Annotated in this window: 6 protein-coding genes (2 of these 6 cut by a window edge); 5 read left to right on the forward strand and 1 reads right to left on the reverse strand. The window is 72.6% G+C overall.

Translation table 11 applies throughout. The annotated features are described in order from the left end of the window. Positions 1–50,329, forward strand: the 3' portion of a protein-coding gene (locus ABZ215_RS01115) for a hypothetical protein (RefSeq protein ID WP_354946891.1). Its footprint begins 2,534 nt before the window's first position; only the last 50,329 of its 52,863 coding nucleotides appear in the window; its start codon lies beyond the left edge, outside the window; the stop codon is at positions 50,327–50,329. A 53-nt stretch (positions 50,330–50,382) separates the two neighbouring features. Next, the gene (locus ABZ215_RS01120; RefSeq protein ID WP_237336810.1) at positions 50,383–51,309 is read left to right on the forward strand and encodes an SseB family protein; all 927 of its coding nucleotides are present in this window, start codon (positions 50,383–50,385) and stop codon (positions 51,307–51,309) included. Between the two features lie 6 nt (positions 51,310–51,315). Here the strand turns inward: ABZ215_RS01120 and ABZ215_RS01125 are convergent, their stop codons facing one another. After that, positions 51,316–52,998: a right-handed parallel beta-helix repeat-containing protein gene (locus ABZ215_RS01125; RefSeq protein ID WP_020416787.1), complete on the reverse strand. Its 1,683-nt coding sequence runs from the start codon at positions 52,996–52,998 to the stop codon at positions 51,316–51,318. A 64-nt stretch (positions 52,999–53,062) separates the two neighbouring features. On the opposite strand from ABZ215_RS01125, the gene ABZ215_RS01130 reads away from it, so the two are divergent. From ABZ215_RS01130 to ABZ215_RS01140, 3 genes are all read left to right on the forward strand, one after another. Continuing rightward, a complete protein-coding gene (locus tag ABZ215_RS01130) occupies positions 53,063–53,956 on the forward strand; it encodes an SseB family protein (protein ID WP_237336809.1) in 894 nt (297 codons plus the stop codon). 69 nt (positions 53,957–54,025) lie between these two features. Then, positions 54,026–56,800 (forward strand): BTAD domain-containing putative transcriptional regulator, encoded by a 2,775-nt coding sequence (locus tag ABZ215_RS01135; RefSeq protein ID WP_354946893.1) that lies wholly within the window; start codon positions 54,026–54,028, stop codon positions 56,798–56,800. 504 nt (positions 56,801–57,304) lie between these two features. Further along, on the forward strand, positions 57,305–57,671 hold the beginning of the coding sequence (locus ABZ215_RS01140; protein ID WP_354946895.1) for a BTAD domain-containing putative transcriptional regulator. Its footprint extends 2,894 nt past the window's final position; the window shows 367 of its 3,261 coding nt (coding positions 1–367); its start codon is at positions 57,305–57,307; its stop codon lies beyond the right edge, outside the window.

The following is a 57,671-nucleotide window of genomic DNA, read 5'->3' on the forward strand; positions in this document are numbered from 1 at the left end:
TCTGGACGAGCAGCGCCACCGCACGCCGGACGACCAGATCCCGGACAGCGAGCGCGAGCCCACCGGCCCCAAGACCAGCGACACCCGTGCGGCCCCGGACGAGGTTCCTGGCCTCGACGAGCACCGGACCCGGACACCGGACGACCAGATCCCCGACAGCGAACGGGAACCGGCGGCCGGCCCCAGGACCACCGACCACCGGTCCGAAGCGGCGGGCGTCCAGCGCTTCGCGAGCCCGCAGACGCCGGAATCCACCACGGAGTGGCCCGACGCCGCGAAGTCCGTCGTCGCCCGGTTCCTGGAGGGGTTCCGGCCCGACGGTCACATCGAGCTGGACAAGAACACCGGCGTGTTCACCCTCACGTCGTCCGACGGCCAGGTCGTCCAGGTGCGGGTGGTGCTCGACAGCACCCTGCCCGCCGAGACGGTCGAGGTCCACGCGGGCCGGTTCGAGGGCGCCGTCCAGGTCGCTCCCGCGGTGCTCCACGTCTCTTCGCACGTCTCGCTCGACCGCGGGCAAGTGGTCAAGCGGCGGCTCATCCCGAAGTTCCGCCAGCCGCGCGAGTACGTCGAGGAGGTGTCGACCCTCGGCCGGAACGCCCACTTCGCGCTGAACCAGGCGATGGACCACCTGTTCGCGCAGTCGCCGGTGGTGCGGCCGGACTCGGTGTCCGCCGCGCACGGGCGGTCGGTTCCGCGCGGCGGTATGACCCGGCACCCCGAGGGGACGCACTGGCGCGCGCTGCCCCGCTCGCTGAGCGCCGGTGAGCCCCGGAGCGACGAGGTGACGACCGAGGACACCCTCGCCGGCGCGCTCCGCCACCGCCAGGAAAGCGCGTCCGTCCCCGGCTCCACCGCCTTGCCCGACCGCGGCCGCCTGCACGCCCTCACCGGGGACCCCGGCGAGGGCACCATGCTCGCCCACTTCGACGGCGGCACCCGCGTCGCGTTCGACGTCGGGCTGGACGGGCGTGTCCCGGCCGGCACGGTGCGTGTCGACCCCGGCTCCTGGCTGGTCGGCGCGGACGGCACGGCCCGGCAGGTGACCGAGGGGACCATCCTGATCGGCGAGGGCACCACGGCCGATCAGCTGGATTCCCTGCTGGACAACGGTTTGCGCACGCTCGCGCAGGGCGTGCCCGGGCTGGAGCAGCCGCACCAGGCGGTCGGCCTGCGGCAGATCCAGCAGGTGCCGACCGAACCGGTGCAGCGGACCGTGGGCACCCTGCGCTCGGAGACGGCCGACCACAGCGCCGAGGTCGGCAACCGCATCGAGGACTACCTCCGCGGCCTCGGGCAAGCCGCCGCACCGACCACGGTGCTGACCCCGACCGCGCCGTCCCTCGGTGACGCGATGCCGGTGCGGCTCGACGGCGACCAGCCAGTCCTGCCCAGCAGGGCGGAGATCGGCGCCCGCACCGCGCGGGTGTTCTACGACGACGTCAACCTCGACGTCGCTCCGGTGGTGGACTCCCAGTTGCCGCCAGGCACCTACGTCGTCGTCCCGCCGCGCGTGTCCGCCGAAGGCGTGCAGGTGAGCCCCGCGCAGATCCGCATCTCCGGCCAGGCCCCCGGCGACACCGCGCAGCAGCGGTTCGTGGTGAACATGCTGATGCGCCAGGCGCTCGGCACGTTGCACGGCATGGTGCGCGGCCTCGGCGACCTCTCCGACGGCTCCGTCGCCGCGCACATGGATCCCGCGCTACGGCCGGTGGCGCACGCGGTGGCGACCTCGGTGCGGGGTGCTCGGCTCGTGCCGGATCCGCTGGCGCCGGAACCCGGTCCCGGTGAGGCGGTGCGGTATTCGGTGCGGATGCCCGAGCCCGCGACGTTCGCGCACGACACCACGGCGGTGCTGCAAGCGCTTTCCGACGCCGGGCTCCGCCTCGACACCACCCGGCTCGTGTGGGACGGCGACGATCCCGGGGTGACGACCGAGTGGACCCGCACCGAGTCGGGCGAGCGGATCGTCCTCCGGTTCGAGACGCCCGATTCCGTGGCCGCGCGCGCCCACCTCGCCCGGCTGGACGACGCCTCGCCGCAGCAGCGGCAGGAGATCCTGGGCGCCGCGATCGCGCCGCACGGCGTCGACGAGATCGTGCTCCCGCAGGGAGCGGGAACCCGGCCCAGCGCCTGGGACGCCCCGGACGTGGCCGATCACCCGAAGCGCCCGGACCTGGTCGCGATCAGCCTGTCCGCCGACGTCCGCGACCAGCTCGCGGACGACCACGGCCCGGCGGCGACGGATCCGCGCCGCCTGCGGGTCGCGGCCCGCTGGTTCGCCGAGGGCGCGGATCCGCGGACGGAGCTCGGCGCCCTCGCACGCGACGTGGCGCGACGGCCGGACTGGGTGCGCTGGAACGCCGACGAGAAACGCTGGTTCGTGCGGGGCGAGCGGGACGGCGTTGTTCTCAACCTCATTCTGGACGAGCACGGCAACATCCTGCGTGGCCAGCCCTCGCCGGGCCCGCACACCGAGGCGGGACGCCCGGCTCCCGGTGACGCGGGCCGCTGGCTCTCGCCGCTGGTGGCGGCGGTCGGCGCGGCCGAGGGCGCACTGCTCCTGCCCGAGGCCGCCGCGTCGCTGGCCGACCTGACAACCGGACGCCCCATCCGGTACGTGGTGCACGTCAACGAGGCCGGCGACAGCCGGACGGTGCTCGACGCCTTGCAGGACAACGGTTTCCGCCGAACGGGGATGACGCCGGACGGCCGGGTCGCGGTCACGCACCAGGACTCCGGTCAGGTCCTGCACCTGCGCTTCGAGGAGCCGGCGACCGCTTCCCCCGACGCGCGTGACACGGACGTGCCCGCGGTCGGCGAAGCGGTGCGGGCGGTGCCGGGCGCGGCGGTGACGACGGACGAGCCGCTGAGCTACACGATCACCCTCGCCGAGGACTCCTTCGCCGACGGCGCGCAAACGGTGATCGACGACCTCGCGCGGCGCGGGCTCACCCTGCGGGACGCCGACATCGCGTGGGGCCGCCGCGGTGACCACGGCTGGCGCACCACCTGGCGTACCCTGGGTGGCCGCTCGCTCACGATCCGCTTCACGACGCCCGAGGCGGTGGCGCACGCCGGGCGGGTGGCCGAGATCGACCGCCGGATCGCCGAACTCGGCCGCGCCGACGCCCTCCAGCGCCGGTGGCTCGCCGCGCGCAGGCTGGAGATCCTGCGGACCGCGCCGGTGCCCTCCGGCGCCGACCAGCTGCGTCTGCCGGAGAACCGGAGCGCCGGGGTCGTCGTGCACCAGAACCCCGGTCAGCCGGCGGTCGTCGTCCTCGACGGCGAGGGCAGGTCGGCACCGGACGAGCTGGCGCGGCGGGCCGCGGAACAGTTGCGTGCCGAGGACAGCCCGTGGTCCGGCGAGGACGTGCTCGTCACGGTCGCGGCCGACGTCCCGCGCGACGCGCTGACCGGCGACCCCCGGGTCTTCGCCCGCACGCTCGCCGACGAACTCGGCGCCGTGCTCGACGGGCCGGACGTGGCCGGCTCGCCGCGGATCCACGGGGTGACCCCCGAGGGCTGGTCCGACGTCGCCTATCCCGGAACGGTCTCCGTCGCGGACGACGTGGTCGCCGCCGTGGCGGCGGAAGTGGGTGATGACGCCGCGGACCGGGTGCGGGAGGCGCTGCTGTCGGTCGCCAGCGAGCCCGAAGAGATCCTCGCCACCGCCCGGGGTCTGTTCGGCGCCTTCGAGGTCCGGGGCGCCCACGACGGATTGCCGCTCACCGTCGTCGTCCGCGCCGACGGCTCGATCGAGTCCGCGCGGATGGTCACCGCGGCGCCGGCGCCGTCGTCCGAACTGGCCGGTGTGCTGCGGTGGTCCGCCGGCCTGGACGGTCACGTCGTCCGCGCTGACGCCCTGCGCGATCTCGTCGGCTCGCTGGAGCCGGAGCAGCAGGTCGAAGTGCTGCGCGCCGGGATCACCGGGCAGCAGCTGTTCGAGACCGGCCGTTACCAGCGTCACTGGGAGGGCAAGGGCTGGCCGTACACCGACTCGGCGCTGCTGCGGGTTGCCGAGAACGACGCGAAGGTCCTCAACGCTGCGGTCGCCGGACAGTCGTTGCCCGGGCTCGACGACCTGAACCACGTGGGGGGCAGGCAGGGGTCGTTGCGCGGCGGCGTGTTCGAAGGCCCCGACGGCCGCTGGTACGTGAAGGCGCCGGTCACCGTCGAACAGGCGGAGGTGGAGGTGCTCGCCGCATCCTTCTACCGCATGGTGGCGGACGAGGTGCGCACCGCGACCGGGATCGACGCCCCGGTGCCGGAGACCAGGCTCGTGCGACTGGACGGCCGCTTCGGGGAGAGCCGGCCCGTCGGTGTCGCGAGCCGCTGGGTGGAGAACACCGGAGCGCTGACCGACTTCGCCGCCTTGGACGAGCAGCAGCAGCGGGTGTTCTGGGCGCTGTTCGGCGCGGATGCCTGGCTCGGCCACTCCGATCTGCGTGGCTTCGAGGGCAGCAACATCGTGATGACCGCGAAGGGGCCCATGCGGGTCGAGTTCGGCGGCACGATGACGCACGCCAACACCGGTGACCCGAAGAGCTCGATCGCCGGTCACCTCCCGTTCGGCGCAGTGGTGACCGAGGCGGAGCACCTCCGCTCGCCGGTGCGCAGCCCACAGACGGCCGAACTGTTCCGCGACATGCCCGCCGACCTGGAACGCGCCTCGGTGCGTGCGGTCACGTCGATCAGCGACGACGCGATCCGCCGGACCGTCCGTGGCATCATTTCGGACCCCGTCCTGGCCGGGCAGCTGGCCGAGATGGCGATCGCCCGCCGCGACGACCTCGCCGCCAGGTACCCGGACGGCACGACCGAGCCCGCGCGCGCCCCCGACACCGTGCGCGACGACCGGGAACCCGTCGACGTCGGTTTCCTGGAGCGCCTGGTCGTGGCCGAACGGGACGGTGGCGACTCAGCAGGGCCGATGCGCCAGTTCGCCGCCGGGAAGGTCGCCGCGTTCGCGGCCGCTAGCCTGGGTGTGCAGGGGCAGGTGACCCTCGTCCGGGTCGACGGTGAGCAGACCGGTGCGGTGCCCGCGCACTTCACGCTGCGGCGGGCCGACGGCACCGATGTCGCGGTGGTGCGGCTGCACGGCGACCTCGCGGCACTGCGTGCCGAGCTCGAAGTCGTGGGCCCCACCCTGCCGGTCGCACTCGTCGGGAAGGCGGCGCTGGGCGACGCCGTCGTCGGCATGGCCGTCGCGCCGCTCGTGGACGGCCGCACCGTGGCGGAGACGGTGGCCGCCTTCGCCGACGGCACCCGCCCGAACGGCTGGGACTCGCCCGAGGTGGCCAGGCATCCGCAGCGCCCTGACCTGTCCACGCTGCGCGTCGAGGAGGACCGGCGCCGACACATCTTCGAAGGCGACGAGACCGGCGGCGGGCACCGCTCTGGTCAGGGCGTGCCCAACAAGTCCGAGTTCCCGGCGCGGTGGGGCGAGGACCCGGCTGTCCTGGACATCATCCGGGCGATCGCCCGCCACCCCGACCGCGTCGAGTGGGACCCTGACCGGGGGCCGGCGTGGCGGCTCGAGGCCGAGCGGGACGGGGTGCTCGTCCGGGTCGTGGTGCTGCCGGGCGGGCAGATCAAGACCGCCTACCCGATCGACGGCCGCGGTGTCGTCAAGAACCCGGCGGGGCCGCCGCGGCACGCCACACCGGCCAGCATCCTGCCCAAGACGCTCGACAAGCTCCTGAAGCGGCGCGGGCCGGCGAGCCGGGCGCCGGGAGTGACCCTGTTCCCCGAGGCCTGGACCCGGGAACCGGGCGGTATCGAGGGCGTCCTGACGCGGATCACCGACGAGGCGCTCCTGGCGGGGAACTTCGAACCGGCGCCGGGATCGGATGACCGGGACGTCGTGCACGCGCACTACGCTGGCGTCGACGTCGAGATCTTCATCGACCAGCAGAACAGGATCCGCGACGCCGTGCCGGACGCCGACGCGCCGGGCGTCCGGACGAATCCGCCGAGGGGAGAGGGTGGAAGCGGTGGCGCTGTCCGAGGACGAGGTGGCCGCGCTGATGGCGAAGCTGCCGGAACGGCTGGCCGACCGGATTCCGCCGGACAGGCTGCGGACGGTGCGGCAGGACCGCGACGCGGGGGAGTGGCTGGAGACCGCACAGGTGCTGATCGGGACGCTGGCGCGGACGGACAGGCCGGTGTCGACCCGGGAACGGGCACAGCTGCGGGAACTGCTGCGGACGTTCGCGAAGCCGGGACAGCCGGAGTGGCTGGCGACGACGCTGGACGGGTTGCGCAGGGCGCTGACCGGGCTGCCCGAGGTGACCAGCCTGAGCGAGCCGCAGATCGCGGAGAAGGCGAAGACCCTACGGGCGACGTTCGGCGAGCGGATTCCGGAGACGGACCGCTGGGAACTGGAGGACGCCGAGGACGAACAGGACTGGGAGGACCTGACGCAGGCGACGGTACGGTTGCTGTCGCGGCACCGGATCCCGGTGACGGCGGCGGAACGCCGGACCCTGTGGCTGCTGCTGGACGCGATGGATCTGTCCCGGGAGGGACTGCTGGCGATCCCGGAGCGCTGATCGCGGACGCCCGTGCCGTCACCGACCTCGCCGACGGCACGCGGCAGGCGCTGGCCGACTTCGGCAAGTCCGGCGCCCAGGCGATCGCCGACGCGCTTGGCGTGCCGCTGTCCACAGTGGAGGCCCGGTTCGACGAGCTGGCGGCGACGGCGTTCGCACTGGGGGAGCAGGGCATCGCCCGCGCGTTCCCCGGAGATGACGCCGCTCGGGAGCGGCTAGCACCGTACGTGACCGCGGCGAGCGTGTACGACGCGGAGGCCGGCCGCGTCGGTGTCCGGCTCGGCGTACCGGCAGCTGACGTGGTCACCGAACTCGCCCGGGGTGTCATCGCCTCGCTGAGACCGACGACCCTGGCCGAGGACGTCCGCGGTCTCGACTCCCGCGACCCGGCCGAGGTCCGGCGATTGACGGCCCGGCGCCGGGCGGCGGACCACCGTGTCGTGATGGCCTGGCTCGACAGTTTCGACGGTCCGCGGCGCGAGGTGCTCGCGGACGTGCGGGCCCGGGAAGGTCGAGTGCTCGGCGCCGCGCCCCAGCTCGGATTCCATGACCGGATCGACCACGTCGGCGAGGTGCTGTCGGCGGCGGACGGCAGACGCGCGATGCCCGAGCCGAACCTGGGTGCCGAGCAGCGCGCCGGGCGCGTGCTGCAGGTGGCGCTGCCGCGCTCCTCGTCGATCTTCGTGACGGCACCCGACCAGAACGGGATGGCCGATGCGGTCGAACGAGCGCTCGCCGGCGCCGGCGTGCACGCCGACCGCGAGGCCCATGGCGCGACCACGACCTGGACGCTGACGGACCGAGGCGTCTCGTGGCGGTTGGCGGTTCGCGTGGACCCGGACGCCACCGAGCCCGCGGTGACGGTGCCGCCGCCACGGTTCGATGGTGCGCGCTGGGTCCAGGACCCGGTGACGGTTCTGGTCCCTCAGGTGCCGGTGCATCCGATGTGGCAGGCCGAGGTGGCCGAAGCGCTGGTCCAGGCGCTCCTGACGCGGGTGCCTCCCGCCATCCGCGGGCTCGCTAAAAACGTGGCGTCCACCGGGTGGCCGGCGCTGGCCACCCGGGAGATCACCGCGCCCGAATCCGGCACGGCCGCGGCCGACCCGTCCGTGGTGCTGGCGGTCGACCCGGCACTGGTGTTCCACACCCTGGACGGCACCGTGGCACTCGACGTCGCCCCGGTGTTGCCTTGGCTGACCACGTCGGCCGACCCGGCGCTCGTGGCCGCCATTATCAACGGCACGCTGGACGACACCGGCGCCCGCGACGTCACCTTCGACGGCACCACGGTGTCCGGGGTCTTCGGTCCAGAGGGGTTCGGGTTCACCGTCCGGGTCGACCCCCGGGCAACCCACCCGTCCGTGACGCTGCCGGTCGTCCGGTTGCGCGTCGATCCAGCCGCGGACCCGGCGACCCGGCTGCGGGACGGCCGCTGGGAGCAGTCACACGCCGTCGAGATCGTGCTGCCCCCGGTTGCGGTGGATCCGGTTTCCCGGCACCCGATGGTGGTGTCCGCGCTGCGGGACGCGCAGTCCAAGGCCGGTCAGCCCGTGAAGCGGGTCATCGAGAACCTGCGGCAGGATGACCTGCCGTCCCTGACGGACCTTTCCTCGAACGCCCATTCCCGCGCCGCCGTGGCGGTCGAGCCGCCCCGGGGTGAGCAGACCGTCGTGACGCTGCCGGGACGCGAGCGGGATGTGCCGGTGCGGCTGGATGGCGGGTCGTGGCGCACCAGCACCACGGACGTGCACCGGATCGAGAGCACGCTCCTGGACATGCTCACCGGCGCGTACTGGGCCGGCGATGTCCGCCCCGACCCGGACGGTGACGGGACGACGTGGCTGCTCGTGGCTCGCGACGCCGGACCGGTGATCCGGTTCCGCGTGCGGGTCGATCCGGCCGCCACCGCTGCCCGGGTCGTGCAGCCGGGCCTGGAGCTTCGCGCCGACGTCACAGCCGCGGCGGAGGGCGGTTCGTGGGCGCGGCTGGCCGGCGGACGCTGGGTGCAGGACGGCGTCGCCGAGGTCGTGGTGCCCCCCATGCCCGTCGAACCGTCCTGGCAGCGCCGCGCGCTGGTCCCCGTCGCCGTCGCCCTGGGCGTCACCCTGCCGGAAGCCCTGCGCTCCTCCGTAGAGGACCTCCGGGGGCGGTGGGCGGTGACTCTGCCCGACCTCGCCCACCTCGCCACCGAACCTCTCGCCGGCACGGCGACGGTCGCGCCGCCGGCACCGGCCTCGACCGCTGTGCTGGCGACCGGGCCGTCGGAGATGGGGCTGCCGTCCTCCGCCGTGGATCCCACCGCCGATCCGGACGGGGTCGTCCGTGCCGTGCACGAGGCGTTCGCCGCCGCCGGCGTCGGCACATCTGTCGACGGTGTGGCGATCGGCATAGTGCGTGCCGACGGGTTGCGCTGGCAGTACCAGGTGCGTGTCGATCCGGACGCGTCCGCGCCGCGGGTGCACGTCCCGGCCATCGAACTGCACCTCGGCCACAGCTCGATGGCCGGCCACGGCCGTTCCGGCAGCCGCGTCGCGGACGGCCGCTGGATCCAAGCGGCCCCCGTGGAGCTCGCCTTGCCGCCGACGACGGACGCGGCGGCGCTCACCGAACTGGCCACTGCGACGGTCGAACTGGTGAACGGCCACATCCGCGGCGACGTGCGGTTCCTGGACAGCGCGCTGACCGGGGAACCGCCACTCCCGCACCCCGGTGACCTCGTCCCGTCCCCGTACCCGGTCGTGACGTCCCCGACCGCGTTGCGCGCGGAAATCGGGGCCTTCGCCAAGCAGGGCAGTGAGGCGGTCGCCGAAGCCCTCGGGGTGACAGTGGTCGAGGTCGAGCGCCGCATCGACGAGAAGCTCGCGTCGGTCTTCGACCTCACGCCGCGCGGAATCGTCCGCGCGTTCGGCGGTGACCGGGCGGCCTGGGACCGCCTCACGCCGTACCTCGACTCGGCGGCGGTCTACGACTGGGCGTCGGGCCGGGTCGGCCTCGCGGCCGGCGCGGCGCTTGACGTCGTCGCGGCCGGCCTGGTGAAGGAAGTCGTCACCTCGTTCCGCGAATCCCCCGCCGAAGCCGCCCACAATTCCGCCGGCTCCCCGGCCGACCTGCTGCTCGACCGTGAGATCGCCGACCACCAGGCGGTGCTGGCCTGGATCCGGTCCCTCGACGCACCGCTCAGCGCCGAGCTGGCGGAGGTGCGGACCTGGACGCCGGAGCTGCTGACGGAGGTCCTGCGATGGCGGTATCCGTCCACAGTGGACCACGTCGACCGGTTCACCACGGCGATCCGCGAGGGCAAGCCCGTGGTCGAGCCGAGCCTGGGCGGGGAACGCACGACGAGGCAGGCGCTCGCCGAAGCCGTCCACGATCGGCTGCCCGGCGCTGTCGCCGAAGTAGAGGCTCACCCGTCGGGCGTGACGATCCGGGTGTCGACGGCCGATCGTGACACCACCATCGTCGTCCGGGAGGGCTCCGGCAGGGTCGATCTCCCGGCGCTGCGGGCTCGGCTGGCCGACGCCGGGGCGGACCGCGGCGAGGTCGCACTGGAGCTGCCGCTGGCTCGGCTGGGAGACCTGGTCGTGCCGGTTCTCGGCGACATCGCCGCCACTCTCGCCGGCCCAGAGGCGTCAGCCGGGGAGTCCGGTGCCGCGGCGACCACGGCCGCCGGCATCGCGGCCCAGGGCATCGGCCAGGCCGATCTCGAAGAGATCGTCCGTCGCGGGATTTCGCGCGCCGGGCTGTCCGAATACGTCCCGGACCTCGTCCTCATGCCCATCGCTCCGCATGGCGTCGCAGTGGCGGGAACGGACGCCGCGGGTCGGAGGTTCCGGTTGGTCATCACCGCCCCGTTCGGGAATGACCCGGCGCTGCGGCTGCACACGGGCGATCCCGCAGTCCACCGGCTCGAGCTGTCACCGTTGTTGCTGGCTCCGGGCAGGCGGGAGCGCGAGGTCGCGCTGGCCCTGCACGCGGTGGTCGCGTACCGGGCGCTGCTGACCGGCGAGGGTGGTTTTCCGGCACCGGGCGAGCGAGGCCCGCAAGTCCCCGCCGGGTGGATTTCCGCGTGGGATCTGGGGCAGGTTCTCGAGGAGGCGGCACAGAACATCGCGGCGGCGGCGCAGTTCTTCCGCACAATCAAACAAATCGGGGGACGCCAGTCGCCGACCGACCGCTGGTCTGCGCGCTACCTCGCTCGCGCGATCGAGAACACGAGCTCGACGCTGATGGCGCCGACCCACGAGAAGGATCTCGTGAGCTTGACCGAGGAAGTCCAAAGCACGCACAGCAACATGGTGTTCCTCGACGAGTGGCTGCACCACGAGGAGCCGAACCTCGTCACACGGGCGCACCCGGCTCCGGCTTCGTCGTTGCTCGAGACCCTGCGCGGACAGCAGGCCTTCACCACCTGGATGCGCGAGATCGGCGGGCCCCTCGACCGCCGCTACCTGAGCCGGTTGCCGGCACGGGGCACGTTCGCGCAGGCGCACCTGGTCGCCGCGCTAGGACGGCACATCGGCCCCGAGGAGAACGCCCGTTGGATCCCGGCGGCGCAGAAGCTCCTGCCGGTGGGTCCGGGCACACCGTCCTACGAGGACGGTGTGTCGGTCGTTGACCTGGTGGACCTCGCCACTGCCGTGTACGGGCCCGGCGCCGAAGTGGCTCTCGTGTCCAGGATCCTGACTGCGGTCGACGACGCGTTGCGCGTGACGGGGTTGACGGATGCGGAGCGCGAGGCACTGACGGAAGTCGCGAAACGGGTGGAGCGGCTCGACGACGCGGTGCACGACGCCGAGCGTGGCCAGATCGATCCGGTCGCGAACGCGTTGTCGGACCTGCGCGAGAGTCTGCGGCACCTCGCCGTCTTCGGCATCGATGTCTCGTCGCCGACCTGGACCTCGCCGGCCGCGCACAGCACGGGCGCCGAAGTTTTCCTGCCTCCCGCGCCACCGAAGCCCGCCATGGGCGAGAACCTCATGGGCGGCGGTTCCGGTCAATGGGGCTCGGAGCGGCCCACTGTGTGGTCCCAGGGGTTCAAGGCACTCGGAAGGGCCATCGTGCTCGGCGGTCTGGCGCGGGGAATGCCTGCCGCCGCCGGGATGTTGCGTCACTACCTCGGCAACTCCGGGCAGGACTTCGTGGTCCAGCCCGATGTCCTGTTGCGCGAGATCCCTGGTTTGCGTGAGCGCGTGACGCAGCGCGTGCGGTTCGAGGCGCTCCGGCTCGCCCAGGCCGCCGAAGCGCGTGATGAGGGCGGGACGTACACGTTCTCGACGCGCTGGTGGCGCTACGAGCCTGGATCGACCGGAGCCAGCAATGACTGGTTCCACGCGGTCGGCACGTTCTACTACGCCGTCACCGGAGTCGTGACCGTCGGCCCGAGCCCCACGGGCGGACGCCCCCAGGTGCAGGTGGAGTACCAGGTCCACGTGTACGACCGGTACAGCTGGCACGCCGGACCGGGTCTCACCCTCACCAAGTTCAACATTCCGCCCGCGTTGTGGGGTCGCGTCGCAGGCACCAAACTGGGACGGCTGCTCGAACGAGCGAACGATCCTGGTCGCCTGTTCCAGGTCGGGCCCTTCCCGCAGGGGCTGGTCCACGTTCAAGACGAGGCGTGGCAAACCCTGCATCGCGCGGGCCTGGCGCGGGAGTTCGACATCGTCGGCTCGACGGGGCGAAAGGTCCACCACGGGACGATGGCGTCGCTGTACGACCTGGAGGTGCCTGCCGGACGCGTGCCCTCCCGCTGGGACCGCCTGCTGGACGGCGTGCTGCGCCCCGTCCTGCCCCACGCCCTCGAGCCGGAGAAGGTCGAGCAGGTCGCAGGCACGTGGATCCACTACGCCGCTTCCGAAGACGGAACCGCGGCCACGTGGATCCGGTTCGACGCGCCGTCGCGATCCGTGCTCGTCAGCCGTCCCGGTGACGACCCGGACGGCGAATGGACCGCACGGCTGCACTGGGACGAGGCAGAGCGAGCGTACGTCGGCGACGCCGGCCGGATCGAGCTGCTCCTCGACGGCACGCGGACGAACGGCCTCGACGGAGTGGCAGACACCTTGCGGGTCCGGTTCGCGGACGGGTTGCGGGGAACTCTCGCGTTCCAGGGCGTCCACACCCCTGATCAGCTCCGGGTGAACGGGCATCCGGCGCACTCGGGAATCGTCGGCGTGCGTGACGCCGTCACCGAAGACGTGGTCGCCCGGTACGAGATTCGCGAAGATTGGCGACGGCAGGAGCCGGTGCGCATCCCGGGGCGCGACGTCGCGCTGACGTCCGAGCTGCCCGGTGGCGCTCCCACCACCAGCGATGCCGGCGCCGTCGAAGTCACGGTCGCCGAGTTGTTCGGGGAGGGTGTGCCGGATGTCGAAAGCGCACGCCGGATCCCGGATCCCTCCGGTTCCGGTGTGCTCTGGCTCGTCCGGCTGACCGGCGGTTCCGAGTTCGCGCTGCGCGTCACGTCCGAGACAACGCAGACCGGCGCCTGGCTGCACGTCGCTCCGCTGAGCGTGTCCAAGCGGGTGGAGCAGCTCATTCCGATGGAACTCGCCGTTCCCGCACTCCCCGCCGACGGCGGCGCACGGCGCGCCGTGCTCGGGCGGATCCTGCAACAGGCGGTGGACTTGCTGCCGCAGGCCCTCGATTCGATGCTCGCGGCGGTCGCCGAAGCCAAGGGACCGGAGTTGGCGGAGCCCGGTGACCTCGTCCCGGAGGTGATCCGCGAACAAGACGGCGAGCGGACGGGCCTCCGCGAGTGGACGCTCCGGCGGTGGCGGCTCGACGAGATCTTGATCGGGCAGGCACGTGGGCGGAAGCAACCGCCGCAAGACCTCGAGATCGTCTACGCCGGGACCCGGCCGCGCACTCCGCTCTACGTCGCCACCACTGACCTGAGCCCGCGTGCACTGGACTCCCACCGAACTCTGCTGACCAAGTCCCCGCTCGTGTCGACCGCCGACCTCGCGAACGCTGTGGCGGTCGCGACGGCCGATGAGGTGGAGACGGTTTGGATCTACGAGCACCACGCCGGCGGGGGCGAGGCGGAAACCGATGACGCGACGGGGGAGACGCGCATCCGGCACGACCGGGTCCCGATCGAGGAGATCGCCGGCTGGTGGGAGATCACCCGGCGATCCGGCCGGTTCCTGGAACAGGTCACCTGGTACGAGAATCCCCGCTTCCGGGGGGTGCCCGGTCCCGCTGAAGCCGTGGTGGACACCCTCGACGACGGCGCCCGGCGAGACTTGTCCACGTTCGCGAAGCAGAACGTCGAGAAGCTGGCCGACGCACTGGGCATACCGGCCGAGGAGGTCGAGCGGCGGATCGACGAGAAGCTTGCTTCGTCGTTCGAGTTGAGCGAAAGCGGGTTGGCGGAAGCGTTCCCGGACGACGAGGCCGCACGGACCCGTCTGTCGCCCTACCTGGACTCGGCGGCGGTGTACGACTGGGGGACGGGCCGCGTCGGTCTGCGGCCGGGGACCCCGCTCGCCGTGATGGCGACGGGTCTGGTGAAGGAAGTCGTCACCTCGTTCCGGACGGTGCCGACGGCTCTGGACGGTTCACCCGCGGACGTGCTGATGCGGCGGGAGGTCCAGGATCACCTGGTCGTGCTGCGCTGGGTCAAGGCACTGAAGGGAGCGTTGCCGGACGAGCTGGCGGAGGTGCGGACCTGGACGCCGGAGCTGCTGACCGAGGTGCTGCAGTGGCGGTATCCGTCCACCGTCGACCATGTCGACCGGTTCACCACCGCGATCCGGGAAGGTTCTCCGGTCGTCGAGCCGAGTCTCGGACGGGATCGGAGCGTCGCGCAGGCTGTCGCCGCAGCCGTCACCGACGGCATGGCCGGCGTCCGCGCGCGCGTGTTCGATCTGGTGGACAAGCCGGCGGTCGGCCTGCTCCTCGACGTCGCGATGGGCGACGTGAGCTTCACCATGGTCGTGCGCGACGGAATCGCGGCCAGGCCATCCCGGTCTGCTGACGCGACGAACACCTTCGAGGCCTCGTTGCCGCTCGCGAAGCTCGGCGAGCTGTCGTCGCCGCTGTTGGGCGAGATGATCGCCGACCTCATGAAGATCGAGTTCGGGCAGGACCAGACGAGCGGCGCTCCGGTTGCCGCCGAGCGGACACGGGGAGCGGAACCGGGGCAGACCCGCGAGTCGTGGGACGGGGTGGTCCGGAGCGGCCTGGGCAAGGCTCGCCTCGACGGGTTCCTCCGCGGCGTCGAGATCGTGCACAGCCCGCCCACGGTCACGATCACCGGTGTCGACCGGGCCGGTCGTGAGTTCGCACTGCGGATCAGCTCGGAAGCGGAACTCGCTGAGCCGCGGTTGCGGTTGTCGACCGGCGACCCGTCGACCCACCTGCTCGACCTGCCGACCGCGATGGACCGTGCGGACCAGGAGCGGGCGATCGCGGACGCCTTGCGGGCGATGACCGCGTACCGGGCGCTGACCGCCGGGACCGAGGACATTCCGCCACCGGGACGGGACAGTGCGCGGGGCTGGATCGACAACGACGACTTCGAACAGCTTCTGCGGGACGTCGCGGATGCCGTCGAGCGGTCCTACGGCTACCTGGACCGGACCAGGGACCCGTCGGACGCGCTGCACATCTCCGAGCAGTACCGGACGCATTCGGGCGCGGTGGCGCTCGCGCGTGGCTGGCCCGAGCTGCACGGGCCGCGACGGTCCTTCGCGCCGGCCGAGGGAATCTCGGCCCTGCACGACAACATGGTGCGGGCCGCGGAGTGGTTCCTCCGCTACGCGCCGGAACTGACCGTGCGCGCGAACGCGTTCCCGGGCGTTTCGATGCTCGAGCACCTGCGCACCCAGCGCGCTCTGATGTCCTGGATGGACACGACCGGCGGTCCGCTCGACCGGCGGTTCCTGGACCGTGTTCCCGCTCGCGGCGAACTCGCGCGGCTGCACCTGGTTGCCGCACTGGGCAGGCACATCGGCCCCGAGCTGTCCGCCAAGTGGCACCTCGTCGCGATGCAGCTGTTGCCCACGGGAACGTCGGCTCCGGCGTTCCTCGACGGGGTTTCGCTGGGCGACCTCCTCGACATCACCGCTGCGGTGCATGGAGCGGGCGGGGGAACGGACCTGACGGGCAGGGTGCTCACCGCCGCCGCACGTGCGGCGGAGCAGCCCGGCCGCACCACCGAAGCGCGCGCGGCGCTGGACGCGGTCGTGGCGGACGCCCGTGCTCTCGACAATGCGCTCGCCGAGGCTGAGCCCGGCGAAATCGGCACGGTGGCCCATGCGCTCGCACGGCTGCGCGACAGCCTGCTCACGCTCGGGATGCACGGCGTGGACGTGTCGACCCCGGATTGGGTGGCACCGGCACAAGGGGACGGTAGTGCCGGCCCCGTCCTGCCCGGCCGCCCCGCCAAGCCCGCGCCGGGTGCCAACATGATGGGCGGCGGCTCGGGCCTTTGGAACAGTGAGACGCCGAGTCTTCGGGCGTACCGGACCAAGGCCCTCGGGTACGCCATCGTCCTTGGCGGGTTGCTGACCGGCAGGCCAGTCGCCGCGGGGATGATGCGTCACTTCCTCGGCAACACCGGCGAGGATTTCATCGTCGAGCCCGACCGTCTCCTCCGGGACATCCCGCAACTGCGCGAGAACGCGGCGGCCCAAGTGCGCTACGAGGCGCTCCGCCTCGCCCAGGCCGCGGAGGCACGAGGCGAGACAGGCAGGTTCACGTTCTCGTCGGGGTGGCAGCGGTTCGACACGGTCACCGTCGCGGAGCAGAGCCAGGACTGGTACCTGGGTGTCGGCACGTTCTACTACGCGGTGAGCGGGTCCGTCACCGTCGTGCCGGGTGCCGACGGTGCTCGCCCGGACGTCCGGGTTGACTACCAGGTGCACGTCTACGACCGGTACAACTGGCATCCGGGGCCGGGGCTTCCGGTCGGTCCGTTCGTGATCCCCGACGCCAGCTGGCAGGTCCTCCACCGCAGTGGTCTGGCCCGGGAGTTCGACATCGTCGGCTCCACCCCGCGGAAGGTCCACACGGGATCGATCGCGTCGCTGTACGACCTCGAGGTGCCCACGCCCGGAAAGCGCCTGTGGGAGCGGATGCTCGACGGCGCCACCACGCTCGCCGTGCACCACGTGCCTGAACCGGTGGCGGTGGACCGGTTGTCCGGGCGGTGGTTGTACTACTCGTCCCCTGGCCACGACGCCGGTATCGTCTGGATTCAGCCGGATCCCACGACCGGGTCGCTCGTGGTCAGTGTGCCCGGGGCCGAGGACGGCGCCCCCGGCTGGGACGCGCGGCTGACGTGGAACACCGCGGAGGGCGCCTACGTCGGTGATCACGGTCGAGTCGAGCTCTTGATCGACGGCGTGAGGACGGACGGGCGCTCCGGTGTCGCCGACGCGGTGCGCGTGACCCGTCCTGACGGCACGATCGACACCCTCGGGTTCCAGGGTCTCTACTCGCCGGAGGCCGACACCAGGAGCGAGCACCCGGTGCGGTCCGCCCTCGTCCCTGAGATGGGCAGGGCGGCCAGGACCGCGGTGATGCGGTTCGCGAGCAACGGCTCGGTGCGGCTGCCCGGGCGCGCTCTCGCGTTGTCGGAGGTCTGGCCGCGAGGCGAGAGCACCGCGGACCCGGCGGCGATCGACTCGACCCTCGCGGAGTTGTTCGCCGAGGGGGTGGCGGGCGTGGAGTCGGTGCGTACCGTGCCGGACCCCGGTGACGACGGCGTTCTCTGGCTCGTCACGACTACGGGCGGTCTCGAATTCGCGCTGCGGTTCCGGGCCGACGACCAGCTGACCGGGCCGTGGCTGCAGGTCGGCGCGCTCCGGGTCGGCGACCGGATCGAGCAGGAAGCACCGATCGAGGTCGTCACGCCGGGTGTGCCAGTCGACGGCGCCGCCCGGCGGATCGCATTGGAACTCGTGCTCCGCCAGGGGCTCGACATGGTGCCGCGCACCATCGACGCGATGACCGGTCCCGTCATCGCCGCGGTCCCCGAGCACCGCCGACCGGTTCCCGGCCGGCTCGTGCCGGACGAGATCGCCGGCGAGAGCCGCCGCGGGTCCCGAGCGCGGGTGTGGGAACTGAACCGCGCACTGGCCCAGCACGAACAAGGCGCGACGCGTGAGCGCGGTACCGTCGCTCCTCGCCCCGGCGATCCGTTGCCGGCCAACCTGCGGACGGTGCCGCTGAGCGATCCCGGTGGTGAGCCGGTCCCGGGCGCCCAGCGCACCCGGCTGCATCCCCAGGCTCCGGTCTATCACGTGAGTACGCTCAGCCCCGCCGAAGTGGCGGCCCGCAGTGGAATCACCGCCGTGAACCGCGGCCGGACGCCCACCGCCGCGGACGTCCGCGGGCTGGATGGCGGCGAGACGCCGTGGCACCTGGTCGTGTCCGGCGGCGACCTCGTGGCCGCGCTGCGGATCCTGGGTTCGCGAAGCGGGTGGATCTACGAACATCACGCTCCGGGTGGTCTCGACGTCGATGCCACCAACGCCCTCCAGGGGAACGAAGCGACGGAGCAGAACCTCGTTCTGCACTCCGGTGTTCCGCTGAGCGAGATCTCCGGCTGGTGGCAGGTCAGCCGGGACCTCGCGGACGAGATCGAATCCGTCACGTGGTTGCCGAACCCGGACTTCCACGGCGTGCGGACACCGGCCGAGACCGTGGTCGGGACCCTGGACGCGGGGGCGCGCCAGGACATCGCCGACTTCGCGAAGCGGGATCTCCGGGCGCTGGCCGACGTGCTGGGTGTGTCGATCGCCGAGCTGGAGCGGCGGATCGAGGAGAAGGCCGTTTCGGCGTTCGAGCTGACCGATGACGGTCTGGCTGCGGAGTTCGTCTCCGACGGCGCGGCGTACGAGCGGTTGTCGCCGTACGTCGGTGCGGCGGCGGTGTACGACTGGGCATCGGGCCGGGTGGGGTTGCGACCGGGCGACCCGCTCGCGGTGATGGCGACGGGCTTGATGAAGGAGGTCATCACCTCCTTCCGCCCCGACCCCGCAGTGGCCGCGGCGGAGTTCGAGGGATCGCCGGCGGACTTGATGTTGCAGCGCGAGATCGAGGACCACCTCGCTCTGCTGGAGTGGGTGCGGGGGTTGCAGGGAGCGTTGCCTGCGGAGCTGGCGGAGGTGCGGACCTGGACGCCGGAGCTGTTGACCGAGGTCCTGCGGTGGCGGTACCCGTCCACAACGGACCACGTCGATCGCTTCACACTCGCCCTGAGCCGGGGAGAGCCGATCGTCGAGCCGAGTCTGGGGCGTGACGAGGACCTCTGGCTGCTGCGGATGGCGGAGAACCGTCTGCCGGCGGAGCTCGGAGCCCCGGTCCACGTGAGTGCGCACGTCGACGGGGATCGCGTGGCGGTGCGAGTGCACTACCGCGGGCAGCGCACCGCGACGGTGTTCCTGCAGCCCATCGCGCCCGCCGAAGAGCTGGCTGAGCAGGTCCGGCTTGTCGAGGAGCGGTTCGGGACCGAGCCACCGGCAACCGGAGTCGTCGAGGACGTGACGACTGCTCTCGCCCGGCTGGGAGTGCGGGACGGCTCGTTCATGCTGACCGAACACACCGACGGGGCCGACCTGACGGTGCGCGACCGCGCCGGCGGGACGCACCGGGTCGAGATCCGGTCTGGGGACGACGCCGACGTCTTCACCGTCTCCTCACCCGGTGGATCGAACCAGGTGGTGGTCTCGGAGTGGGCCGGGGACGGCAGCCGGGCGGACCGGATCGCGGACGCGCTGCGCCAGATCGTGGAGTCGACCGCGCGTGTCGTCGACGTGGATGAGGTCGTGCCCCCGGCCGAAGGGAACGCGGATGACCAGTGGCTGTTGACGATGGCCCTGGACGGTGCCCCGGCCGGCCGGGGCACTCCGGTGCACGTGATGGCGCGGGTCCGCAACGGCCTGGTGCTGGTCCAGCTGTACTACGCCGACGGCTCGATCCAGTCCGTCCACCTGTCGCCCCGCGCGCCGGCGGAGGACATCACGGAGCAGGTCCGGCGCATCGAGGAGCGGTTCGGCACGGACCTGCCTTCCGGACTCACCGCGGCGCCCGAGCTGGTGAGCACCGGCGAGATCGCGGCCGCGATGCGCGAGCTGGGGTGGAGCGACTCCGAGTTCACCGTGGTGCGAGAAGCGGACGGCATCACCGTGAGCGCGGCCGGTCGGGAGCGGTCCGTCGAGATCCGGACGGCGATCTACCCGTACATCGCCACACTGCCCAACCGGGACGACGGCGTCGAACGGATGGCGATTCCCGCGTTCACCGACGAGGACGGTCGGGCGCGCGACCTGAACAGGCTCCTCCGCTCGGTTGTCGGAGCGCGGTCCCAGGAGCCGGAGATCCTGCTGCCGAGCATCGGGCACACCATCCCGAGTCCGACGCCGGCGGAGCTGGCTCAGCGAGCGCTGGACAGGCTGCTGCCGACGGCGGCGCCGGAACCCGCCGCGGCGCCGGACGAGGCCCAGCAGGCCGCCATCGCCGCGCTGCACGCCTCCGTCGAACGCGCCGTCGTCGACGCCGGCCTGCGGAGCCATGGCGGCCAGGCCGCCAGCGTGCGCGAGGCCGACCACGTCGAGGTCGTCGTGATCGACCGCGCCGGCCGCTCGTTCCGCGCTCGGATCAGCCTCGGCGACGGGCACTTCGTGGAGCCGGAGGGCCGCTGGGTCGGGACGGCCCGGTTCACGGTGCCGCGCGACGTCTCCGACGACATCCGCACCCAGATGATCACCGCCGAGCTGCGGAGCCTCGCCGCCGAATGGGCGCTCGCCGAGGCCGAGCCGTTGCGGCCCGGCCCGCAGGAGATCCAGTCGCCGGCGCCGGCCGAGATCCGGTCCCGTCCCGCGCCCGTCGTGGAACCCGTTGCTCCCGCCTGGATCCGCCAGGGCGACGGCAGCGACGGTCCGATGCGGACACTCGCCGAGACGGTCGTCGCCCGGATGGCCGGGCATCCGGTCCAGGTCACCGCGACCCGTGCCGCCGCCGACGAGGTCCACCTGCGTGTCGCCTACGGTGACCAGCGGCCCTTCACCGTCGTGGTCCGCGAAGGCAGCGAGGTGTGGCCGTACTTCCAGGACCTGCGCGACGGCGTCCCACCGCGCGACGACACGTTCGGGCTGCGGACCGGCAACACCTACGACATCCAGCTGCCCCTGGCGGCGCTCGGTGACACGCTGCCCGCGGTCGTCGCCGACGCGGTCCTGCAGATCACCCTGTCCCGCTTCCGGGCGCAGCTCAACACCCCGGACGCGGTCCGGTTCTCGCACGAGCGGGGCGAAGCCATCCCGGCCGCGGTGGCCGAGCGCGGGGTGGCGCGGGCGAGTCTGGGGAGCTCGGCTCGCGACCTGCTCGTCACGGCGGGCCCGGAAACCGGCACGGTCACCGTCCGGGCCACCGACTCCGGCGGGAGGCCCTTCCGCGTCGAGTTCCGGACCGTCGAGGGCATCGACGCCCCGCGGCTGCGGGTCGCGGTCGGCGACCACCGGCCCTACGTCGTCGAGGTGCCGCCGGGCGCCACGCAGGCGACCCAGGTCCGCATGGTCGCCGACGGGCTGCGAAACGTCCTCGGGTACCGGCACGCCGCGCTCGGGCTGGGGGACCCGCCGCCGCCCCGCGCGGCGACCGCGCCGGACAGCCAGGCGGACCTGCTGCCCGCGATCCCCGCCGACCCGGCGCTGCCTGCGGAGTTCGGCATCCGGTCGATGGACCTCACCGCGCTGTTCCCGCAGGCAGAGCCGCTGCGCACCGCGGTGGACGGGATCGCCGACCGGGTCGGCGAGGCGCACGCGGAATTCCTCCGCGCGCAGCAGGCGCACCTGGCCGCGCTGAACGCGATCGAGGACGACGAGTCCTACCTGCCGTGGGTCGCGCAGCGGCTGTCCGACCTGCTCGGCGTCCCGCTCAACGACGGCCGGGTGCTCGACGCCCTGGAGACGGCGTACGACCTTCCCCGCGCGGAGATCGAGGCGCGCATCGTCGAACCGGCGAAGGTGCTCCCGAACGCGCGCGTGGTCGAGCCGCCGCCGAAGATCGCGCGCGAGATCATCGGGCAGGACGCCGCGGACACCGTGCGGCTGGTCGCCGACCACCGTGATCGCCTCCTGGTGGCGGCCGAGAACGCCGGCAACCGCAAGGTCGAGGCCGAGCAGCGGTGGACCCGGGAGCGCGACGGCGGCGTCCGCGAACTGGAACGGGTCCGCCAGGACGCGATCGACGACGGCCTGCCGGACTGGGCCGCGCGGAACGCGACTTCCCAGGCGCTCGCTCGCATCCTCGACGCGAGCAGGCGGCCCGGCTTCACACCGCGGGAGTTCGACCACCGCACGAACAAGATCACCTACGGGGTGCGCCGGTTCCGCGCGAGCGACCTGGTGGGCACCCGCCGCGATCTCTCCCGTGCCGTGCGGGCCAACGAACCGGCTCGCCGCGCCGCGGAGCGGCGATACCGCGCGGCCGCGGCGGACCTGCGCCAGGCGCGGTCGCGGCTCAACGAACGCCGTGGCTGGGTGCCGGGCCTGCTGCGCAACGAGGGCGACTCGCCCGGCGCCGCGCAGGTGGTGGCCAACGCCCTCAACCTCCCGGTGCGGTACGTCACCGCGAGCCAGGCCGCCGACGCCGAGCTGCCGTTCCGGGGCAACCGGGCCGAAGTGCTGCGCCAGGCCGCGAACTCCGTCCGCGCCGCGCAGGCCGAGCTGGACCGGGCGATCGACGCCTACCTGGCCGCCGAGCGTGAGCGGGACGCCGCGCACGAGCAATACGTGAACGCACTGCGCCCGGCGGTCAACGCCGCCGCCGACGACGGGGTCCGGCTCGTCGAGATCGCGCACCGCACCGGCCTGACCGACGCCGAGGTCAGCGAGATCACCGGGCGAGTGGTCGCCTCCGGCCGAGCCGAGACGGAGTCGCGATACAGCCTGCCGTACGTCGACCGCTACCTCGAGGGCCGCGGCCTGCTGGCCAAGCTCGGCCGCCGGTTCCTCGGCACGCAGGCGCTGATCGACATCGACGGGCTCATCGCGCAGGTCGAGGCGATCGACCCGAACTCGCCGGACGCCCTGCAGCAGTTGCTCGACCTGGGCACGTCGATGGACACGGCGCTGGCGATGTTCACCAACCGCCTGTCCACCCGCGACATCAGCGACGTGCACCACCACCTGCTCAGCTACGCGCTGGACAACCAGTACCTGGGGGCGGGCCGGGAGAACACCGAAGAAGCCAAGACCCGGATGAAGCAGCTGCTCGAGTGGCTCAAGCAGGAGCCGAAGATGAGCCTCGCCGAGCGGCAGTTGCGTTACCGGGCGGCGCGCGGCGACCTCGGCCGGATCCTGTACTCGGCGATCCGCGAGCGGGCGTTCGGCCTCGCCGCGGCCAGTGGCGCGACCTACTACGGCCTGGTCCACTCGCTGCGCGCCGGCCTGATCGACAAGAAGAACGTCCTGGAACTGCAGGGCAAGCTCGCCGACGCGCTGATGCTCAAGATGTACCGCGAGATGTCCGAGGACGTGCGGTGGCGGGCCGACGTGGGCCTGGTCGGCACCCGCTGGGACATCACCGGCGCCGAGGGCTACGACCTGACCATGCTGATGGCCGAGTTCGCCTACCTCGGCGCCGAGCAGACCGACGACAAGGAGGCCATCAAGCAGCTCCTCGGCGACGAAGCCAACACCACCTACAACCCCCGGTGGATCAACCAGCTGAAGCTGACCGTCGCCGCCGCCGTGCAGGTCAAGAAGGACCTGGCCGAGGGCAGCCTGACCGGCACCGCGGCCGAGGAGGCCCGCGCGTTGGTCGGCGACTCCCAGTCCGTGACCTCGCCCGTGGACCAGGCCGACTACCTGGAGCACTTGGTGCGCAACGGTGACACCCTGCGGTACCTGCTGCGCGCGGCCGGGCATCCGGAGATGGCGGCGAGCCTGCCCGCGGAGGTGCCGGGAATGTTCAACCCGCACCTGCTGTCGAAGCTGCGCGGGAACCGGATGACGGGCCAGACCTTCCTGCTGCACAAGGACAACGGGTTCGCCACCGTCGACCTGAACGGGCTGTTCCGGGCGGGCGAGCCGGACGAGCGCGGCCTGATCCCGATGATGGCGCTGATGAAGCACCACCCCGAGTTCCGGGACAACCGGATCATCTGGGCGCACCTCGGCGTTGGGAACTGGACCCACCTGACCCCCGAGCACATCGACATGCTCGACCGGATGATGCAGCTGGTCCCCGGCCTGCACTACGACTTCTCGTGGACGCCGCTCGGCCAGTACATGCGCGACGACCCCGCGGTGTTCGAGCGGTTCATCGAGTTCGCGGTGAAGTACCAGGACCGGCTGATCTTCGGGTCGGACGGCATCAGCATGATGCCCAGCACCCAGCTGGACCGGCACTCCACCGAGATGGAGCCGGTCTACCGGGCGATCATGCAGCGCTTCCCGGACGGGGAGGCGATCGTCGCGAAGATGCGCGGCGGCAACTACGTCCGGGTGATGAACGAGGCCGAGCGGGACGCGAGCCAGCGGTTCGTCGACGAGTACTTCTCCCGGCACCACAACGCCTGGGTGGAGCTGCTGTCGAACTACCCGCAGCACGTCCAGGAGGGTTTCCACCGCAAGGCTGCCGAGCTCGTCGAAAAGGGGTTCGTGCCGCACCCCGACCAGGCCGTCGGCCCCGGTGTCGGCATGGGCGACGGGTCCGACGCGCGGCAGGCCGAAACCCCGGACGACCGCAGCCAGCGGTTCGTCGACGAGTACTACTCCGACCACCGCGACGCCTGGCTGGACACCATGGCCGACGCGCCCGAGGAGGTGCGGCAGGCCTTCCACGCCCGCGCGCAGGAGCTGTGGGACCAGGGCTTCCGCCCGCGCGAAGGCCAGGCGGCCGGTCCGGCCGGCACCCGGGATGGGATCTGGCGCGAGAACCCGCAGATCCAGTCGTCGATTCAGGCCTACCGGATCGCCTACGGCGACTTCCGGCGTACGGAGGCCGCCGGGCAGGTCGTGCGCGACATGCGGTCGCAGATCCGCCGGACGGTGGCCGAGCGCTGGGCCCAGCTGCGCAACCGCAACCGGCTCGAGCCCGTGGAGCGGGACGGCTCGAAGACGCCGGTGGAGGCGCTGATCGCCGCGCACTTCGCGTTGCAGGCGGCGGAAGACCTGAGCCCGGAGGACCGGCGGAAGTTCGTCGGCAAGGTGTTCGGCGACGTAACCAGGACCGAGGAGCAGCGCCTCGCGACCGAGGAGACGCAGCGGAAGCTGCACAAGTACTGGCGCAACCGCGGCCTGGTCGGCTGGACGACCGTCACGGCAGGGACCGCGGCCGCGGCCACCGCCGTCGTGGTCGGTGCCGTGCCCGCGGCGATCGTCGGCTCGGCCACCGCGATCGCGGGTTTGGCGTTCGTCACGCGGTCGCTGCTGTCGAACCTGAAGGTCGCGCACGGGCAGGACCTCCGCGTCACTGTCGAGTCGATGATGGAGCGGGAGCGCGTCGACGTCGAGTCGGTGCACCGGCTCATGAAGATGACCCGGCAGCTGATGGTCAACGACATCGCGCCGGGCGGGAAGAACCTCCGCGAGCAGTTCGCGCACATCGTCGAGCGCGTCGTCACGCAGTTCGAGCAGCGGGTCAAGCAGATGCTGATCGACTACATCGTGACCGTCCACTTCAGACTTCCGGACGGCGTGACCGCGCAGAGCAGGCGGGTCTGGGCGAACATGAAGTTCTCCCAGCTCAAGGACTACGTCAACCGGATCATCGGCGCCACGGCCGACTCGATGAACCGGATGAACCCGACCGCCGGCTTCTTCGGCCGCGGTTCGCACGTGGTCACGGCACTGACGTGGCTGGTGAACGGGCTGAACCAGCTGTACCAGGGGTTGCACACGGTGGGGCTGGCCGCGTGGGTGTCGCTGGCCTACGTGCCGTCCTCGCTGTTCTTCGCGATCACCGCGGTGCCCGGCATCTGGGCGCAGTACGACCCGGTGGCGCGGCCGGGCATGCGCAAGCTCCAGAACCTGTTGGCGTTCCCGTTGCTGACCCTGGGCAACGCGGCTCTCACCGTGCAGTACATCGCGGAAGGGAACTGGCTCAACGCCGTCGTCGCGACCAGCCTCACCGCGGCCACCGCGAAGCTGACCCAGATCGGCTTCAAGATCGAGCGCAAGGAGGGCCGGGTCGGCGCCAAGCTCGGCCCTGGCGCGATGTTCTTCGCGCAGAGCGCCCTGACCGCGATCGGCACGTCGATGATCACCACCAATCCGGTGGTGCTGGCGGCCACCGGAGCGTTCGCGCTCGCCGGCCCGGCGATCTACCTCGCCCGCGGCGCGTGGGCGAGGTTCCGGGCGATCGAGCGGTTCAAGCCGGCCGTGCACACCCGGTACGAGGGCAGCTCGCCGGAGCGGGCGGAGCGGCCGGAGATCGCCGCGACCGCGCTGGGCGACGGCACCCAGCTGTCGTGGGGACGGGTCCGGCGAGGCCTGGACGCGGTCAGCCGCCTCTCCCACCAGCCCGAGCCCGCCACCCCGGCCGAACGGTCCACGCTCGCCGCCAAGGTCGCCGAGAACCTTCGCGAGGGCGACGCGGAGAAGCTGGCCGAGCACACCAGGCGTGCGTCGCGCGGCCCGGCGACCGGCCCGGGCACCCGTCGCGACCCGGCACAGGGCCCGGCCCGCCCGGCGCGGACCGTGCACCGCGGCGATGGTCCGGCGGAGGCCGGTGGTCCGGCGCGGACCGCGCACCGCGGTGACGACCCGTTCGGCACCGGCCGCGTCGACACCGACACCGCGCCGGTTCCGGCGCCGCGCACCGGCCGCGACCCCGGCGGCCTCGCCGGCGGCGCGTTCGCCTACCACTCCGCGCCGGGCGAGACCCCGGGTGAGGGAAACGTCTTCGGGGAACCCGAGGTCGTCCCGTTCCGGGAACGGCCGCACCACGTCCTGGGACGTCCCTGGAACGTCGACCAGGCGGCCGACCCGGAGGACGGATTCGCCGAGGCGCTGGGCGCCTGGATGCGCAACCGCCACGGTGAGCAGGACGAGCAGGGCGTGTGGCAGTTCACCGACCCGCAGGGCAACACCTTCCGCGCCCGGGTGACGGTCGATCCGGACGCGCCGCGGCCACGCCTGTACCCGCCAGGGGACGACGGTCTCGCCGAGGTGAAGCTGCCGTGGATGCCGGCCGATGCCGCCCACCGCACCGTGCTCCTGGGCAAGACGATGACCCACGCCCTGCGGCTGCTGCCCAACCTCGTGCAGCCCGCGGTGCCGGCGCCGGCGGGGATCGGTGACTTCGTTCCGCGCCCCGGCACGCCACTGTCCTCCGCGGACGCCGGTCGCGGGTTCGCCCGCTTGGTCCGGGGAACCACCTTCGCGGGCGCTGAAGTTCACCTCGCCGACGCTCGCACCGACGAGAACTCGGTCCACCTCCGCTTCGCCTCCGCCGACGAAGAGTTCGTCGCCCTGCGCACCTTCTTCTGGGACGGCGACACGCTCCGGGCGCGGCACGACCACCTCGCCGATTCGCCGGCCGCCACGGCTCTGGACGAGTTCCTGCGCGAGCGCTACCGCGAGTGGGGCGTGTCCTCTGTGGACGAGTTCGCCGCGGGCGAGACGGCCGTGGCCAGGGCGCTGGCGGGCCAGGACTGGGCACCGGGCGCCTCCGGGCGGAACGCCGCAGGCGAAGTCATCGGCGCACTCTCCGAGAAGCTCGGCACCCTGCGCGACAGTGCCGCACGGTTGGACCGCCAGCTCGCGCTCGGGGCGCGGGCAGGCGTCGAACAGACTCTCCGCCGTCACGGCGTGCCGGACGCCGGGGCGTTGCAGAGCCAAATCGCGGCAATCGAGGACCTGCTGCGCCGCGCGGATGCGAACGAGTACGCGACGGCGGGTTACCCGACGCCGCGGGAGATCGCCGAGCTCGGCGCGCCCGGCCGGGCCGCGCTGACCGAGCCGGCGTCGCTCCGCTTCCGGGAGGACCTGACGGCGCCCGCGCGGGAACCGTCGTGGCGGCCAGGGCCGGTGGCCGTGCTGGAACTCGCGACCGGCGCGGACCTGGTGCTGCAGCGCCGCGACGTCGTGCACGACGAAATCGTCCTCGGCGAGCTGCCCCGGCACGAGCGGACCGGCGGGTTCGGCCGGACGGCCGGGGAGGCGTGGCACCTGCTCAGCGCCGAGGGCAGGCTCGTCGTGCGCATCCCGGACACAGCGGCGCCGGAGTACGTCAGCGAGCTGCGGGACAGCCTGGGCAAGTGGTTCGCCCGCACCCGCGAAGAGCGGGCTTCCGACGGGGCGCGGCAGATCGTCGCCAGGGTGCCGCGCGGCCGCCCGGTCCTGACCGCACCCGGACCCGGGCCGGTGTTCACCGCCGGGGCGGACATCGCGCGCACCGTGCCGGACGGCGAGTTCGCCCAGGTCTTGTTGGAGGACCTGCCGCCGGCGGCGTTCACCGGGCCGGCGATCGCGGCGGTGGCGAACGGGATGTCGGCTGTGCGCACGGACGGCACGCTGACGATCACGGGTGGCGTCCGGGTCGCTCCGCACCTGCCCGATCTGGTGCGCGCCCTGATCGCTTCGGGGGCCGTCTCGATCACCGCGACCGGGGATGTGGGCGTTGCGATCACGGCCCGCAAGGGCGGCCCCGCCATCGAACAGCTCGACGGCCGACCCAGCCGGTACGCCGAGGACCAGGACCCCGATTACGCGCGGGTGTACACCGAAGCGGTGCGGCGCCTCGAAGCGGCAGGAGCGGCGAACGCGGACGCCCCGGCCGAGCTGCGGGACGCGCTGGCGCACGCGCGCGAGCGGCTCGCCGCCCACACCGCGACGGGACGGCGCCCTGGCCCGGTCGAGCTGCGCCTGGACCACTGGAACCACCGGGACCTGACGAGCGAGACGCTCGCCCAGCTGGCTGAGGCACTGCCTGCGGGGTCGACCGTCCACATCAGCACGTCCGCCGCCGCTCCGGTGGCCGTGATCCGGACGATCCTGGACACCGCGGGTGTCCAGGTCACCCTGGAGACGAGCACCGACAAGGCCGTCCTCCGCGGATACACCCGGTCGCCGATGGACGTGCCGCTCCAGGGCGCCCCCGCGCCGGAGCCGGGTGAGCGGCCGGACGGCATCGCCGGGTTCTTCCCGCACCGCGGACAATGGGCGCCGGACATCGAGCAGACGGTGCGCGGCTGGTTCCCCTACATCGACCTGACCAGCCGGGAGGTCCGGCTCGCCGACTTGGCCACCGTCAGCGCCGCCGGCCGGGACACCGTCACGCTGACCTTCGCGATCGGCCGCGGCAACGCGGACGACGCGACGTTGCAGGTGCGCCTGCACCGCGAGCCGGACGGCCGGATGTGGGCCGAGCACCGCAACCCGGACTCTCCTGATGCTCGCCGGTACTCGGAGCGAACCTCGCAGGTGAACCAGATTCTGGTGGCGAACTACCGCGAGGCCGGTCTCACCCATCTCCTGCACGAGGTGAGCGGGCACCGTGGCGTCGACCTCGCCAAGGCCGGGTACGGCTGGCACCCGGGGGAGCGCGGCAGGCAGGACGCCGCGCGGGCACTGGCACACCTGCGCGAGCAGCGCGACGCGATGGCCCGAGCGCTCGGGCAGGGCAGCCCGTTCCAGACCGAGCACGGCCCGCTGCACGCCGACCGGCTGCGGCTCGCGGTACGGGATGCCGACACCGTGCTGCTCCGGGCAGCAGAGCACGAGTTCGGCACCACCGGATTCCCGTCTCCGAACGACGTCGTCGAGGTGGGTGCACCGGTCCTGCTGCACGGCTACACCGATCCCTGGCCGGGCGAGGACGTCCTGCGCGCCGCAGGCACGTGGGCCGCGTTCCAGGACCTGTCCCGGGACGACGGTGGTGACGATCCGGGCACCGCGCCGGGTCCGCGGCCGGCGCCGTCCGGACAGCTGGTGGTCGACGACGCCACCGCCGACGCCGTGCGATCGGCACGCGGGGAGCCCGCCCCGGAGATCGTGCTGCGCGGCGTCCGGCCGGAGCCGGCGACCGGTGGCGTCGCCGAGGTCGTCGGCGCGGCCTGGCGCTCGCTGCGCCACGACGGACGTCTCGTGGTCGAGGTCGAACGCGGCGCTCCCGTGGCGGAGATCCGCGCCGCCCTGGAGTGGTACTTCGGTGAGACCGGCGCCGAGATCGACGACTGGGGCGACGGACGTCTCGTCGGCTGGGCGAAGCGCGCACGGCCGGTGGACCCGGACATCCCGGCCGGAAACCGGCTTGTGATCGGGGGCGATCGCGCGCCCGGCACGCCGCCCCCGGGCCCCGGCGACCTCGCGGTGAACACCGACGCCGTGACCCAGCCTGATGCCGCGGCGAACCCGCTGCCCGTGGGCGAGTTCGACGCCGTCCACTTCGAGGGTGTGCAGATCGACGCCTTCACCGGCCCGGCGATCGGGGCGCTGCCCAACGCCTTCGAGGCCGTGCCGGAGGGCGGCCGGGTGTCGATGGTCACGAGTGCGGACCTCGCGCCGCACGCCGGCGACCTGGTCGCCGCCGCGGTCTCGCTCGGCGCGACCGACCTGACGTTCACCGGCCTCTGGACCGACACCGTCGCGGTGCACATGGTCAAGGGTCCCTCCGACGCGTCCGGCTACGCCCAGGTCTACGCCACGGCGATCGACCGGATCGAAGCGGAGCTTTCGCGGAGCGACGACGCGCGGCTGCGGGCGATGCTCGAGCACGCCCACGCGGAGCACGCCCGGCACCAGGCGGCGGCCGCCGCGCAGACCGTGGAGCCGCGGCCGCCGGTGCGGCTGCGGATCGAACGGTGGGACCACGCGGACCTGACCGGTGAGGTCCTCCGCGCGGCAGGTGCGGCGCTGCCGGTCGGATCGACCGTGTCGATCACCACCGGCCGGAACGCCGACCGCGCCGTCATCGAGAACGCCCTGCGCGGCGCCGGCTTCGACCTCGATCACCTGCCCTCGCGTGCCATCACCGGCGTCAAGCGGTTCGAGCCGGGCGCCCATGGCTGGGCCGCCGACGACCAGGGCCGCCGGGACGCCGCGGAGGTCGTGGAGCTGTTGCGGGAACGGCGCGCCGTCGTGACAGACCTGCTCGCCCGCGTCGAGGGCGCCAAGCGCTGGGACACCGAGACGGTCAAGGACGTCGAGCGTCGCGTGCGGGGCCACCGGCTGACCCCTTCCGAGCTGCGGGGAGACCAGGACGCCGTACGCGCCCACCTGGCCGAGGTCCTGCGTGGTGAGGTCGCGCGGGCGGACGAGGTCCTCCGCCGCGCCGCCGAGCACCCGTTCGGCACGGAGCGCTTCCCGTCGCCCGCAGATGTCGCGGCGGTGGGCGCCACCGGGCTGCTCGCGCTGGAGTTCGCCGCGGACGGGCGGTACGAGCAACCGCGGGCGCAGATGGACGAACCCGGGCTGCCGTGGCACGCCGAGACCCCGTGGACAGGGACGCTCGACGCACGGCGCTTGGACGAGGTGGCGGACTCGGCGCAGTACGACGAGATCGTCCTGGACCGGCTCGCCCGCGATCCGGTCACCGGCGGCATGGGCGCGGCCGCGGCCCGCGTGGCACGTCTGCTGTACAGCGACGGCCGCGTCGTGCTCGCCTTCGGCCCGGACACCGACGCGGACCTCATCGCGGAGGCGCGTGCGGCGTTCGGCGAATGGTTCTTGCGCGTGCACGAGGAGACGTCGGATTCCGGCGAACGCCGGCTCGTCGCCGCGCTGCCGCGCGAGTTCCCCGCCGTGCCGCGAGCCGAGGGCCCGCGCCTGCTGGTCGGCGAGGCGTCCGCGTTGCCGGCCCCCGGCCCCGCCGATGTCGTCCTGTCCGCCCGGCATCTGACCTGGCCCGAGTCGCGACGGGACATCGCCCCCGCGGCCCCGGCACGCGGCTCCTTCGCCGAAGTCACGATCGACGGCCTGCAGGCGATCTCGCACCCACCGTCCACGGGCGAGATCGTGGCCGCGTTCGAAGCCCTCCGCGACGGCGGCCTGTTCCGGGCACGGGCCGCCGAGCAGAGCGCCGTGACCTTCCCGGCGAGCAAGGTGCGCAACGAGGCAGGCGATCTCGTCGACCTCCTCGTCACCCTCGGCGCCACCGAGATCGTGCTGACCGGCGAGCCGGGGGTGACGGTGACCGCGCGCAAGGGCGCCACCGACGCGGCGGCTTACGTGGCGGCCTACACCGAGGCGGTCAAGCGTCTCTCCGCCCGGCCGAACGACCACACCTACGAGCTGCAGCACGCTCAGGAGCGGCTCGCGGTCCACCGGGCCGAGGCCGCCGGCGCCCCGGCCGCCACCCGTGACCCGGTGACCGTCCACATGGAACACTGGCCGACCCGGCAGCTCAGCTGGTACCAGCTGGAGAAGCTCGGCGCCACGCTGCCTCCGGGATCGGAGGTGCGGATCACCACCGGCACGCGCGACCTGGACCCGGCACCGCCCGCGCGGCGAGGGCGGCTGGAGATCACCACGTCACGTGAGGACGGCCGGGTCGTGATCTCCGCTCGCGTCGTGGACACGAGCGCCGGTGAAGTGCTGGCCCCCGCGATGCAGTCCGTGCGTGCCGGCCTGCCGCGCGTCAGGATCGACGAGGAGGGCAGCGGCCGCGTCCGGTTCCACGTCGGCAGCGTTCCGGCCGAGGTGGTCATCGGGGACGACGGCGAACTCGGCGGCGCCAGGTCCGCGTCGAGACTGGAACCAGGCGGCCGGGGTGGCCCCGCGATCCGGATCGCGGTCGCGGCGGGACTGACTCCGGAAGTGACCGCGCGGGAGATCGCCTTCCAGATCGGCAAGTCCCGTCACGAACTGGAGGAACTGCCCGCGGAGCGGCTGTTCCGCGGATTGCGGCGGCGCAAGCTCCCGGTTCCGTCGGCTGAGGTGGTCGGCCGGCTGGCCGTGCTCGAGGTCATGGCCCAGCAGCGTGCCGGCCGTCAGCTCACCACGCTGGCCGACATGCTCGCGCTCGAGGACGAGATCCGGCGGGCGTTGCCGGCGGGACTCGACTTCGAGCAGGTCAAGCTGGAGCGGCTGAGCACGCGGACCCGCGAGATGCTGGCCGAGCGGCCCGTGCCGCGGCCACCCGCGCCGACCGAGGTGGCCCCGTGGAACGTGCGGCGCGTCGAGCGCGGGTTCACCTTCAACCGGTTCGATCCGGCGTGGCAGGGCGCCGAAATCCCCGCCGTGCCGGCCCGCCCGACGCCGTCGGTGCCGTTCGACGTCCTGCGGGAGACCGTCGAGCACGCGGACAACGCCTACGCGCTGCTGACCCAGACCCTCGACCTCCCCGCGCTGCACCGGACCTTCGGTGACCTCCTGCCGCAGGCCGTGCGGGTCGCGCACATCCACGGCACCGGCTACCTGACCCAGCTGGCGGAGCGCTGGCAGGGCGATCTGCGCACCGGGTTGAACGCCGCGCTGAGCGGCACCGCGCCGCGCACGACCCCGCGGACCCTCTCCGACGCCGCGCCCTGGTTCGGCTTCCGCGCCGACGCTCTCCCCGCCTTCACAGCCTGGCTGGAGCGGGCCGGCATCCCCGCCGACCTGACGCAGGCGGACCTACTGCGGCTGCGGGAGGTGGCCGCGCTGATGGTGCTGGGCGACCACTTCGTCACCGCCGCGCAGCGGCGCCAGTTCGCCGAAGCGGAGCCGACGGCCCTCGGCGACGCGTTCCACAGCCTGCCCGACGGGCTGACCGCGCACGCGCTGCTCCCCGGCTCGGACGCCGACTTCGTGCCGGCCGCGCTCGCCGAGATCGAGCGCCTCCCGCGCGCTCGCCAGGCGGAACTCAGCCGCGACGCGGACGCCATGCTGCACCGCTTCTTCTCCGGCGGAAGCGGCGGCGCCGAGGTGTCCCCAGCGGTGCGCGACCGCATCCGGGCGGCGCTGCACGCCCACGGCGCGACCTTCGCCGCCTGGCTCACCGGGCAGATCCCGGGCGCCGCCGTCACCCACGGGTACGCGCAAATGGACGTGGCCGCCGAGCTGACCGCGCTCGTGCCCGCCACCCCCGCGGCGCCGGTGACCGAGCCGGACTTCCGCGACGACCGCCAGGTGCGGGCCCGGCTGCAGGACCTGCTCACGCTCGTCGACGCCCACCAGCGCGGATCCGGCGGGCTGGTGCAGGCGGAACAGCGGCTCCGGGAGGCCGCCGAGGAAGGGCCGGCCGCCGCGATCGCGCTCGCCGACGAACTCGCGGAACCGATGACGAAGCTGCTGGAAGCCATCGGGGAGCGCGTCAACGAGCTGCGGGGCCAGGTGGCCGAGCTGGCCCGGCGGCACGAACCGGGAGAGAGCCGCGCCGAAGTCGCCCTCACCCGCCGGTACCAGCGCCTGACCGGGGCCCTCGACCTGGTGCGGACGCGCTGGGAGGACCAGCAGGAGCAGCTGACCTTCGCGCACACTGCGCTCGACGGGCTCACGGCGTGGACCGAACTCGCCGAAGAGGCGCGGGCCGCGGAAGCCGCGAACGGGCCGCTGCCGGTGCTGGGCGGCGAAACGGTGACGCCGGCTCTCGCGGACCTGTACGCGCGCGAGGCCGCACGCGAGCTGGAGACCGAGCTCCGGCGCGTCGACGAGCTGCGCAGGCCGTTCGAGGTCGCACTCGGCGAACTGGTCCGGGAAACCGAGTCCCTGGAGCAGATCCACGAGGAGCACCCCCGCCTCGCCGCGCACGGCGAGGACATCGACCCGGCCGAGGACCGGTCCAGGGTCTTCCGCGCGGACGTCGAAGGACTCGGGCGGCAGACGGCATCGACCGTGGCCGAGCGGGATCTGGCGGCCATCGAGCACCTGGTCGAACTGCTCGGCCAGCACGACGCGATCGTGCGGGCCCTGCGCGAGCAGGGTCACGAGGGCCGTCGCGCGGCGGACTTCGCCGCGCTGGCCCAGCACGCCGACCCGGCGCTCCGCCAGCTGGGGGCGGAGCTGGCGGCGGTCGAGGAGGAGCTTCGGCGCCTCGTCAGCGGCGACGCCGCCGCCACCGACCACGGGCTGGGCCTCAGCGTCGCGCTCGCCCGCAGCGACCACCGGTTCAAGCTGATCGAAGAGGTCATGATCAGCCACCGCCGGTTCCGTGGCCGCGTGCGTCCCGCCGGGGTGCGGTTGCTCGCGCAGCTCGCCCAGGCGGACGAGCACCCCGCGGGCGCCTGGGCCGCCGTCATGAAGGAGGTCCTGCAGGGCACCTTCGGCAACTCCGAGGTCAAGGGCGTCTTCGGCGATCGGCTCTACAACATCAAGCTGACGCAGGTCAACGAGTTCCCGATCAAGGGCCTGTACGTGCCGGTCGAGGAGCAGGCGCCGCCGGACATGGTGTCCGTCGGCGAGCCGTCGTTCCACAACATCGTCAAGGTCGTGTGGTACTCGGGCACGGACAAGACCCGCGGCGGGCGCGTCTTCCGGTCCGGCTTCACCATGCAGATCAACGTCGGCCCGACCGCCGAGCAGATCCGGGCCGGCGACCACCCACTGGCGGAGCAGTTCCGCTTCCACGGCAAGGCGGCCTGGATCGAGCAGAACCACCCCGGTGAACGCATCGAGAGCGAAGCCGACCTCGCGAAGTTCATCAGCCGGCTCGGGCACGACCCGACGGCGGGCCTCGACCTACCGTTGCCAGCGCTGATCCCGGTCTACTGGGTCGAGGGCGGGCAGCTGGTCGTCGCCGTCCGGCCGGACGCCGACCCGGAGGCGGCCAAGAAGGCCCTGCACCGGCTGGTGTTGCGGGAGGTCGCCGCCTTCCGGTCGCAGAACCCGTCGGCGGGCATCGAGGCGCGGACCACGATGCTGGCGCAGGGCGGCAACCTCATCGGCATCGTGGTCGGCACCGCCGCGGGGCTGCTCTCCGGTCTGGGCGTGAGCGCGCTGTACCTGCTGGGCCGGTTGTTCTACTTCGCGTGGGCCGGGTTGTTCGCCCCGTGGTCCTACGTCACGGCCACGGGCAAGCAGACCGAGGCCGCCAACGAGATGCGGCGGCAGCGCGCGTTCATGATGCGCGGTGGCATCGGCCCGACCGCCGACTCGCTCGAGGAGGGCAAACACCAGGCCGCTGAGGAGCTGCGCCCGATGGCCGACCTGGCCGCCGTCCGCAGCGTCCCGGAGACCGTCCCGCCGAGCAAGCCGGAGCCGCTCACCGGGAACGAGCCGGCCGACTTCCAGAACAAGCTCAGCGCCGTCGGTGGCGAGGTCGCCCAGCAGCTCGTGGACGACGACTTCCCGCGGACTCACCTGCGCGGCCGGGAAGATCTGATCGAGACGTTCGCGAAGCTGACCGACGTGCGGTGGTCCGACGAGCGCATCGCCCACCGCGACGCCGGCACCGTGGCCGTGCAGGACGCCGGCACGCTGATGTTCACGATGCCGACCGGCGAGCACGTCAAGGTCTCGCTGGAGGTCGGCCGGTTCGACCGGTCGTACCAGCTGCTCAAGGGCGGCGACGTGCCCTCCACCGAGCTGCGGTACTGGATCGGCATCTCGCCGGACGTCTACCGCGCCGGCGACGCCGCGATCCGCGCGGCGGTCTCCGAGCAGCTGGTCGATGTGGTCATCAAGGCGGGACAGCTGTGGCTCCAGCCGCCGCTGCGGTCCCTGATCACTGAGCTGTACGGGACCTACCCCCTGGAAGTCCTGATCACCGCCGGGTTCGCCGCCGCGACGGGCGGCTGGAACATGCTCGGGTCCTCGATCGGCTCCAGCGCCGGTGGCCGCGGCGGCATGGTGAGCTCGCGCTACCTGAACTTCAAGTACCTGGCGCTGGCCCGGAAGCTGTGGGAGGACGCGGTACGGGAACGCCAGGGCTTCAAGGCGCTGGTCGGCACGGGCGCGCGGACGGCGATGGCCGAGGATTCCCTGCGGCTCATGGGTTCCGCGGCCGAGCTGAACCGGAAGCTCGGCGCGGAGATCCGCCGCTTCCTGCCCGCCAGTCAGGCGGATCCCGAGTACGTGCCCGACGATCCGGGGCGGATGCTCCACGAGGGCGCCATCCAGATGCGGGACCGCATCCGCACCCGGCCGGGAATCGAGGACGCCCGGCTGCTCACCGCCGACGAAGTCCGCGCGGAACAGGCCGTCGCCGCGCACAAGAGCGCCGTCGAGGCCGCCGCCAAGGCCAAGACCGCCGCGGAGAAGGCCGCCAAGGCCATGAAGGGGGCCGCCGCGGACGAGCTCGCGGAGAAGGCCGCGGCGGCCGAGCGGGCCCGGGCCGCCCTGCGGGACGCCGGAGAGGCAGTCAAGACCACGAAGGCCGCGTCCGAGGAGGCGGCCAGGGTGGCGGAAGAGGCCAGGCGCGTGTCGGTCGAGCGGGAGCGACGGCTGATCGAGCTGGCCGAGACGATCGCGGCCGGCCGCGGAACGCCCGAGGACGAGCGGGCCGCGGCGGAGCTGGCCGAGGAAATCAGGTTCGAGCAGGCCGAGGCGCTGGAGGCCGGTGGCGGGTCGTTCACGCTCGTCGCGCTGGCGAAGGGCCGGATGCGGACCCCGAAGATCCCCGCGGAAATCCGGCTCCGGATCGGGGTCAGCGCCGAACTGCCCGTGCCAACCATGCCCGCGGTCACTCGGGCGGGTGTGTACAAGCGCGAGCGGACCGACGTCCGCGAGTTCAACGTGCTGCTCCCGGCTCAGTGGACGACGGGCGACACCCGGCTGCCCGCCGCCGAGCTCACGGAGTGGATGCACCGGGAGGCCGACGACCTCGTCGAGCGGGAGCGCTTCCTGCACCCGCGGTCGATGGGACAGCTGGGCAGCGCGGCCGGCGGCAAGGCGGCGGGCAGCGGCGGGATGAGCGTCGCTCTGAGCCTGCAGCAGGACAACATCCCCGCCGCGGGCCAGACCGTCACCGACGTCATCCAGAAAACGCTCGACGGGATCATGCGGATGGTCACCGGCCGCAGCGGGTTCGAGCGCCTGTCGATCCGGATGCAGAAGGAGGTCAGCCCGCTCATCGCGACCCCGCGGGCGATGGACGACCTCGCCTGGATGACGGCCCGCGAAATCCGCCGGGAGGAGGAGAACCTGCGGGAGGTGCTGGCGTCCTATGCCGACCACCCCGAGTTCGGGGCCAACGCACGGGAGATCCTGGCGCGCCGGGACGCCGAGTTCGCGGAGCCCGAGTCGCTGATCGCGAAGCTGGACGAGATGATCGAGAGCGGCGAGCTCACCCGCCGCATCGAGCACCTGGCCATGGCGCGCCGGATGGGCCGCGGCGAACTCGTGCTCTACATCGACAAGGTCCGCCATCCCGGGCCGTGGGAGCTGGGCGCGAAGGCGCAGGGCGCGCACCGCCAGCAACTGATCTTCCGGTTCCAGGCCGGCGTGCCCGGCGCCCCCACGCACCTCGTGGTCAACAGCTACGACTCCGCCTACGTGATCAAGGGCGAGGACCCGGAGACAGCGGTCCAGCTGATGGCCCTCCTCGTCAAGGCCGCGCACCTGGGGTACACGGGTGTGCCCGGGATGCTCGACCTGATGTACGGCGACCTGGCCACCGGCAACGTCCCGAACCTCCTCGCCCGGCTGCTCACCGCGTGGATCGGGCCGGCGACGAACCTCTTCCACGCCGCCATGCAGGTGCTGACCGCGAAGGTGTCGGTCCTGTTCAACGTCCTGTCGGCAGGCTGGAACCGCCGAGGCGAGTTCCTGACGCTGGAGCAGAACCGGTTGCGCTACGGCTACGACGGCGCCGTGATGGGCGAGGACCGCAACCAGCTCGCTCACTACGCGACCCGGCAGATCACCGATCACCTGCGCCGCCGCCAGCTCGACTTCCTGGAGTTCGCGGAGGTGGCCGGCTTCTACAGCCCGAAGACGATCGAGATCATGCGCGATGTCTTCGCCGAGGGCGCGCGCCCGCTCGCCGAGGTGTTCGTGCACCACGGCGTCCGGGCCGACCAGCTGCCCGACGGCTGGACGTGGGCGGACCTCGACCAGCACGTGCGCGACAACCAGCCGCCCACGCTCGCCGAGCGCGAAGCTGCTGAGCTGCTGGCGCTGATCGAGGACGAGATGCGGGAGCAGGGCGTGCACCCGGCCGACCGCGACCTCGAGCACCGGGAGTTGCGGGAGAAGTGGGGCGAGACGGTCATCGCCCTGGCCATGGCCAAGGCCCAGGACGGCGCCGGCCTCGCGGGGAACTACAACACCAACGTCATGGTCCGGACCGGGTTCGGGAAGGTTATCGTCCGCGTCCCGGCCGCCGACGCGACCTACATGGACCTCCGGATCTGGCACGAGGCGGACCTGTACCAGGCGATGGCCCCGGCCGCCCGGAACGCGTTCGTGTCGAACGCCGCTCGCATGTGGCAGTCGCTCGGCGGCAGTCAGGTCCACGCGTTCGAAGACGGTCGGCTCCTCGCTACGGACGAGGCCGCACCCGATCACCTGCTCGACGGCATCGCGGCGCTGCTCGCCGAGGCCAGCCACGCCGTGGCCGCCGAGCTGCCGATGCTTCCGGCCGGCTGGCCGGCCAGCGGGGACACGGCGGGCTTCGCGCGCCGGCTGTCCGACATGACCGAGACGGTGCACGACCAGGTTGCCGACGAGCACGGCGCCTTGCTGGACGCGTTCGGCGTGCCGGACGATCCGCTCGCGGTGGTGCGCGACAGCTGGCAGGAGCTGACCCGGCGCCGGTTCGGCCTGGTGCACATGGACCTGCACCGGGGCAACATCCTCGTCCGCGAGAACGACATCGCCGTGCTGGACTGGGAACTGGCGCTGTACGGCGACCCGGTCGCCGACCTCGCGAACCACCTCTACTACATGGGCTACTCCGACGCCGAGCACGCGAAGCTGATGGAGCGCTGGACCCGGTTGATGCCCGCCGAGGCCATCGCCGGGTGGGAGGAGGACCTGCCGCGCTACCAGAACCACGCCTGGATCAAGTCGGCCCTCGTTGACACCGCGCGGGTCGCGGAGGCCTTCGCCGACACGGCGACCACCGACGCGCGCAAGGACGTGCTGGTCGCCGACCTCACGGCGAAACTGAACAAGGCGCACGAGCTGTGGGGCACCGGTCGCCGGTTCAGCGAACCCGCGGTGCGTGCGCTCATCGAGGAGCACACCGGCGGCACCACCGCGGTCACCGAGCTGCCGGAGCTGCCGTCCGGCCCGCTGGAGGTCTCGCCGGAGACGGTTCGCTGGGTCGCCGCGCGGGCGGGTCTCGACACGACCGGTGTCGAAATCGGGATGGTGCAGGACGCCGAGCTGGCCCGGACGATGCGGGAGGAGGGCCAGAAGGGTGTCACGCCGACGCACCTGAACGGCAGGGCGATCTGGCTGATGCCGGAGGCGTTCGAGTCGGTCGAGACGCTGGTCCGAGTGCTGGCCCACGAGCTGGCGCACGCCGCGCAGCTGCGCGCGGGGGTCGTGCCCACCAAGCCGCTGGTCGACGCGCTGGAGCGCAATGCCGAGGCGCACGCGGATGCCGCCGTGGACCGCCTGCACGGCCGCCCCTCGCGGCCGCCGGTCGCCGAGCCGGACCAGCTGCCCGATCCGGGCGACGGTGAGCCGGTGAAGTACCTGTTCCACGGCGGGCGTCCCGCGCCGTCGGAGGACTTCGCGGCCGACCGGTCGGTGCGGGCGCAGCTCGACGAGATGATCACGCTCGCCGAGGCGCACCAGCGCGGGTGGGCAGCGCTGGCCGCGGTTCCCGCACGGGCGGACGACCCGATCGCGGCGATGCAGCGCGCCGAGGAACTGGCGGCCCCGATGATCGGCCTGCTGGACTCGATCGGTGCGCGCGCCGAGCGGTTGTCGCGCGAGGTCGCCGAGCTGGTGGCGCGGCGCGAGACCGGTGCGAGCGAGGCCGACCTCGCGCTCACCGAGCGGTACCGGCGGCTCGCCGGCCTGCTGGAGCAGATCCGAACCGCCCGGGACGACCACCAGGCGCAACTGGAACGCGCCGCGGTCGCGCTGGCGCAGCACACGTTGTGGAGCCAGGTCGTCGAGCAGGAGCGGGCGAGCGGCCGGCCGCAGCCGGACGGCGCCTCGGCGACCATTGCCGAGCAGCGCGCCGAAGCCGCGCGGTCGCGCCTGGAACGCGAGCTCCAGCGCGCCGAGGAGCTGCACGTCCCGTTCGCCGCCGCCCTGTCGGAACTCGCCGGGGAAAACCAGGCGCTCGACCGGGTGTACGCGGAACACCCGCGTCTCGTCGCGCACGGCGAGGACATCGACCCGGACCAGGACGCGCCCCGGGCGCTGCGCCCCGACCCTGTCGGCACCAGCGGCAAGCTGACGGTGGCGGGACTGTCCGAACGCGACCTCGCCGCCGTCCAGCGATTGTTCGACCTCGCCGAGCACCACCAGCGGATCGTGCGGTCCCTGACCGCGCAGGATCTGTCCGGCGCGAGGGCTCGCGACTTCGCGGACAACCCCGACCCGGCGGTGCGGCAGGCGGCGGCCGAGCTCCGAACCCTGGAGGACGAGCTCAAGCGCCTGGTGAGCGGTGACGCGGCGGGCCAGGACCACGGTCTCGGGCTGAACAAGGCGATCAGCCGCAGCGACGCGAGGTTCAACCTCCTCGAGGACGTCCTGCTGACGCACCCCCGCTTCCGCGGCCGGAGCACCGACGCCTTCGCGATGCTCAAACTGCTCGCGCAGTTGCGCAGCGCGGAGGAGCACCCCGCGCCTGGGTTCGCGCACTGGCTGTCCAGCCTGCGCGAGAAGGGCCTCGGGTTCCCGGGCGCCAAGGGCGTGCTGGACGACCGGATCTACCACGTGTCGGTGACGCAGACCGACCAGTTCCCGGTCACGTCGCTGTACACCCCCGTGCACGAGCAGGAACCGCCCGACCGGCTCGCCGCCGTCGAGCGGTCCTACCACAACGTCGACAAGGTCGACTGGTGGTCGGGCACCGAAGACTCGCGGGGCGGCCGGCTGCCCCGCGCCGGGTTCACCCTGCAGTCCATCGTGGGGCCCTCGCTCGCCGAGATCGAGGCGGGGACGCACCCGCTGGCCGCCGAGTTCCGGTTGCGCAGGAAGGCCGACTGGATCGAGGACCGGTTCGGGGTGACCATCTCCACCGCGGAGGACCTCGAGGAGTACATCCGGGAGCACGGTGATCCCACCGAGGGTGTGGACCTGCCGATGCCGGCGGCGGTGCCGGTGCGGTGGGTCCACGCGGCCCAGTCGGTCGTCGCGGTGCGGCCGGACGCCACCCGCGGTGAAGCCGACGACGCCCGGGACCGGATCCTGGAGGCACAGGTCTCCGCCTACCGGTCGGAGCTGCCCGACGCCGTGGTGCAGATCCGCGCCGCGCTCATGGCGCAGCTCGGCGGTGGTGCGGGTGTGGCCGCCGGGACGCTCGCGTCCCTGCTGGCCGGCCAGGGGCTCAGCACCGTGTTCCTCGTCGGTCGCGGGGTCTACCTCGGCTGGTCCGTCGTCCTCGGCCCGGTCGCGGACTACATCGCGTACGCCAACCTGATCAACGCGCTGATGGACTTCGCGCTCCAGGACGCGGCCCTCATGCGCGGCGGCATCGGCCCCACCGCGACTTCGATCGCCGAGGGTGCACGCGAAGCCGCCACGGCGCTGCAGCCTCTGGCCGAACTCACCGGCAACCGGATGCCGGACGTGCCCCCGGCCGAGCTGCCCGCCCGGCTGACCACCGCGGAACTCGCCGAGTTCCAGGAACTGATCGGGCGCGCCGGCGCGGAGATCGCGGCGCAGCTGGCGGTGGGCGAGTTCCCGCGGACCTACCTGTACAGCACCGATCTGCAGCGGACGTTCGAGCGGATGCGGTCGGCGCGCTGGGAGGACGAGCGGATCGCCGCGCGGGACGCGGGCAAGCAGTCCGTCCGGGACGCCGGCACGCTCGTGCTGGAACTGCCGAGCGGCGAGACGCTGAAGGTCTCGCTGGTGGTGGGAGGTCTCGAGCGCTCGTACCAGATCCTCAAGGGCGGGCACGTGCCCACGCTGGAGCAGCGCTACTGGATCGGCGTCTCGCCCAACACCTACTCCGCCGGGCCCGACGCCATCCGGGCCGCCGTGTCCGAGCAGTTGGTCGACGTCGTGGTCAAGGGCGAGCAGATGTGGATCCAGCCCAGCCTGGCGACCCTGGCGAAGGAGCACTTCGCGACGTTGCCGATGGAAGCCGCGATCACCACCGCCTTCAACCTCGCCGCGGGCAGCCCGGAGCTGATCGCACCGCTGGTCGCGGGCAGCGGCGGAGCCCGCGGCGGCGTGGTGAAGGCACGGCACCGCAACTGGCTGGACCTGATGCTCGCGTACAAGCTGTGGGAGGACGGCGTCCGGGCGCAGCAGGGGTTCCAGGAGATCATCGGCGTCGGCGCCAAGATCCAGGCGGCGGACACGGCGCTGCGGTTGATGGACGCTGCGCACGGGATCGTCCGGGGCGTGCGCGCGGAGATCGACGCGCACCTGCCCACGGAAGCCGCGCGGCCACTGGCGCCCGCTGAGCCGGCCGCGCTGATCGCACAGGCGGCCGGGGAGATGGTCCTCCGTGCCGCGAGCCACCCCGGGGTGAAGGCTGTCCGGTTCCTGACCGCGGAGGAGATCGCGGCCGAAAAGGCGGCAGCCGCGCACGAGGCGGCCAAGAACGCGGTCGCCGCCGCGGAGGAGGCCGGCGAGGCGGAGCTCGCCGCGGCCCGGGCGGAGGCGGCAGCGGCGGAGCGCGTCGCCCGCGAGACGGCGGTGGCAGCGGCGGAACAGGCGAAGCGGAAGGCCGCGGGCGAAGCGTTCACCGAGGAGGAGATCGCCGCGGCGATCCGCGAGGGCGACGGGCTGACGGTGATCATCACCGCCAAACCGCGCCCGCACACTCCCAAGCTGCCGGGCGAGCTGCGGATCACGATCGGTGTCTCCGACGAGCTGCCCACCACGGCCGCGCCGATGACGAGCCACACCGGCATCTACAAGCGGGGCGCGACCGACGTCCGGGAGTTCCTCACGTACCTGCCCGCGCAGTGGGCGGGCACCCTGCCCGCGGACGACCTGGCGCGGTTGGTCCACCGGCAGATCGACGACCTCCTCATGCGCGAGCGCTACCTGCATCGCAGGAGCAGCAGGCAGCTCGCCGCCGCCGCGTTCGGGCAGGCCGCGGGCAGTGGCGCGGTGAACGCCGCGGTCAGCCTCGAACAGGGCAACACCGCGGCCGCCGGGCAGTCGGCCGCGGAGGCCGCCCAGCGGACCGCGGACGGCGCCATGAGGTTCGTGACCACCCGCGCCACCGTCGAGCGGTTCGCGGTCAAGGTGCGCAAGGAAATGCCCGGCGCCGGTGCCACGCCGCGGGCGATGGACGACGTGGCGTGGGCGACCGCCACCGAGGCGCAGGCGGCGGAAACCCGCCTCCGGGCACTGCTCACCGCCCACCTCGACGACGCGGTCCTGGGCGCGAAGGCGCGGGAGATCCTCGACCGGCGCGGCCCCGAACCGGTCCCGCCCGGGACGTTGCTCGAAGAGATCCGCCGGATGCGCGAGACCGGTGAGCTGACGCGCCGCGTTCGGCACCTGGCCGACGCGGAGGACCGGGGCGACAACCAGCTGCTCCTGAAGGTCGACCGGCTGTCGCGGCCGGGCCCCAAGGAGCTGTTCGCCAAGCTGCGCGGCGCGCACCGGCAGCACCTGTTGTTCCAGTTCGTGCCCGGCGAGCCCGGCGGCGCGACGCGCGTGATCCGCAACTCCGTCGACTCGAGCTTCGTCGTCATCGGCGAGGACGTGGACGCCGCGCTGGACCTGATCTCCCGGATCACCGAGGTGTTCCACCGCGGCGCGTTCGGCATGCCGAGCGGGCGTGCGCTGCTGGTCAACGAGCTGGGACCGGGCAACCTCGGCAGCGCGATCAGCCGCGGCACCACCGAAGGGATGCGCCCGGACCCGAGGCCGCGCAACTTCGCCCTGCACGTGCTGGCGGGCGGCCTGTCCAGCTGGGCGAACCAGCTGGTGAACAAGTGGTTCGGGCGCGGGGATTTCATCGCACTCGACCTGTTCCGCCGCGGCTACGCCTACGACGGCGTGGTGATGTCGGCGGACCGCGACCAGCTCGCGCACTACCTCGCGCAGCGGATGGCCGAGTACAGCCGGCGCCAGGTGCTCGACCTGCTGGAGTTCGCCGAGGAGGCGGGCTGGCACGAGCCGCAGACGGTGGCGCAGCTGCGCGAAGTCCTCGAGGACGGCACGCCGGCGGCCGAGGTGTTCGCGCGGCACGGTGTCAGCGCCGAGCAGCTGGAGGAGGGCTGGCGGTGGTCCGACCTCGACCGGCACGTGCGCGAGGCCGGGTCATCGGCAGCGGAGGGGCACCAGAACGGGGAAGGAGACGGCGATGACGACGCTGCAGGTGACCAAGGTGGACGATCTGTCGGCGTTCCCGGGGATCCGGCTACTGGGGCCGGAGGACGGGGAGCCGATCGAACCGGGGCTGACGCTGACCGACTCGGCGACTGGTCGCGTCTGGACGGTTCTGTCCGTGGAGTTCCCGACACCGCTGGCGCGCCGCAACGGGTGGACGACGGTGCTGCTGCGACGGACGGGGGAACCGGCGCCGGCCGTGGGGACGATGTTGAGCAACGAGTCCGGCACGACCGCGAGCAGCTCCACCTCGCACTGACCGCTCTCGCGCGGCTGCTGCCCGAGTTGCACCTGTCCCGGACGGACGGGGAGCTGCAAGCCCACCTGTCGGGCGTGCCGATCGTGGTGGACTACAGCGACGCCAGGACCCGGCGCGGTCCACGTCTGATGCCGGCGTTCGCCGGAAGTCCCGCCGGGCCGTCCGCCACCATCCGGCTCGAGCTGGACCCCGGCACCAGGCGGGATCAGGCCATGCTGGAGCTCGCCGGCCCGCTCGGCGAGGCGCGGCACGAACTGCGCCACGAGACCCGGCTCGAGCGGCTGCGTCGCGGCAGGTTGCGCGGCCCGGACGAGGCGACGGCCGTCGACGCCCCGCTGGCCGGACGGCTCCTCACCCTGGACGTGCTCGCGCTCCAGCAGGCCGAGGCCGTCGCCGAGCACGGGGACGGGGCAGTGAGGGGCGATCTGGCCGAGCAGGCCGGGGACATCGTGATCGCGCTGCCCGAGGGCCGGGATTTCGACGCCATCGCCCAGGCGCACTTGCAGCCGCTGACCCGCGCTCTGCTCGCCGAGCAGGAGGACCTCCTCGACCTCGCCACCCGCGAGGAGCTGCGCCGGCTGACGACGGAGGAGCAGCGCAGCCTTCCGGAGCCGGAGTGGGCGGCGCACAACGTCGTCCGCGGCGAGGTCCGCGCAATCACGCGCGAATCGCCGTTCCCGCCGGCGCGTGCGTCGCGGGTGCTCGGTGAGCGCGGTGGCCTGGTGCCCTCGCCCGGCTCGCGGCTGGCGATGGCGCAGGCGGTGCTGAGCGAGGACGGCGAGCGCACCGCGGACGACCTGGCACGTGCGGTGCGGCTGCTCGCGCCGTGGCCGGCCGATCCGGCCGGGCCGCTGGCGCACGCCGACGCCGCGATGGTGCTCCACGACTACTGGATCGGCCTCGACATCGACGTCGCGGCGCGGCGGACGTTCGACGGGTTCGCCGACGGCGACCCCGGCAAGCCGCTGGGCAGCGAGCCGGTCGGCCGCATCGAGGACCGTGGTGGACGGTTCCAGCGCCTGGTCGACGTGCGTCGGTTGGATCCGGCTCAGCGGGCCGAGGCGATCGACGCCGCCTACCAGACAGTCGTGAACGCCCTGGCGCGCACCAGCGGCAACGCGTTCGCCTACGTCGTGGTGCACCGGGCAGGCGCCGAACCGCACGTCACTGCCATCGCCGCCCGCGACGGACAATCACCGGTGTTCCTCGACCCCGCGCACGGCAGGTCCGCGTCCGAACCGTTGTACCGGCACGAGGACGGCGTGTACGCCCTCGACGTCATCGTTCACGGCGGACCGAGCAGGTCCGCGGCGATGGCCGCCGCCGTGCCGATCAACGGCCTGGAGCTGTCCGAGCTCAGCTCCCGTCCGCCCACCCGGAGCTACCTGGAGGCGATCCCCCAGGCCGATCGCGGCGCCTGGAAGAGCCTGGCCGAGCAGATCCACGTCCTCGAGATGATCAACGACGATGTCGCGGCCCACCCCACGTCGTTCCCGCCCGAGGTCGCCGCTCTCTACAATTCGCTGGTCGACGACCGGCCTGCCCGGCTGCAGCTGCGGGCCCTCGCGCACACGACCGGCGACCCGGCCGCGTTCGCGATGGCGGTGCGGAGCCTGCAGAACACCGCCCGGTCGCAGGGAATCCCCGTCGCCGAGCTGCTCACCAGGATGTGGGAACGCGAGCTCGGGGTCCTGCCCACCGGCGTGGTAACCGCGACACCGATCCGGTACCCGGCGAGCAAGATGTCCGACGAGGAGTGGATCTATCACGTCCTGAAACTGATCGACGCCGAGAAGCTGACCCCCGCCCAGCTGCTCCGCCTCGGCGAGGTACGGCCAGATCTGCTCGCCCTGCTGAACTCCACGCACGGCGCCGCGGACACGAGCGCCGAGGTCGACGCACCCTACGACGAGCCGGGCGGGCTGCGGCCGGTGATCGCCCGCGCCCTCGAGAAGGTTGCGGACACTATCAGCGACGCGACCGGCGCGTTCCTGAAGAAGGTGCACCCGAAGAAGTGGGCCCACCTGTTGTGGCGGCCGGGGATTTCGGCGTTCGAGGCGTTCCTCGCCGCCCGGTCGATCTACCACCTCGGCATCCCCAAGCTCCCCGCGATGGTCGCCTTCCAGGGCATCCGCGACGGCGAGCCGTTCGGCTCCGAGCTGGGCGCCGCGGGCCGGGTGGAACAGGTCACCGGCGCGCGGTTCCGCACCTATCCCGGCCAGGATCCGGGCGTCGACGCGCCGAGCGCGATCGAGTTCGCCCTCCGGGACAAGCCCGGGGCGATCGCCGTGATGCTGCACCGGCTCACCGAGGATCCGCACGGGCCGCACGCCGGGGTCGTCGTGATCAACCACGACGGCACGCTGTACTGGCTGACGGACGAGGTGATCAGCGGCAAGCGCGTGTCGCTGCGGCCGCCCACGATCCGGGAGGTCGCCGACCGGACCCGCGAACGCGCCACACGCATCGCGAACGCCGCACAGTCCGCCGTGGCGACCGTTGAGATATACGCGAAGTACGGGATCGGCCCGCGGATCCGGCCCAGGCAGCTGCTGCCCCAGGAGCGCATGACACGCCGCCCTGACTATCCGACGCAGTACGGAACCGACGTGCTGGCGATCGACGGCGACGGCAAGCCGGTGCCGCTGCGCGGCACGCAGCGGAGCCCGATCAGCCAGCTCCCCCCGACCGCCGAGTACGTCCGCGCGGCGCAGGACCACGAGCTCGCGGAGTGGGTCACCCGGGCCGTCGGGCTGGCCACGTCCGAGGTCCAGCCCGAGCAGCTGGGCGAGCTGGGCGAGGTCCACCGGACCTTGACCGATCCGCGGGCCCGGCGTCAGCTGGTCGCCTGGTTCCACGCGGTCAGCGGCGATCAGGCCCTGCTGCGGCGCGGCCTGGAGACCTTCCGCGCCCGCGCCGTCGACGCGAACCCGGACGTTCCCGCGGAGCAGGCTGTCGAGGAGGCGCTGGCGGCGGAGTGGGAGCGTGGTCTGGGGGCGCTACTCCCGGACGAGCTCTCCCCCGGCGCCGTGCGGTACGCCGCGCCGCGTGATCTGTCCGCCGGGGCCGAAGGGACGCCGCTGGAGCTGCCGGACGACGCGGTGCGGGCGTTCGCGAAACAGACTCCCGTGCTCGCCGAGCTCGTCCGGAAACATCACCTGCGCCGGCCCGTCGGCCAGGCGGTCGACCTGCGGCGCTACCAGCCGGCTGCGCGGGGCCGGATTCCGTCCGCCGAGCGGAGCAGCGTCGCGGACCCCGCCGTGCGGTTGGCTCAGGACCAGGCCGCTGCCCGGGCCGGCTACACCGCGGCCAACCAGGACAACGGCGAAGCCCTCGCGCTGCTGGCGGACCACGAGTTCTACTACACCCCGGACAAGAGCGGCATGGTGCTCGTGCACCGGGCGTTCGGCGAGCTGCTCGACTCCGTTCTCTCGCGTCAGGACCCGCGCCACCCGGCCAATCCGTATCCGCTGGTGTACCGGCCGATGATCCGGAGCGCGGAACAGCCGCACTGGCCGTGGCGTCGCGACGAACGGCCGTTCATGGAGACGCTCGACCCACGCCGGCTCGAGGCCGAGGGGAGCCGCACCGGTGTGGCTTACCAGGTGCTGCGGGCACTGGCCGGAGCGCGGCCGGAGATCATCCGGCAGCGCCTGGTGACGGAGATGCCCAGCACCGGTGATCACCTCGTCCGGTTGCACCTCCCCGACGGAGTGCGCGAGCTGGCCGTGCCGAACGAGTTTCAGATCCCGCCGTCGCCGTCCGCTCCCCGGTGGATGCTGGCCGTGGAGAACGCGCTCATCCACCAGGGTCTGATGGCCGCGCCGCGCTTCGGCAACGCCGACCACGTGCAGCGGGTGCTTGGGGCCGTGTCGGGCCTGGAGGTGACCCAGTCCCACCTGCCCGCCCTCGGCGCCACCGTCGCCGCGCTGGAGAACCTGCTCCCGGCGCTCGCCGACGCCAGGATGCCGCTGATGGCGACGATGCCGCAGGTCAAGCACGGGGTGTATGTGGCGGCCACGCCGGTGTGGGAAGACGGCGAGATCCGGCTGGACATCCCGGACCTGACCGTCCGGCCCACCATCGGAGTATTCGCCCGGATGCTCGAGCTCGGCGCGCCGCTGGTGCACGGGGTTCCGCCGCTGCCCGGGGAGGCGCCACCGCCGGTTCCGGGCGAGGCGCAGTCCGTTCCGCCGGTGCCGGCCAACGCCGACCCGGGCATCAACCCGGTCGCGCCACGCACGCGCCGCCGCGGCGAGGACTGGGCGGTGTGGAACCGCTTCGACGAAAACCTGCGCGGGGCGGATTCCGCCGGTGTTCCCGCTCCGGGCAAGGCGCAGGTCCACCAGGAAATCCTGAGCATCGTCAACGGCACGGACCGCGACAAGGCGGCGGAGTTCCTCCGCACCTACTGGCGGCAGATGGGTGCCGACGGCGTCTTCCCGCGCCTGAGCACCTCCGTCAAGTACCGCGGGGTGGAGGTCCCGGTGCTGCGACGTCTCGCCGACGGCCGGTTCGTCGTGCACGACACCGAGGCGCCGCCGGTGAAGTCGGAAACCATCGAGGGCAGCCGCAAGGTCGGCCGCCGCGACACGTTGCCGCCCGCGCGGCGCGCGGATGCGGACCTGCTCGCGGCCGGGCGGCCCGGCCTCCAGGAGTACCTGGCCGAGGCGAACGACGCGATCAAGGGCACGCACCGGCCGGACAGCCGGTTCACCACGCCGCTGGACAAGTTCGACCAGGCCGGGTTCAACGACCTGTCGAGCAACCACTGGAACAACAAGCTCGGCGACATCGCGGCCGAGCACGCGGTGCGCGACCTGCGCAAGGAGTACCGGGAGTCGGGCCGGGGCGACCTGCGGCCGGTCAAGGTCCCGGACCGGGGCGCCAACCACTTCGACTCCGTTTACCGCGACGGCAACGGCGACTACGTGATCGTGGAGGCGAAGGGCCCGAGCGCCGGGCTGAACGTCAACGGCGGCTACGAGCAGGGACACCCGCAGTACGTGCGCAACATCCTTGACGCGATGGAGAAGCGCGGCGGCTACGAGGGCCGCGTCGCCAGGGAGATGCGCGCCCAGCTCGACAGCGGCCGGCTGCGTTACTTCCGCGTCAATGCCGAGGTGGCCAAGGCCGACCTGAGCGAGTACACCGAGGACGAGCTTCGGGCCATGCCGGCCGCGGACCGCCCGGTCGACATCTACGCCGGGTACGTTCGCAAGGAGTTCGACCTGAGCATCACGACGACGAAGCCGGCGGTACCGTGAGACCCGACGCCGGTGGTGCACCGCGGACCGACGAGCAGAAGGAAGTGTCTGGAGTGGACTTTCAGTGGCGCCCGGCCAACGAGGTCGAGAGCGGCATGCTGGCCGCGCTGCAGGACAGCGACAGCCGGCGCTACGCCCAGCTGCTGCGCGACGCCCCGCTGTACGTGCCGGCCACCCCGGAGCCGGGGGACCCGTGGCCGATCAGCCTGCCGATGCCCGAGGGCAACCACGTCATCGTGTTCACCTCGGAGGAGTCGCTCGACTGGGCGCTCGGCGGCGTGGTCGACAGTTGGCGCGAGACCACCATCGGCGGGCTGCGCGAGTTCCACCCCGATCACGCCCAGCTCGTGGTGAACCCGGGCATCCCGATCGGCGTGTACCTGGTCCTGGGCGAGGTGGAGGACCTGGCCGAGGGGCGTCAGGAGCTGGTCCCGGTCGAAGACGTGCAGAACGCGATGGTCGACGAGGTGCTGGGCGAGGTCCGCCGCCTGGTGCTGGAGGAGCTGGGCGGCGACGCCGAGGCCGCCGCGGCGCTGCAGCCGGTCAACGAGCTGGAGGAGCGACTGCGCGAGTCGGTGTCCGAACTGGACTTCGACGCGTTCCTGCTCGCGCTGATCGGCGCCGACGTCGTGCTGCCCGCCACCGAGCCGGTCCCGGACCCGGCGGTGATCGAGTCCGGTGAGTTCCCGTGGCGGATCCTCGGTGACGACGAGACCCCGGTGGTGCCGCTGTTCAGCTCGGAGCAGGTGCTCGACGTCGTCGCTCCCGGCGGCGGCCCACGCGCCACTGTGTCCTTTTTGGACGTCCTGCTGAACTGGCCGGGCGAGGACCACGTGCTGTGCTTCAACCCCGGCACGAGCATGGAACTGACGTTGCCCGGTAGCAGCGTGCCGGAGCTGGTGTCGGCGATCGCGGAGGCGGCGGCCGCTGGCGGCCCCGCCGACGGCCGATCCGGCAACGGCGCCGCTCCGGGAGCCTGACCTGGGCTAACCCGTGCCGCGCACGGCCTCCAGCAGGTCGTCCAGCGACAACGTCCGCAGGTCGTCCCTCGTCGGGCGCTGACCCAGCGAACGCAGCCGCGTCGACTGGGACTTGCGCATCCGCTCCAGCAGCTTGCGCGCCTCGCGGGCGTTGCCGAAGTTCTGGTCGCGCTCCATCTGCCCGAACCACTCCAGCAGCGCCACGTCCAGGTCCTGGCCGAGCAGGTAGTCGTCGCTGCGGGCCATGTGCAAGCTGATCGCGACAAGTTCCTCGGGGCTGTAGTTCTCGAAGACCAGCGTCTTGTTGAACCGGGACGCCAGACCGGGGTTGGCGTCCATGAACTTCGCCATCTCGTCGGTGTAGCCCGCGACGATCACGGCGACCTCGTCGCGGTGGTCCTCCATCAGCTTCACCAGCGTGTCGATGGCTTCCTGGCCGAAGTCGGCGCCGCTGCCGCTGGAGCGGGACAGCGTGTACGCCTCGTCGATGAACAGCACGCCACCGCGCGCCTCCTCGAACGCCGAGGCCGCCTTCTCCGCGGTGTGACCGATGTACTGACCGACCAGATCCCGCCGGGAGACTTCCTTGAACCGCCCGTTCGGCAGGATCCCCAGCGCCTTGAGCAGCTGGCCGTAGATGCGTGCCACCGTGGTCTTACCGGTGCCGGGCGCGCCGGCGAACACCAGGTGGTTGCTGACCGTGCCGACGGACAATCCCTCGCTGCGGCGCCACTCGTTGACCTGGATCTCGTCGATCAGCCCGCGCACCTCGGCCTTGACGCTCGCCAGGCCGATCATGCCGTCGAGCTCGCCGAGCAGTTTGTCGACGGTCTCCAGGTCCTGGTGGTTGCCCGTGGTCGCGACCGCGCCCACCGGGACCTTGCCGCGCGCCGGATCGCCCTCGCGGACCTCGGTGCGCGCGCCGTCGGCGAGGTGGATGCCCGGCACGGCGGTGTTCTCCACGCGGCAGTCCTCGATCACGCCGCCGCAGCCGCGCCCGACGCTGATCCCGACGCCCTGCGTGTCGTGCACCCAGCACGTGCTGATCGTTGGCGAGCTCTGGTCGGCCACCGCGACCCCGGCGTCGCCGGTCTGCGAGACGTCGCAGCGGTCCAGGCTCGAGTCGCCTGCCTGGTACATGTACACGCCGCGGAACCCGCACCCGGCGATCGTGGTGTGCTGGACCTTCACCCGCGCGCCGAGTCGCAGGATCACGCCGTCGTCGGCGATTTCACGGATCTCGCAGCGGTCGATCACCCCGTCCGACTCTTCGATGACGATCCCGTACTGGGAGCCGGTGACGTGGCTGTTGCGGATCTCGATGCGGTCGGCGGCCGCGACGTCGATGCCCGGCGCGAACCGGGCCGTCGCCGTGCATTCGACGATCTTCACCTGGCCGCCGCGGACGCGGATGGCGGCGTGCTCCTCGGAGGTCAGCTTCAGCCCGATCAGGTCGACCCGGCTGTCGGTCACGGACACGACCGGCTGGTCGGGAAACGGCGAGCTGATGGTGACGCTGCCCGGCTCGCGCGCCGACAGCGTCACGTGCTGGCGTGTGATCGAGATCGGCTCGGGGTACTCACCGGGAGCGATCGAGATGACCGCGCCGTCGTCGGCCGCTTCGAGCGCGTCGCGGATGGTGGGCAGGGCGCCGCGCTGGTCCGGGGCGACGAAGAGGGTGCGTGGCATGGCTTCCGTGGTTCGGCCGACTAGGGTTTGCAGGACAAAAGGTACCCCAGAGAGGCAAGCGCGCGTGGAACCTGTGTGGCAGCCGGACAATGAAATCGAGCACGCACTGCAGGCCGCGCTCGCAGACGGGGACGGCCGGCGCTACGCGCAGCTCCTGCTGGCCGCGCCCGTGTACCTGCCCGTGCTGCCGGCGCGCGGCACCCCGGAGTGGGAGGAGCTCGTCGGCCTGCTGCCGCTGGAGCGCGAGCACGTCCTGGTCTTCACCTCGCCCCGGTCGATGGCGGCGGTACTGGGGCCCTTCGCGCAGGAGCACGTCCAGACCACGTTCGCGGAGATCAGGGGGAGCTGGCAGCCGGGCAGCTCGCTGCAGCTGGCGATCAACCCCGGCCTGCCGATCGGCGCGGTGCTGGCCCCGGACGCGCTGATCGCACTCGCGGAGGGACGCGAGCAACTGGTGGCCGCGGCCGACGCGGAAGAGGCCGCGTTCGAAGAGATGCGCCGCCGGGTGCGTGAGCTCGTGCTGGAGGAATTCGGCGCGGGACGGGAACCGGGACCGGTGCCGGCTCCGTCGAACGCACTGGAAACCGCCCTGGTCGCCGCGGTCGGCGGGCAGGACGAGAACGCATACCTGGAGGCACTGGTGAACGGTCAGGTGGTCGTCGCGACGACCCGGCCCGTCCAGGACTCCGATGAGGACCTGCCCTGGCGCACCGCGGGGAGCGGGGACTTCCCGGTCGTCGCACTCTTCTCGTCCACCGCGATGCTCGACCGTCTGGCGCCCGGGCAGCCCTACGCCACCGTGCCCTTCCTCGGTGTCCTGGCGCAGTGGCCGGACGAGTCGCACGTGTTGTGCTTCAACCCGGGCGCGGAAACCGAGCTGATCCTCACCGGCGAGGGCGTGTTCGACCTGGTCGAGGTCGTCGCCGGGGCGCTGTCGCCCGGTGGGGGCGGGGACTAGCGCCAGGTACCCCGGTTCTGCTTGCTTTTCCCGTGTCCGTTCCACCCTGTCCACGGAAAGGTGCCCACCGTGTCCGCGAACCCGTCCCGCCCGGTGCGGTACCGGCTGCTGGGCCCGATCGAGGTGTCAGGGCCGGACGGGCCGGTGCGGCTGGGCGGGCCGAAGCAGCGCTCGGTGCTCGCGGCGCTGCTGCTCAACGCCGGGCGCGTGGTGCCGGACGAGCAGCTGTTCGCCCTGGTCTGGGGCGCCGCGCCGCCGGCGACGGTGCGTGGTCAAGTGCAGGTGTACGTCTCCGAGCTGCGCAAGCTGATCGGCGCCGACGTGATCAGCAGGCGCGCGCCGGGGTACGTGATCGAGGTGGGGCCGGGTGAGCTGGACCTGCACGAGTTCGACGAGGCCGTTGACAGGGCGCGCGCGGACCTCGACGCCGGTCGCGTCGCCGACGCGGCCCGGCGGCTGCGTGCGGCGCTGGACCTGTGGCACGGGCCGGCGCTGGGCGGGGTCACCCAGTCGCTGCTCGACCGGGAGGGCCCGCCGCTCGCGGAGAAGCGGCTGAGCGCGCTGGAAGACTACTTCGACGCCGAACTCGCCGCGGGGCGGCACCGCTCGGTGGTCACCGAGCTGCGGCAGGAGGCCGAGGACAACCCGTTCCGCGAACGCCTGCAGGCCCTGCTGATGCTCGCGTTGCACCGCTGCGGCCGCACGCCAGAAGCGCTGGAGGTCTACACCGCGGTCCGGTCGCGGCTCATCGACGAACTCGGCGTCGAGCCGGGGCCGCTGCTGCGAGACACACAGGTGCGGCTGCTGCGGGACGAGCCGGAGGAGGGGCCGGTGCCGCGGCAGCTGCCCGGTGACGTGCCGCAGTTCGCCGGGCGGATGCGCGACCTCGCGCGGCTGGACGCGTTGCTGCCGCTGGACGGCGGCGGGGACCGGCCGTCGGTGTCGGTGGCGGTGGTCAGCGGTGGCGCCGGTGTCGGCAAGTCGGCTTTCGCGGTGCACTGGGCGCACCGGGTGCGGGAGCGGTTCCCGGACGGGCAGCTCTACGTCAACCTGCGTGGCTTCGATCCCGGCGCGTGCGCGATGAGCCCGGCGGAGGCGGTGCGGCGGTTCCTCGACGCGCTCGCCGTTCCGGCGCAACGGATCCCGGTGAGCGTGGAGGCGCAGGTCAGCCTGTACCGCAGTCTGCTGGCGGACAAGCGGGTGCTGGTGGTGCTGGACAACGCGCGCGACGCCGAGCAGGTGCGCCCGCTGCTGCCCGGCGCGCCCGGCAGTTTCACGCTGGTGACAAGCCGGAACCAGCTGGCCGGGCTGGTCGCGGTCGAGGGCGCGGCGCCGGTGAGCCTGGACCTGCTGTCCGATGCGGAGGCCCGCGAACTGCTGGCGCGGCGGCTGGGGGCGGACCGGGTGGCGGCGGAGCCGGAGGCGGTCGCCTCGATCAACACGTTGTGCGCGCGGTTGCCGCTGGCGCTGGCGATCGTGGCCGCGCGGGCGGCGACGAACCCGGGGTTCACGCTGGGTGAGCTGGCCGCCGAGCTGTGCGCCGCGCGCGGCGGGCTGGACGCTTTCGAGGGTGATGACGCGAGTTCCGATGTGCGGGCGGTGTTCTCGTGGTCGTACCACGCGATCAGCGCGGACGCGGCCCGGCTGTTCCGGTTCCTCGGCCTGCACCCGGGGCCGCACGTGACCGTCGCGGCGGCGGCGAGTCTGCTCGGGGCGTCCCGAGTGCGGCCGTTGCTGGCCGAGTTGACGCGCGCGCATCTGGTCGCCGAGCGTGCGCCGGGGCGGTACGCGTTCCACGACTTGCTGCGCGCGTACACGATCGAGCTGACGCAGGAGGAGGACGCGGAGGCGGAGCGAACCGCGGCGGTGCGGAGGATGTTCGACCACTACGTGCACACGGCGCACGCGGGCGCGGCGGCGCTGAGCCCGCAACGGGAGCCGCTGGCGCTGGAGCCGCCGTCGCCGGGTGTGGTGGTGGAGCCGCCCGCGGACGCCGGCGCCTGGTTCGCGGCGGAGCACCCGGTGCTGGTGGCGGCGATCGACCGCGCGGCGGCGACCGGGTTCGACACGCACGCGTGGCAGCTGGCGTGCGCGTTGAGCCACACGTTCGTGCGGCAGGGCAGGCACTGGCTGGGGGAGCCGCGGACGTACGAGGTGGCGCTGGAGGCGGCCGCGCGGCTGGGGGATCCGGTCGCGCTGGCGCACAGCCACCGGGGGCTCGCGGTCATCCTGACGGCGCTGGGGCGGGACGAGGAGGCGCGGGAGCAGCTCGATCGGGCGCTGGACCTGTTCGAGGAGCTGGGGGACCTCGGTTACCAGGCCGATGTGCGGCAGGGGCTCACGTGGGTGTGCGATCGGCTCGGGGACTACGCCGAGGAGTTCCACCACGCGCGGCGGGCGCTGGAGTTGTTCCAGGCGGCGGGGAACCGGTACGGGGCCGCCAGTGCGCTGAACAACATGGGCTGGAGCTGTGCTCGGCTGGGGGATTACGAGCAGGCGCTGGCGCACTGCAAGGAGTCGATCGCGGTGCAGGCCGAGCTGGGGAACCTGGTCGGTGAGGCCAACGCGTGGGACAGCGTCGGGTACGCGCAGCAGTCGCTGGGAAACCTGGACGAGGCGGTGCGCTGCTACGAGACCGCCGTGGGGCTGTATCGGCGCCACGGAAGCCGCTACTACGAAAGCCGAACCTTGAACCGCCTCGGCGACGCGCACCTGGCGCGAGGTGATGCGGCTGCGGCTCAACGTGCTTGGCGCGCGGCGCTGGAGTTGCTGGAGGAGCTGGGGTCGCCCGATGGGGGCCAGATCCGCGCGAAGCTGGGTGGGGTTTCGGAGTGGTCGGCGTAGGTGGTTCGGGGTGGGCTGGCTGTGGTGGCTGGTTCGGTGGTTGAGCTGGCCGGTTCGGCGGTGAGTGGACAATTGCCACGCAGGTGGGGAGTGGACCAACCGTGCCGCGCAGGTGGTGAGTGGACCAACCGTCGCGCGCGGGGCGCCGCGCAGGCATGACCGGTCCCTTCATCGCTACGCGAGTGCCACCTTCATGCGGTGTTGCGGGTATCGCTGATGCCGGGAAGTGATGAACGGTCCGTTCATCGCCACGCGAGCCACCCCACCCACCCCGACCCAGACAAACCAACCCCGCCCCACCTCATGATCACCCTCCGCAACCACCCCTCACCACCCGCACCCACCAGGCAACACCCGCGTTAACCCCAAGCAACCAACGCAACCACCACACCCCTTCGAAGCATTTTCGAAGCGGAGTTTGTAACTCTGTCGGAGTAACGCGGGAACGGCTTGGCGCACCAGTGCGTCCCAGGCTGCGAACGACGAGATCGGGGCGGTGAACGAATGAGCGACGGTTCGCGGAGCCGCTTGGGCGCGCTGGTCCAGGGCTTCCGCCGGCGCGCGGGCCTCACCCAGCGTGAGGTCGCCGACCTGGCGGGGCTCAGCGTGGCCGGCCTGCGTGACGTCGAGCAGGGACGTGTCACCCGGCCGCGCGTGTCCACTCTGCGCAAGCTGGGCGATGTGCTCGGTCTGTCCCGTGTGGAGCTGGGGGAACTGCTCCGCGAGGCGGGCAGCGAGCAGGCCACCGGCGGCGGGCTGCGGGTCGAGGTCCTCGGGCCGCTGCGGGTCATCGCGGACGGCGAACCAGTCGACCCGGGCTCGGAAACCCAGCGGACCCTCCTCGCGCTCCTCGCGTTGTCCCCGAACGCCC

It is taken from the genome of Amycolatopsis sp. NPDC006131, assembly GCF_040614175.1.
In the GTDB taxonomy this organism is placed as follows: domain Bacteria; phylum Actinomycetota; class Actinomycetes; order Mycobacteriales; family Pseudonocardiaceae; genus Amycolatopsis_E; species Amycolatopsis_E tucumanensis.

Excerpts from the sequence above, each read along its gene's own strand:
- ABZ215_RS01125 (WP_020416787.1), bottom strand. The coding sequence starts at position 52,998 with ATGCCACGCACCCTCTTCGTCGCCCCGGACCAGCGCGGCGCCCTGCCC.